Raw genomic sequence first — 57198 nt, forward strand, 5'->3', positions numbered from 1 at the left:
CGGACAAGCGCTTCTGAAACAGAAATGCCTGATAACTGGGTTGCCGCATTGGTTAAATGCCCTCCGCCGTCCAGCGCCTCCATAATAATCTGCACATTGACCTCGCCAAGCGATCTCGCACTGATGCACACCGTATGCTCATCCCGTCTGGCTACGGCAAATGAAGCTTCCACTTCACTCATCGACAAGAGGGAATCAGCAGCCTGCGCAATCAGCACTTGGTCAAAGTACTCCTCTTCATTTTCAGGAAGAGAAGCAATCGCGATATTTTCTTTATAAAGTGTTGTATGCTGGATCAGCTTCGCCCGCTTGATATAAGAACCGACTGATTCTTTGAGGACTTTCTGCACCAGAACCGTGTCTGCGCCTTTCGCTCTCAAATAAGAAGCGGCATCGAACGTCCGCGAGCCCGTGCGAAGGGAAAAGCTCTTCGTATCCACTATTATACCAGCTAACAGGGCCGTCGCTTCAATCATATTGATTTTAAGCCGCTTCGGCTGGTACTCAAGCAGCTCCGTCACGAGTTCTGCGGTGGATGAAGCGTATGGCTCCATATAAACGAGCAGCGGGTCTTTAATAAATTCCTCGCCTCTTCGGTGGTGGTCAATCACAACGATGTGCTCGATTTTGTTCACGAGACGCTCTTCCATCACAAAGGACGGTTTATGTGTATCCACGACGACAAGCAGCGTGTCATCATTTGAAATTTCCATCGCCTCTTCCGGCGTGATAAACCGCGACCACAGCTCTTCGTATTTTTTAATTTCTTCAATCAGGCGCTGAACACTTGATCCGATCTGATTCGGATCAATGACGATGTAGCCTTCCTTGCCGTTGGCCTGCGCCACCTTTAATATTCCGATTGCGGCTCCGACTGCGTCCATATCAGGAAATTTATGACCCATAATAATGACATTGCTGCTTTCTGAGACAATTTCCTTGAGCGCGTGGGAAATTACCCGGGCGCGCACCCTTGTGCGCTTCTCCATCGGATTCGTTTTGCCGCCGTAAAATTTCACCTTGCCGTTCGGCATTTTGATCGCCACTTGGTCGCCTCCGCGGCCGAGAGCCAAATCGAGGCTGGACTGCGCCAGATCTCCAAGCTCCTTCAAGGAAGAAACCGATGCGCCGATCCCGATGCTGAGGGTCAAAGATACCGTATGAACAGATGTTTTTTCACGGATTTCATCCAAAATCGAAAATTTCGCGTTTTCAAGCTCCGTTAATATGTGTTCATTTAACACCGCGATAAACCGTTCCGAGGACGTCCGCTTCAGGAAAATGCCGTACTCTTGCGCCCACGCATTTAATAATGAGGTGACCTGGCTGTTCATCGTGCTTCTCGTCTGGTCATCCAGCCCCTGTGTGACATCATCGTAGTTATCTAAAAAGACATATGCCAGCACGGTTCTCTCATTTTCGTACTGCTTTTCAATCTGAATCTGTTCCGTCACATCAAAGAAATAAAGCAGGCGCTCATCTCTTTTAATCACCACTTTAAACTTCCGCTCATTCAAGGTGATCGTTTCCGAATCGACCTCCTGCTTGATCAGCGGCACGACGGCCTCACATGTGTCATACAGCGAGCGCCCGACGAGCGTGCTTTCATTAAAGCAGGAAGACAAAAACGGATTCGCCCACTCAATGTAATATTGATCATTAAACAGCATAATCCCGATAGGCATTTCCATTAATGCCTCTTCGCCTACTTTTTTCAATCTATAGGATAGCGTGGAGATATAATTGTCAATTTCTCTTCTGATCAAAGAATCCGCACGCTTAATGAAAAACAAGATCACGGCGAGCAGCACAACGCCGACGGCTCCTATCAGCCAGTTAAAGTAAATGCTGATGAGGATTACGATGATTGACAATGCAATCAATGCATAGATGGGATACCGAAACAACGGCTTTTCATAAAAACTAGGCATTTCTATCAACTCCCCACCTGTAAGTCACACTCAATTTCGCGTCACCTTATTTCTTATGTTAAAGCCTATGTCAATGATGCCTAAGAGGAGATACACGGACATGATGAGCGGAAAAAGCACACCCAGCACAATCGCTAATACAGGAACCGCTTTTGGCATCTCCATCTCATGGCAATAGAAAAAAATAAACGCTAACCCTTGAATACAAATCAGCAAGTTGAGAATATATCCCCCATTCAATGAAACCGAATACATCATATGCCCTTTTTCTAAATGCAGAAACCCTAATATCGTCACAACAAAGTACAAAATAACAACGACTTGCGGGAGTCTGAGCTCTCTAAAAGGCTTCATCTTCGGAAGATCAGGGAAAAACCTCCTTAAAAACGGCCTTGCCATAGCATAACTGAGGAAAGCAGAAACAATGCTGGTCAGTATAAGCGCAGTCGGAAAAAGATATTGAAGCGTGCTCAGCTGTCTTTCCATCAGCTTGGTCTGCTTCCCGAACTGATCTCCGTAACCCAGCTGTTTTGACATGGTTTCTGCTAAAGACAGCGACTCTCGAAGCTGGGACATAGTGTTATCAACCACGTTCATATTAAGAAACACGATGCTGAACACAAAAATAACGACACCGCACAGCATACACGCCATAGCGCCGGCCGCAACCGCATAACCGGGCTGTTTCTTTTTAAAGTAATATCCCATAGCGATCCCCGTACAGGCCGCCGTAAACGCGCCTGTAAGCCCGGCAAACGAACTCACAATAAAACTGACAGGGAGGCTGGCAAGACCCATCCATATCCCCGGCTTCAAACCGTGCCGAATAGTATAAAGAATGATCGGCAACGGCAAAGCAAAGAGAAGAATCGCCCCCAGTAAAGGGAGGTACACGACCAAAAGGGAAATGATTGCAAAAATACTGATCAAAATGGCGCCTTCTATTAGAGCCCTTGTATTCTTCACTTACTCACCTCAAACCTTGTATCATTCAGAACATACGAATAGAAAAGAGCAGCTTAGACGACTGCTCTTTTGACGCCGCAATGTCTCTTCCAAGACCTGAATTTTCCATAAACTCTCCAAAATACACGTATTTATTCTAACATAAGTCAAAATCGTAAGTAAAATGAGCACAGACGGCTCCAATGTTCCATGTGAAACATGAAAACAGACAAACGGACATCCTAGTGAAAGAATGCCCGTTGTATCAATGATCCTGATCGTCCATGAAACCAGAAGTATCTCTGTTTTTCTTTTTGGTTTTCCGTACAAATAACAAGACGATAACGATAAGTAAGAGAGTGGTTGCCTGTAAAACACCGCTGCTGAAAAGGAAGAAGTTCTTTATCATGTCCCACATATAGTTTCACCTCTGCTTCGTATTTCCTTTACATTGAGTTTCCCTTTCTGGAAACTTCAAAACATCAGGAACAACATCGGGACCGGGGCATATGCTGATAGTGAAAATGAAGGATAAAGGAGATTCTCACACCATGACTGAGCGGAGAACATTAGCATGGCATGAAACGTTAGAACTGCACGAGTTAGTGGCTTTCCAGGCAAACGGGCTTGTGAAATTAAAAAGAACGGAACGTGAAGTAAGCGATGCCAGATTAAAACAGCTTTATAGATTTTCCATCCATTCGCTGGAACAAAATCTGCGTGAACTGCTTCCCTTCTTCCCTGAAGCCCCCGGCTTTCGTGAAGATGAGACAGAAGAGCGGGCTGATTCCTCCTTTTACAGCGGCGGCCTGCTGAGCATGGCCAAAACATCTGTCCGCAATTACGCCGGAGCCATTACAGAAACGGCCACACCTCAATTAAGAATCGTCTTCGTCAAGCACTTAAACGCGGCCATCAAGTGGCACCAAATGGTCTTTGAGTATATGGAAGAACGCGGTCAATATCCGGCTTATAACTTGAGCGAATTGCTGAAAAACGACGTCCGCAACGCCAGAAAAGCCATTGCCATGAAATAAAAAAAAGCAGCAAGGACTCTCATCCTTTGCTGCTTCTTATTTTTGAGCGGACTGATCTTGAGCCGACGTTTTTTCCCGGTATGTTTCGAGAAATTCCCGGTTGGCGTCTCCCCATTTCTTCATTTGCAGCACGATCGGTTCAAGCGACCTGCCGAATTCGGTGAGTGAATACTCAACCTTTGGAGGCACCTGCTGATACACCTCACGATGCACGATGCCGTCCGCCTCAAGCTCCCGAAGCTGAAGCGTCAGCATACGCTGCGTAATGCTGGGACAGATGCGCCGAAACTCATTAAACCGCTTTTTTCCGCCGATCATATGATAAAACAAAATACCCTTCCACTTTCCCCCGATAACGGAAAGTGTCAGCTCAACCGGGCAACCTTCTTTATTCGGATATATGTTCATAATTCATCCTCCATAGTACCTTTTTTGATACTACATGCTGATTAGCATCTGACTTACCCAGTATTTTACTCGCAATCTGCTCCCACTCTCAACAAAAATGCTTCTTTTTCACATCAATTTTTAAGGTTTTGAAGATTACACCCTCCGCAAGACGTGTTAAACTATAAAAAGATTGTTTACACTACAAAAAAGGACAAGGAGTTATTATGGAAAAAATTCTTATTTTCGGACATCAAAACCCAGACACAGATACCATTTGCTCTGCCATTGCCTACGCTGATCTTAAAAACAAACTCGGTTTCAATGCTGAGCCTGTCCGCCTAGGACAAGTCAACGGCGAAACTCAATACGCGCTTGATTATTTCAAGCAGGAAAGCCCGCGTCTCGTGGAAACAGCCGCAAACGAAGTAAACGGCGTCATCCTTGTTGACCACAATGAACGCCAGCAAAGCATCAAGGATATCGAAGACGTTCAGGTTCTTGAAGTCATTGACCATCATCGTATCGCCAACTTCGAAACGGCGGAGCCTCTTTACTATCGTGCAGAGCCGGTCGGCTGTACGGCTACGATCTTAAACAAAATGTACAAAGAAAATAACGTGAAAATCGAGAAAGAAATTGCCGGTCTTATGCTGTCAGCGATTATTTCCGACTCACTTTTATTTAAATCTCCGACTTGCACAGAGCAAGATATCGCGGCGGCAAAAGAGCTTGCTGAAATTGCCGGCGTAGATGCGGAAGAGTACGGCTTAAACATGCTTAAAGCAGGTGCCGACTTAAGCAAAAAAACGGTGGAAGAGCTGATTTCCCTTGATGCGAAAGAGTTCACGCTCGGCAGCAAAAAAGTCGAAATCGCCCAAGTCAACACAGTTGATATTGAAGATGTCAAAAAGCGTCAGCCGGAATTAGAAGCGGCCCTTTCAAAAGTCATTGCTGAGAAAAACCTTGATCTGTTCCTTCTCGTGATTACGGACATTTTGGAAAACGATTCTCTTGCGCTTGCCATCGGCGATCAGGCGTCAAAAGTGGAAAAAGCATTCAACGTCACTTTAGAAAACAACACGGCTCTTTTAAAAGGTGTTGTATCCAGAAAGAAACAAGTCGTTCCTGTTTTAACAGACGCGATTGCAGAATAACCAAAACACCCCGGGAACCCGCCGGGGTGTTTTTTTTACGGCTTTTTTTGTAAGCGCTCACCAAAAAATCGCTTTGACGCGTTTTGATATGTGATATATAATATATCACATGAAAGGCGTTTTTTCTATTCATTGTAAATCAATACAGCGAGAGGGGGGTTCTGCGCTGGAAAAACATGCTGCTCTTTCCTATTCACGAACAACAGGAATTTGGCTTGTGCTTACAGGAGCTATCTTATGGGGTGTCTCAGGAACAGTTGCCCAGTATCTGTTTCAGGACCGCCATTTTAATACAGAATGGCTGACCTCTGTACGGCTGCTGCTTTCAGGGGCGCTTCTGCTCGGAATCGCGTACCGCAAAGAAAAAGGACGCATATGGGCTGTTTGGAAAGACAGACGGGACAGGGTTCCCCTTCTTTTATTCGGGATTTTCGGAATGTTAGGCGTTCAATACACCTATTTCGCGGCAATTGAGTACGGCAATGCGGCCACCGCTACCGTTCTCCAATATTTAGGGCCAGCCATTATTACATGCTTTTTAGCGATCCGCGCAAAGAGAATGCCTTCAGCGAAAGAACTGCTCGCCGTCTTATTAGCGGCTGCAGGCACATTTATTTTGGTCACGCACGGGAATGCCGGCAGCCTGTCCATATCCGGCCTGGCCGTCTTTTGGGGTATCAGCTCAGCCTTTGCGCTGGCGTTTTACACTCTTCAGCCGCATCGGCTTTTGAAGAAATGGGGATCGGCCATTATCGTCGGATGGGGCATGCTGATCGGCGGGGCCGCTCTCAGCTTAGTCCGGCCGCCTTGGAAGTTTGAAGGCCAATGGTCATTATCCGCTTATGCCGCGATTGTATTTATCATCATTTTCGGAACGCTCATCGCTTTTTATTGCTACTTGGAAAGCCTGAAATATCTGAGTGCCTCTGAAACCAGCCTGCTCGCCTGTGCGGAGCCGCTGTCGGCAGCTTTTTTAGCAGTGATCTGGCTGCATGTTCCCTTCGGAATATCAGAATGGCTGGGTACTTTATTGATTTTAGCCACCATTGCTTTATTATCTATCAAGAAAAAATAACCTCTCTTTTTTTAGAGAGGTTTTTTCCTAGGCCTGGAGCACCCCTTAGTCTCAATTACCCATATATTAAAGGGCCTTTTTTCATTTTACTATCTTCCAAAAGAGGAAATTAGACCAGTTGTCAATAGATTCAGAGTCGAATAGAATGATGTCGACAAGTAAATCACGCAGGATTGTTACTGATAAAGCAGGCAAGACCTAAAATGTGTTAAGGGCAAAGTGTATTCTTTGGCGTCACCCCTTGCATATTTTAGGTCTTTTTTTCTGTAACAAACCTGCCATCCATGAATGCGGGAGGATCGAATCGGCAGATCGCAACAAAAGTACATACAAAAGGAGACATGGACATGAACATCAAAAAATTTGCAAAACGAGCCACAGTTCTAACTTTTACAACTGCACTTCTGGCAGGGGGAGCGACTCAAGCCTTCGCGAAAGAAAATACTCAAAAACCATACAAAGAAACGTACGGCGTCTCTCATATCACACGCCATGATATGCTGCAGATCCCTAAACAGCAGCAAAGTGAAAAATACCAAGTGCCTCAATTCGATCAATCAACGATTAAAAATATTGAATCTGCAAAAGGACTCGATGTGTGGGACAGCTGGCCGCTCCAAAACGCTGACGGAACAGTAGCTGAATACAACGGCTATCACGTCGTGTTTGCACTTGCAGGAAGCCCGAAAGACGCTGATGACACATCAATCTACATGTTTTATCAAAAGGTCGGCGACAACTCGATTGACAGCTGGAAAAACGCGGGCCGTGTCTTTAAAGACAGCGATAAGTTCAACGCCAACGATGAAATCCTGAAAGATCAGACACAAGAATGGTCCGGTTCTGCCACCCTTACTTCTGACGGAAAAATCCGTTTATTCTACACTGACTTTTCCGGTAAACATTACGGTAAACAAAGTCTTACAACGGCGCAGGTAAATGTGTCAAAATCCGACAGCACGCTCAATATCAACGGAGTGGAAGATCACAAAACGATTTTTGACGGCGACGGAAAAACATATCAGAACGTTCAGCAGTTTATCGATGAAGGCAACTATACATCCGGCGACAACCATACGCTGAGAGACCCTCACTACGTTGAAGACAAAGGCCATAAATACCTTGTATTCGAAGCCAATACAGGAACAGAAAACGGATACCAAGGCGAAGAATCTTTATTTAACAAAGCGTACTACGGCGGCAGCACGAACTTCTTCCGTAAAGAAAGCCAGAAGCTTCAGCAGAGTGCTAAAAAACGCGATGCTGAATTAGCGAACGGCGCCCTCGGTATGATAGAGTTAAATAATGATTACACATTGAAAAAAGTCATGAAGCCGCTGATCACTTCAAACACGGTAACTGATGAAATCGAACGCGCGAACGTTTTCAAAATGAACGGCAAATGGTACTTGTTCACTGATTCACGCGGTTCAAAAATGACGATCGACGGTATTAATTCAAACGATATTTACATGCTTGGTTATGTATCAAACTCTTTAACAGGTCCTTACAAGCCGCTGAACAAAACAGGTCTTGTACTGCAAATGGGTCTTGATCCTAACGATGTGACGTTCACATACTCTCACTTCGCAGTGCCTCAAGCCAAAGGCAACAATGTCGTGATCACAAGCTACATGACAAACAGAGGCTTCTTTGAGGATAAAAAGGCAACTTTTGCGCCAAGCTTCTTAATGAACATCAAAGGCAAGAAAACATCCGTTGTCAAAAACAGCATCCTTGAACAAGGACAGCTTACGGTTAACAACTAATCATAATAAAAAGAAAATGCCATATTTCATTGGCATTTTCTTTTATTTCTAAACAAGATGGTGAATTCAATCATGGCACGAAAATGGCCCATTGCAATATTGCTCATTCTGGGTGCGTTCCTGTTTGTCGGCTTACTGCCGGACAAAAGCAACAATTCCTCAAAAACAAACACGAAGAATAAACCGGATTACCGGGCGGCATATCATTTCACAACCCCGGACAAATGGAAAAACGACCCTCAAAAGCCCATTTTTTTCGATGGGAAATATCATTACTATTATCTTTATAATCGGGATTATCCGAACGGCAACGGCACAGAATGGCGGCACGCTGTATCAGAGGACTTGGTGCACTGGACGGACGAAGGCACGGCTATTCCGAAATACACCAACCCAAACGGCGATATATGGACCGGTTCTGTCGTCATTGATAAACACAACACGGCAGGCTTCGGCAAAAACGCACTGGTCGCCATTACAACACAGCCGACGGCCAAAACCGAAGCACAAGAACAATATTTATGGTACAGCACGGATAAAGGAAAAACATTTACATCCTATAGTGATCAGCCCGTGATGAAAAACCCGGGCACTAAAGATTTCCGGGACCCGAAGGTGATTTGGGATGAACAGGATAATAAATGGGTGATGGCCATGGCCGAGGGCGAAAAAATCGGCTTTTATGAATCATCCGATTTAAAGAATTGGCATTACACGGGCGGTTTTATTACCCAGCAGATCGGCCTCATCGAATGCCCTGACCTTTATATGATGCGTGCAGATGACGGCACGGCCAAGTGGATTCTCGGCGCAAGCGCAAACGGCAAACCTCAGGGCAAACCGAATACGTACGCTTATTGGACCGGAAACTTTGACGGAAAAGAATTTACTGCCGATCAAGCGGAACCGCAATGGCTCGATTACGGGTTTGACTGGTACGGCGGCGTCACATTTGAGGACGGCAATAGCAAAGATCCGCTGACAAAACGCTATGCACTGGCATGGATGAACAATTGGGATTATCCCAATGAAACTCCGACACTAAAGAACGGCTTTAACGGCACGGATTCTATCGTTCGTGAAATCCGCCTTCAGCAGCAGGATGGCGGCACCTACAGCCTGATGTCAGAGCCGGTTGAAGCATTGAACCAATTAACCTCTTCAACGGACGGCACTGAAGACAAACAGGTGAACGGTTCTGAAACGTTGCCGATCAAGGGTGATACGTATCAGCTTGACATGGATATCTCTTGGTCTGATATCAAAAATGCAGGCGTCAGACTCAGAGAATCAGCAGACCAAAAGCGGCATATTGATGTCGGTATTTCAGCAGAAGACGGCTGTGCCTATGTGAACAGATCATTTACAGATCAGCCTGATAAAACCGGGACATATACTGAAAGCAAAGCGCCATTTGACGGAAATAAAGGGCGCGTTCATCTGAAAATTCTCGTGGATAAAACGAGTATTGAAGTATTTGCAGATGACGGAAAAACCGTTCTCACAAATGAAGTGTTTCCAAAACCCGAAGATCAGGGAATCACGCTCTATTCTGAAGGCGGTTCCGCTGACTTTCAGCATATTGAGATAAAGCATCTCGGTTCCATTCATCCTTAGATCACTCTTCATTTCTAACCGGCGTTCAGACTGTGTTAAAATGCTTGTATGTATACTACGATTCATGAGGTGTTCCATTGGATAATCAAAACAAAGAACCTGTGCTGAAAAGAACCATCATGCGGGACGAAGTGTATCACACGCTCAGAAACTGGATCATAACGGGCAGGCTCAAACCTGAAACAAAGTTAAAGGACAAGGAACTGTCGGAAACATTGGGAATCAGCCGCACTCCGATACGGGAAGCCTTATTGCGCTTAGAAGATGACGGCTTGGTCATGACAAAGGCAAACAGATGGACGCTTGTCGCTCCGATTGAGTTAAAAGAAGCGGAAAACTTGTATTCCATTGTCTGGACGCTTGAAAAACTCGCGCTGCAGCAAGCCCTCCCGCATATGGACGCTGCAGTGATTCAGGAATTGAAACAGCTTAATGAAGAGCTGCTTCAAACGGTGAAGGCCGGCGATAAAATGGCCATTCTGGAAGCGGATAATGCATTTCACCATCGCATCATTCTGCTTACAGACAATGCCGAACTCTGCAAATTGCTTGTGGGGCTTAAGGTAAAAATCCAGAGAATGGAGATCCGCTATTTCAGCGAAGATGATGCATTGACCAGATCTTACAATGAACACGCTGCTATCATTCACGCATTAGAACAGCAGGACGACGCCGTTGCCCTTGCAGCGCTTAAAGCGAATTGGAAAAACAGTTTAGAACGTCTGCAGAACATGTCTTAGCAAACGAAAAAGCCAAATCATATGATTTGGCTTTTTACGGATATAACAAGACAGCCGACTTGGCTGTCTTGTTTACTTTTTGTTTATATATAAATAAATACCGTAATCCGTCGGCACAGAAGCATACCCCATCTGTCTGAGCATGGCTGTTATATTCCCGCGATGATACGTTCCGTGGTTCACAACATGGAGAATCATATCGGCCGCCGTGGTTTTCATGATGTCACCTGACGGATGTTCTATTTCAAGGGAGAGATTGATATTTTCCTCCTTTTGCAAAAATAGTTGATATCGGTCTGATAATTCCAAAAATAGATCTTCCAGCTCTTCTATCTCTTTAGACAAGATGTCCTCTTTTTGCTGTTCAGCTGATTTCAGCGTATCCTCCAGACGCTCTCCGGAGAACACATCAAACCACCCCTTATCCGACAGATACACATGGGTCAATACACCGGCTATCGACGGAAAGACACTTTGAATCTCTTTACGGTACACATCCTCCGGAAGCTCTTTAAGCCGGGTGAATATTTGCTGATTTGCCCAAAGATGATAATCATACAATTGCAGTGCCAGATGTCCCACAAAACCCTCTCCTCTCTCGATACAGAACGTACGTTCCTGATTATACCACGCTACATGCGGCTCTGTACCGTTTTCTTCATTTGCAGCTGAGAAAACCCGATAAAGGCTGAAAATAATAAAAGAATCCCCGCGCTTATATAAATAAACCGCACGCCGAATACATCCGAGATTATCCCCGTTCCAATAATGGAAAACATAAAGATCAATTGAATGAATGCTGATCTCGCCGCTAATATATTGACCCGTGTCTGTTCGGTCGTGATGTTTTGAAGAAAGGTTTCCTGCGTCAGATCTCTTAATACGCAAGCCGGCCCCATACACAGCACCAGAAAAAGGGCCAGAACGGCACTGCTGGTCAATCCATAAATAAAAGTGAGCATTCCATACGCCAAGGCTCCCGTCAGCATAAGCGGAATGAGGCTGCGCTGAAACTTACCGGATAACCTATAGATGATCAATCCGCCGATCATCGTCCCTGCATAATAGGCTCCGTTCACATATCCCCACCACGCTTCTCCTTTTTGAAGGACGTCATGCACATAAGTTAAGGACACAGATCCGATCCATATCATGCCTGCCCACGATTCGATCACATCCATCACTATCAGGGCCCGCAGCTGTTTTTGCTTAAATAAATACACCCAGCCGCTTGCCGCATCTGCAAAAAGTGAACGTTCCCTGACTGCTGCCGTCGCACACATTCGTACTTGAAGAAACAGAATGATGCCCAAAACCGAAGAAACCAGTAACATTACAGTGATGATTATTGTATAGCTTTCTCCCAAAAACGCGATGATGACACCGCCCAGAGACCATCCGGCAAACTGAACGGTCTGATCCGCCGCAGATAATAAGCCGTTCGCCTTCGCCCTTTGATCAGGAGGAATGATTTCTCCAATCAGTGCGCTTTTTATCGGAGCGAACCAGCCGTTGCAAAAAGAAATCCCTCCGATCAGACAAAACAGCAGAAAAAAGAAAGCCGATGAACCGGCTTGGATTACATAAAACAAACAGACTAACAGTGTCACCTGCATCAATTGAGAACCGATCAACAAAGACCGAAGCGTAAACCGGCCGGTGACCAGCGGCAAAACGGCGCTTCCCAATACGCGACATACAATGCTGACGAACGTCATGAGAGAGGCCGCCGCCGTCGAACCGGTTTTTGTAAACAAAAACAAGATAACAGCCATTGTATAAAGTGAGAATCCTAAATTGATAGCGGTCTGGCTGTATAAAATAGAGTAATACGCCCTCTTCATATTATCTTCTCCAAAAGCTTCACTCCCTGATTATGTAAATCATACCATATTTGCCGATCAGCTCTCTTAAAAAACAGAGTTCACTCCATCTATTAGTCTTTATGAGCAGAAAGGAAACTTTCAGCAAAAAAATAATGAAACACCCTGGCTCATAGCACAACGAAGGCAGATTTTCGGTTGTGTATATATTTTCCATTGCCATACTGGCACCTGCCCCTTATGATGTATAATGCATAATACATATATCTATAATGCCTATAAGTAATAAAATGAAAGAGGTGACATTGATGGAATGGGAACAGCTTGAATATTTCCAAACGCTCGCACAAACTGAGCATGTCACAAAAGCCGCAAAGCTATTGTCCATCTCACAGCCCGCACTCTCCCGCTCAATTTCCCGATTGGAAAACCACTTAGGCGTCCCGCTGTTTGACAGACAGGGCCGTTCGATTACATTGAACAAATACGGAGCAATGTTTTTAAAACGGGTTCAGACCATGATGAAAGAGTATACTGACGGCCGAGAGGAAATTCAGGCTTTATTACAGCCGGATCAAGGAGAAGTATCACTTGGATTTTTACATACACTCGGGACAGCCATCGTTCCGGATGTCATCAAGACCTTTCAGCAAAAACACCCCGGAATCGGCATTACATTAAGACAAAACCATTCCTATTGGCTGCTCGATCAGCTGAAAGAAGGTGAGCTTGATCTCTGCCTTCTCGCATCCACTAAACCCGAAAAATTGATTCGATGGGTGCAATTATGGAGTGAGGAACTCTTTTTATATGTACCGAAAGGACATCGGCTGGCGCATCGTGAAACCGTCACCCTGGACGAACTCGCCGAAGAACCTTTTATATTGCTGAAAGAGGGGTATGCGCTTCGAATGACGGCTGATCAGCTGTTTGAACAGGCGGATATCCATCCGAAGATTATGTTCGAAAGTGAAGAGGCGGCAACTGCGGCCGGCTTCACGGCCTCCGGTCTCGGTGTTTCCATCCTGCCTGATTTAAAAGGCTTGGATCAAAGCAACCTCTCAAAAATACGCATCAGCTGGCCAAAATGCCAGCGCGTGATCGGCCTCGCCTGGATAGAAGGCAGATTTTTATCTCCTGTTGCTGAAACGTTCAAACAGCATGTGATTGAACATTTCGGCTGAACAATGCCGTCCTGACGAAAAAAAAGCCGATGCGCACAAGCATCGGCGGCCGAACCTGTTCTTCAAAACAGAATAAAAAAAGAGGGCTTCCGAGAAGGAAGCCCTCACTCCGTCTGCTACGCCAATAAAAGAAAAATAAGCGCTAAAACAGCCGGAAGTCCTTGTTTTACGATAATTGATTTGTTTGAAGTAAAGCCGCCGAAAAGAGCGGCGATGACCACGCAGATGACGAAAAACAATTGAATCATATGGCCAATCGGATCAGCTCCGAGGATCAGCCCCCAAATGAGGCCGGCAGCCAGAAATCCATTATACAGACCTTGATTTGCAAACATGACCGCCACATTCCGATCACCTTCTAAATGCTTCGGCAATTTGAAGGACCGCTTAGCTGCCTTCGAATTGATAAAAAACATTTCAAGTATCATGATAAATACATGTTCTAAAGCTACAATTCCGACGAAAACAGCTGCAATAATGTCCACTGTCTCTCTCCCCTCAGCTTCACTTCAACCTTATTTCCATTGTGCGATCGTTTCGATAGGAAGACGGTAGGAAGCATATCCTTCGTCCGCCGCTTTTCCGATTGATAACAGCATGACCGGTACATAACGCTCTTTATCCATTCCGAAAACCTCGGCGATCTTTTCTTTATCGTAGCCGCCGATCGGGTTTGTGTCATAGCCGTGCGCGCGTGCCGTAAGCATCAGCTGCATGGAAACAAGGCCTCCGTCGATCAGAATCGTTTCACGGTTCACTTGCTCCGGAAGTTTTTCAAAATGTGCCGTCAACGCAGCGATTTGTCTGTCTTTTACTTCCTGCGGCATGTAGCCCAGTTCGACAGCTTTTGAATAAATTTCTTCTAAATAGTCATCACTGTTCATATCTGCGAAAACCGCGATCACCGCAGATGATGTGCTGACTTGTGTTTGGTTAAAGCTGGCAAGCGGCGCGAGTTTTTCTTTTCCTTCAGGGCTGTCAATGACAAGGAAACGCCATGGCTGCGCGTTAACTGAAGACGGCGCTGTCGTTGCTTCTTCCAAGATTTGAGTCATTTCTTCTTTGCTGATTTTTACAGCCGGATCGTAATTCCGAATGGAACGGCGGCCTTTCATAATGTCCATAAAGTCGTTTGTTTTCAGTTCTGTTTTCATGTGTAATACACTCCTATGCTTTCATATTTTCTATATTATTCTGCATCTGCGACAATACGTTTTTTAACATACTGCGTTCTTCCGCGCTGACACCGGCAAGCATTTCCTTTATGAAACGCTCCTTCTCTTTTTTGGAAGTCTCAATTCTCTCCCGTCCCTGTTCAGTAAGCCGGACAAGTATAATGCGGTTGTCCTCAGGTTTGCGTCTTCTTGTGACCATTTCTTTGGTTTCAAGCTGTTTCAAGTGTCTTGTAACAGCCGCCCCATCAATATTCACCTTTTTCTGAAGATCGCTTTGACTGATCTCGTCGACGTGAAAGAGCACGGCGAGAAGCTCAAGACGGGATTGGCTGATTCCGGTGCACGCTTCAAACTTCGCTCCGATTACTTTATGCAGTGATTGAAGCTGATATAAAATCTCGCCTTCCTCTGAACAACATGCTGTCAAAACCCATCCCTACTTTCTTTTGCGCAATTAATTGACTAGTCAATGTTTGATATATCAATAATATACATCCGTTATTCTTTTTTTGCAAGTGTTTTCTCCTTTTTAAAAAAAGCTGCCGGTGAACGGCAGCTCGCTTCTTAATGATTATGAACTTTTCTGAAATTACTGCCTTTTACTTCAGCTACATCATATACCGTTACAAAGGCGTGCTTATCAATGTCATTAATAATTTCCTTCAGTTTGGTCTCTTCCAAACGGTTGATGACACATGTGATTTCTTTGAATTTTTCATGAGAAAAACCGCCGTATGCTTCTTTATACGTAGCGCTTCGGCCTAATTCCTCACGAATGGTTTCGACCATTAATGCAGGCTCGTTGGTGATAATCTGAAATGTTTTCGAACCGCTTAAGCCTTCCTCAACCACATGAATCACCTTAGACGCAATGTAGTAAGCAATCACGGAAAGCAAAGCGCCTTGCAGCCCGAATACAAAAGAAACAAAAATAAACACAAAGATATTTAAAAATAAAATGAGGTCGCTCGTGCCGAACGGCAATTTCCGTGACAGCAGCACGGCCAGCATATCAATTCCGTCTAATGCGCCGCCGTTACGCAGTGCCAAGCCCATTCCCAAGCCGAGAATAATCCCGCCGACAACGGTGATTAACAGGGTGTCTCCCTCGATGATAGCCGGCGTGTGATGGAAAAAGCTTGTACCCGCGGCAAGTGAGACAATGCCGATAATGGATAGGAACGCAAAGCCTTTCCCGATTTGCTTATATCCCAACCAGACAAACGGTATATTGATCACCGCAATTAAGATCCCAAGAGGCAAATGAAACAGCTGTGAACCGACAATGCTGAGTCCGGTCACCCCTCCGTCAGATACACTATTCGGAATCAATACGGTTTCCAGCCCATACGCGGCAATGATACCGCCGATGATGACCATGATGGCCCGTACGATTGATTTTGCTTTAAATTTCTTACGTTTTTGTTTTTCGATTGTATTCATATCATTCCCCGCTTCAATTATTTTGTCTTATTTAAATATACCATAATTGATACTTTTCGTTAAAAATAAGCCGATCAGCCGATTGTGAAGCAGGAACCGAGGAAGGTGATTTTACAGATAAAGTATCCATTTACGGCTTTAATCATTCAAAACACAACCACACAGTAAAAGTAATTATTATCCATTAATAATCCCTTTTGTTTCCCTTCTTCACATATTCCCAATCATGTTCTATATTTTTTCTCACCCGCTGAAGAAGGCTGAAAATGGTTTCTTTTTCTTCAGATGTAAAGCCGGCCAAGGCTACTTCCGCAGAGTGCTCTCCTTCTCTTTGCAATAACGGATAAACCTTTCTTCCTTTTTCGGTCGGGAACAGTTTTTTTATTTTTTTATTTTGATCATCAGGACGCTTTTCAATAAACCCTTGTATTTCCAGTTTTTTTATCGCTCTCGCCGCTGTTGTTCGGTCAACTTTAATCATTTCCGCCAATTTTTCCTGTATTATTCCCGGGTTTTCACATATACGAACAAGATAGAGATACTGCCCTTTTGTTAAGTCTAATTCTTTAAATTCTATATTGCTGATGGAATCCAATGCCCGTGCAATCATGCCGATTTCCCGCAAAATATCAGTCATATCTTTTCAAACCCTTCGTATTTTTGTTGCATTTACAATATAATTGTTTTATCGTTACTTCTATAAGACCACAAGCAAGCCGTGCAGTCCAGACTAATATGTGAAAAGGATTGGTTAATGATGAGGATAAAAAGAATAACGACGGAAATTGATTTACAAGCAGCGCTTGAGATTAGAAAAGCAGTATTCATTGAGGAACAGCAAGTACCCGAATCCGATGAGTTTGATCAGTTTGATACGCTTCAGGAACAATGCGGGCATGTCTTGGTTTATCATGAAAATCAGCCTGCCGGCACAGGACGCGTCCGCATCGTAAACCATACAGGCAAGCTCGAACGAATCTGCATCCTGAAGCCTTACCGCAAATACGGGTTGGGCAAAGCAATCATAAGCGAATTAGAAAACATGATAAAAGAAAAAGGCATCACTCAATGTAAACTGCATGGACAAACACAAGCGGAAGGCTTTTATCACAAACTGGGATATCAGACAGATTCACCGGAATTTATGGAAGACGGTATCCCGCATGTTTTAATGACAAAAGAGTTGGTTTAACCGAATAACAGCAAAACGGCTGTATGAATTATTTACCGAAAGCCTTCTATAAAGGCTTTTTTTCTTATCCTGAAACCCACAACTAAAAGGAATGTATTCGCAGCCGGTGCTTGTCACAAATGGCCGCCCCAACGGTTATCCCATACTTTGCACTTGCATACGTCACTTCAATCGTCGGCGCTTCAGAAGCATCCATTTCACTTTACGCAACACCCGCTTTATCCTTACTCATTTCCTGGTTTTGGATAGGCGAAGCGCCCGCCTTTATTTCTCTTTTAGGCGGAACAGTTACAGTCGTCGGGGTGTGTTTTATCTATTTGGAAGCAAATAAAATCAGGCTTAACTGAATTTTTCAGAATTGTGATATGTTAAGTATATCAATATTAAAAGAAAGAAAATCCATGATGCGATAGGTTGCAGCTTCTTTGCCATGCTTGGCGCATAAAAGGGGTGTAAGGAAAATGAAGATAACAGATAGTATTTATGGCGATTATGTTGTAGATGGAATTCTTGAAGAGCTTATTTTCAGTCATCCAGTACAAAGACTAAAAGGTATTTACCAAGGAGGAGCAAGTTATGTTGTGAATCAAAAGTGGAATGTCACGAGGTATGAACATTCCATAGGCGTAATGCTTCTCATAAAAAAATTGGGCGGCTCTTTAGAAGAACAAATCGCAGGTTTACTTCACGATGTATCTCATACTGCATTTTCACACGTTATTGATTTTGTGTTTAACAATAAAAATGAGGATTATCACGAAAACATTTATCATCATATCATAACTGATTCAGAAATCCCCCATATTCTCAGTACATATGGATTAAATTACAAAGACATTCTATTAGACAACTCTAATTGGAATTTGCTCGAACAGCCAGCTCCTGAGTTATGCGCTGACAGAATCGATTATACCTTAAGAGATATGTATCGGTACGAAAACATCACAATGGAGGAAGTTGATCATTTCTTAGATCATCTAATAATTAAAGAAGGAAAAATATACTTAAAAGATATAAAAACTGCTGAATGGTTTGTAAGAATTTATTATAAAGAGGTTATTGATTTCTTTATGAATCCTCTTAATATTTACGGTTATGATTATTTGGCTAAGACTTTAAAAACCGCCTTGGATAAAGAAATCATTAACATAAACACACTGCTCGGAACAGATGAAGAAGTAATGGACATCTTGCGTTCTTCCGGAGATATAGATGTGAAAAATCTTGTAAGCCGCTTACATCGACGAGTCATTGTTAAAGAAGATAAGGCTGATTATCATTTGCATCGTAAGAATAAAATGAGGATTATTGATCCGTCTGTATTCTATGATGACAAACTTATCGCTTCCTCTGCATTATCAAAAGAAATTAAAACGATGAACGAAAATGCTAAGAAAAAAGCTGAGGAAGGGATGTATGTAAAAATAATTTCAAACTGATTTACCTCTTGAGCCTGCTTCAATCATTAGGCAGACGCAGGGAACAGTGAAAAAGTAAAACACGAAACAAGCCCATCCTTGTCAGCATCGGCTATTCGACTGTCATTGGTGTCACTATAACTAGAAAGTTACAATAAGTGTATAAAGCTCTTTCTTAACGCATATGCGTTTCCGTTCCAAAATCGGAACCATTGCCAATTTACATTTATCTTTAAATTATTTATTAGTAAGAAACAATTCTCTTTTTTATTAGAGGGGAACCAGCATGCCTGTTTTTAGGAATTCCTTTCTGCACTGGCCCCCCTCAAAGATTAACTCTCTGTCATACCTAATGATAAATAATTCTTAAATTCCTTCTATTAGAGAGTATTGGAGTTACTGGTATGATCTCGCCATTAAATGGATCTCTCAGTTTAAAAACATAAATTCGGTGCTCATTTCCAGGAGCCCCTCGCCCTCTTGATTTTTTTTGATCAATAATATCCGCAGGATTATTTGGATTAAGTATCCAATGAGAATACCAGATCTGTCTTACATATCTTCTGTTCGTACTCTGAGGGCGTTCATTGAATCTACAGTGGTTCGTTGCCCCTTGCCAATATAGGTATCTGCCATTACTGATTTCATAACGATTATTTACAAAAAACCTAATTCCGACACATTCACCTGGATAAATGATGTCAGGTATATTATAATGGCTTTCCCGGTGACAATTGGCATCTCTATATTTCGTATAAGGAGTTACTCTAACACTTTGTAATCGGTTTCTGTTAATGAATAAATACTGCTGGGTGACTTGACCAGTTATAGGATTAACCGCTAAGTGACTGAGAAGAATGCCCTGATAAGCCGACAAGTTTGTGTTTTGAACACTTGTGGTTACATTGATGGTGTTGTTCGTTATACTTGTGACGCCACCTACCAATCTTCCGTTATGAACACAATAGCCATTCCTGCATGAAGCTCCGCTGCTCGCTCGGTATGACACTCCTACGCATGTTCCACGTACGATAACAACCAAACATACCACTTCCTCTCATTTGATCTGCTTACTAACTATGAATATCAGGATCTGTTTGAATAAATAATTATTTTCTCACACGCCCAATTTTTTTACTTTTTCCATTCGTTACTGTTAAAAACCATCAAGTGGTTTCCCGAGGTTCCACACCGAAAGAACTGGATCAATTCCTAAACCAAATTCCCCAACCATTCACTCCTCTTCCTCAATGAGCAAAAAAAGGAAAACAGCATTGGAATGCCCAGTGTGCCCAATCTGTAAGAACGGCGAACCTAGCCATTCTCTCATTACCGTAACTAGAGTTGGCAACACGCATAACATTGTTAATACAGTTTCAGGATATAGTTCAGTTTTTTGCAATATTCTCAGAAACAGCAACTCATTTCTTGACTCAAGCGGCTGCTTTGAATTCTTGCACTGAATTAAGTGTATGGACGGGCTATTTCATCTATTTTATATCTCGCTTCTTATGCAACTCTTAGATTAATCCCTCGTACCAACTTGACAAAAAATACACCTCCAGTTTTTTTATAGAATATGAAAAAACGATCTTAACGAATTGGACTTATGTTTCTTTTACTAAAAATGTGCTATTCAATATTATTGTTTTTTGACAGATTTTAAGCACAAAAAAATGAGCAGACATAAAGTCTACTCTTCCAACTTTGTTTCTTTTCCTTTAACCAAGTCGGCCGCCGTCACCAAAGGTTTATTAAATCAATTCAATACATATAATCTCCTTCAGTTAAATCATATATCACAAAAGCTCAAAGCTAACAAAAGAACAGAATTAGTAATTTGTTTATTTGCAACGTAACTTAACATAACCACTCTTTCCGGAACACACCACAAAAAAACTGTCGCAGACCAGTGGGGACTAACCCATAATATGGGATAAATGAAAAACACCTTCACGTTTGAAAGGGGAAATATTTAAAGTATTTAATTTTATACTTGTGGTACAGTAAGAATGAAAAACAAATTGAAAGCGGATGATCCCATGCCAAATAAAAGCAAACCCAACAGTTTAATCACAGAGAAGTCTCCATATCTCCTCCAACACGCCCACAACCCAGTAAACTGGCACCCTTGGGGAGAAGAAGCCTTTGAAAAAGCGAAACACGAAAACAAGCCGGTCCTTGTCAGCATCGGCTATTCGACTTGTCATTGATGCCACGTTCGTATAACTACCCTTAAAAAAACAGACAAGACAATCTTCAAATTTGATTATCTTGTCCCGGCATTAATTGCAGTTGTTTTTTATGATTGTCTAACATTACTAACAATAATTCCACTTAATATAAGGATAACTCCCATCCATCGCGACCAACCTACACTTTCACCCAAGACCAATGCAGACATGGAAACAGCTACTGGAAGTTCAGATGCTGTTAAAATTGTCCCAAGTCCAGGACCAATATGAGGCATTCCTATGGAATATAAAAGAGGAGGGAGGAAAACTCCAAACAAACCTAGTATAAATCCATACGGTGCAACTCCCGCTAGCGTGGGTAAGTCCAATAAATAAATTGGTGGGAATATCAAGAATACAACCACTAAAGCACCTGTAGAAAGAAATGCACTTTTTAGTAATGGGGGAGTATCTTTCCCTACTGAACCACTGAGAAAAAGTGACGTTGCAAATGTTAAAGCAGATAAAAGTCCCCAAATTGTACCTTGCCATGATAATTCAATTCCGCCTTCAGAAATAATACCTCCTGCTAGTATGGAACCCACTAAAAGAATAAATATTGATATAAGTTTTTCTTTGTTTGGTTTTCTCTTATAGATTATAAGCTCGAAAAGTGTACCAATCCAAATGAATTGAAATAGTAAGATAATAGCCAGTGACGCATTAAGAGTTTGTAATGAATGATAATAAAATGCACCTGTCAGACCGAAAGGAATTCCCGATAACAGTAATTTGAGTGTTTGACTTCGGGTGACATTTTTCTTTTTTGTAAATAAAACAAGAATCCAAGTAATTAAGGTTCCAAATAAATATTGTCCGCCTGTTACCTCTGTCACCGAATACCCTGCTAAATAAGCTAGTTTAACAAACATAGATAATATTCCATAACAACATCCACCTAAAAAAACAATTAACGCATAATGCCATTTCTTCAAAGTTTCCCCCTCCTTTTTTTTGCACAAAAAAAACCACACAATTGTCTACTGACAGTTGTGTGGCGAAAATAGAGTTCTCTCTAGAAAAATCCACGTCCTAAATAAAGGTTTTATTATTCAAATTTGAATTTATTATAAAATCAACAACATTAGTTGTCAATGGGGTGATTTTTCACTTATAGAAGAGCTTTCGCGCTATTAGAGCAAAAATTCAAGTAAAGATTACCCTCACGAAAGTAATCGTTGAAATTATGTTATAAAATTAGGGAGATCGCTCATAATAAATTAAATAATAATCTTTACTACGAAAGAAGGTGATCCCATGCCAAACAATAGCAAACCCAACAGTTTAATCACGGAGAAGTCACCGTACTTACTTCAACACGCCCACAACCCAGTAAACTGGCACCCTTGGGGAGAAGAAGCCTTCGAAAAAGCGAAACGCGAAAACAAGCCGGTTCTTGTCAGCATCGGTTATTCGACTTGTCATTGGTGTCACGTAATGGCTCACGAGTCCTTTGAGGACGAAGAGGTCGCCGGTATTCTAAATGATAAATTTATAGCCATCAAGGTTGATCGTGAGGAGCGGCCTGATGTCGATTCCGTGTATATGAGAATCTGCCAGCTGATGACGGGGCAGGGCGGGTGGCCGCTGAATGTGTTCATCACACCTGATCAGAAGCCGTTTTATGCGGGGACATATTTTCCGAAGACGAGCAAATTTAACCGTCCGGGCTTTATCGATGTGCTTGAACATCTGTCCGAAACGTTTGCAAACGACCGGCAGCATGTCGAGGATATTGCCGAAAACGCTGCCGCTCATCTTGAAGTCAAGGTTCACCCGGCTGAGGGCATGCTTGGCGAACAGGCGGTCCATGACACGTATCGCCAGCTGGCCGGCGGGTTTGACACGGTGTACGGCGGGTTCGGCCAGGCTCCGAAGTTTCCGATGCCGCATATGCTCATGTTTCTGCTTCGCTACTACAGCTATACGGGTAAGGAACAGGCATTGGCAGGCGTAACCAAGACACTCGACGGCATGGCGAACGGCGGTATTTTTGACCACATCGGGTTCGGCTTTGCCCGCTACTCGACTGATAATGAATGGCTCGTGCCGCACTTTGAGAAAATGCTGTATGACAACGCCCTTCTCCTGACCGCATATACCGAAGCCTATCAAGTCACGGGCAATGAGCGCTACAAACAGGTTGCGAGGCAGATCGTGACGTTTATTCAGCGGGAAATGATGCATGAAGACGGCAGCTTTTTCTCAGCCTTAGACGCTGATACCGAAGGCCGTGAGGGGAAATATTACATATGGTCAAAAAAAGAAATCATGGATCTTCTCGGTGATGAACTCGGCTCGCTTTATTGCAAAGTATATAACATCACAGATCAAGGCAATTTCGAAGGAGAAAACATCCCGAACCTTATTTTCACGCGGCGTGAGGCCATCCTCGAAGAGACCGGCCTCACCGGACATGAGCTGACCGAACGTCTTGAAGGCGCAAGAAAAAAATTGCTGGAGGCGCGGGAAAACAGAAGCTATCCGCACACAGATGACAAAGTGCTGACCTCATGGAACGCGCTCATGATTGCCGGGCTGGCAAAAGCCGCAAAGGTATTTCACGAGCCGGTCTTCCTCAGCATGGCGGAAACAGCGATCCGCTTTCTCGAACGTCACCTCATGCCGGACTGGCGCGTCATGGTCCGCTACCGTGAGGGCGAAGTGAAAAACAAAGGATTTATCGATGATTACGCTTTTCTCCTCTGGGCTTACCTTGACCTGTATGAAGCGGATTTTGATGCGTCTTATCTGCAAAAAGCGAAAACGTTATGTACAAGCATGCTGGATCTGTTCTGGGATGAAGGACACGGAGGTTTCTTCTTTACGGGGAATGACGCCGAGACTCTTCTTGTCAGGGAAAAAGAAGTTTATGACGGAGCCGTGCCTTCCGGAAACAGCGCGGCTGCCGTCCAGCTGCTTCGCCTCGGCCGCCTGACGGGTGATGGATCACTGATCGAAAAAGCAGAAGCCATGTTTTCTGTTTTCAAACGGGAAATAGAGGCCTACCCGAGCAGCAACGCTTTCTTCATGCAAAGCGTACTGGCGTATACAATGCCGCAAAAAGAAATCGTTGTGTTCGGAAGCAAAGATGATCCGGACAGAAAGCGTTTCATTGAGGCGCTTCAGGAACATTTCACTCCCGCCTATACGATTCTCGCCGCGGAACATCCGTCAGAGCTTGCAGGCATTTCTGATTTTGCCGCGGGTTATCAAATGATTGACGGTAAAACGACGGTTTACATTTGTGAAAATTTTACCTGCCGCAGGCCGACGACGGATATTGATGAAGCGATGAACACATTACAAATCAGCAGCAGAGCCTAGGCGGCCTGCTGCTTTTCTTTTTTCACAAAACGGAACGCGAGCCATGCGAAGATGATATTAATCACCAGAGTCGATATGCAATCAAATATTTCATAGCCGCCGGCAGCTGTTGCAAATAGCGACGGAATACCGCTGTACACCGAATGATCCTCTGTGAGAAAGATAAATAAAAACATATTATTGGCAGCGTGACCGCCCAAGGACATCTCCAGACTGCCTGTTTTAATCGTGATAAAGGTCCAGATCATGCCGATGGTGACATATCCGATTCCCGCCCAGAGCGCCCCGTTTTCCATCTCCGGATTTCCGAAATGAAGTGCGCCGAATAATCCGCCGACGATGACAGTCAAAACCACCGCATTTGCCGTCAGTTTTCCGGCGAACTGAAGCAGAAAACCCCGAAAGAGAAATTCCTCCGCGGAGGTTTGAATCGGCACCAAAAAGATGGCTGCCGCTAACAGCAGCAGAAAGCGTGAAGCATGGAATTCCTGAAGCGAGAAGCGATCCGGATGGATTGAAAAATCAATCAGCCCCGCCATAAACATCAACAAAAAGTAAGTGCCGAATCCAAAGAAAATCCGCTTCCAGTTCAGCGACTGATTCGGTGTGATGATGGATAAAAACCGCCGTTTCATAATGAAACGAACTGCTATCCAAATGCCCGGGATGGCTATGAAATAGACGATATGCTGTAAATAAATATCCGCCAGCGGGTCACTTAATGCCGCTTCATCCCAATCTATTGTCAATGAAGGATTGAACTCGGACGTGAGAAACATATAAAACACGGTCAATATGCTTCCAAAAAAGAACAAACCCACAATGACCAACAGAGAAAGGAGATATCTCCACACACTATTTCTTCCTTCTGCGGGCCTTATAAACATATTCATATTTATGCATCAACTTCCTTTCCTTCAACATTTTACAATATAAACAGAATCAGATATAGAAAATGTTATATATTTTTAAGAAGAAAGCGCTATGCCGTTTCCTTCGGCTCTGGTTATTTGCACTCTGTTTTTGCCATAAAAAGACCTTTATAATGTATTTGTCAGATTAATTTACAGTATTTTCTGATTACATTTTGCCAAGTCAGGGGGTTTTTTATGAAACATCAGACATTCTCAAATGTAGCGAACCGATTAGACCGTCTCCCCATTTCGCGTGTGCACTATCAAGTATTAACCGCTCTCGGAATCATCTATTTTTTCGATCTGGCTGATCTGTTTACGCTCAGCAACGTGGCTCCTGCGCTGATTGAGCATTGGGGCGTGAAGCTGTCCACCATTGCCGACATCACGGCTGCGTCCTTCCTGGGCATGTTTTTGGGCGCCTCGCTCGGCGGCAGGCTGTCCGATCGGATCGGCAGGAAAAAAGCGCTGAATTGTTTTGTTCTTATCTTTTCGATCTCATCTTTTCTGAATGCGCTGGCATGGGACATTCCTTCCCTAATGATTTTCAGGTTTTTGACAGGTCTCGGCGTCGCGGCCGCCATGATTGTCACTAACAGCTACTTGGCGGAATTCTTCCCATCCTCCGTTCGGGGAAAATACATCTCCTTTTGCGCCATGATCGGCTTAATCGGCGTTCCCGTGACAAACGTCGTATCCGCTTTTGTCATTCCGTTAGGCTCATGGGGATGGCGGCTCGTTTTTGTATGGGGCGCGGCCGGTCTCATTTATTTCTTTTTTATCCGCCGGCTTGAGGAATCGCCGCGCTGGCACGAAAATCGGGGGGCATATGATCAGGCAGACGCCATTATGAATCGGCTTGAAGCACGCGTAGAGAAAGAAAAAGGTCCGCTCCCCGCGCCAAAAGAAGCAGCAGAAGTACATACAGTGAAGCACGCCGGCTACTTAGGGCTGTTTCAGGGCAGGAATTTAAAGATCACCATCATCCTGTCTGCAGTATGGATTCTTGAAACCTTTGGCTTTTACGGCTTTGCCTCATGGGTGCCCAGCCTGCTGAAAAGCAATGGCATCACCATGGAAAAAACGCTGTGGTACAATGTGCTTCACTCTGTCGGCGCCCCGCTTGGCGCGTTGCTCGGTTCCATGATATCCGAGACGTTCCAAAGGAAATGGATTCTGGCCGCAAGCGCTTTTCTGACTGCCATTGCCGGACTGTTGTACGGCATGACGTTTATTCCCGTGATGATTATTGTGTTTGGATTTGTCGTCAACGTCACGGAACGGGTTTTCACCTCAAATTTATACGCATACACATCAGAGCCGTATCCGACGGAATATCGTTCGGCGGGCAGCGGGCTGGCTTACGGGCTCGGCCGTTTTTCCAACATATTCGGTTCCCTGCTCGTCGGATTTATTGCCGTAAAACTCGGATACATCAGTGTCTTTTTGTTCATCGGCGGCTGCTGGCTTCTATGTTCCGTTCTGTTAATCCTCTTCGGCCCGAAAACAAATGCACAGCAAATATAATCAATAAAACAGTGCGGGTTCACCCCGCACTGTTACACTGTGATTTCTATCAAATTGCCTTCCCCATCCTCTATCACGCTCTCATAATATCCGTCACCCGTTACGCGCGGGCCGCTTACAACCTGAAATCCGTCATTTTTAAACGTCTCCGTCAGTTCATTCACCCGCTCCTTGCTGCCTGTAGAAAATGCGAGATGCGCCCATCCGGTCATATTCTGTGACGGAGTTTCATCAATGCCGCCTTTTTTCATAAGTTCCAGCCTGCATCCGGAGTCAAATGAAAGAAAGTACGATTTGAAATCCTTTTTCTCATTATGGTAAAGGTCATTGGCCTTTGCCCCGAAGTATTTCTCATAAAATTCTTTCATCCGTTCTAAATCTTTCACCCATATCGCTGCATGTTCAATTCGCATATGTCCGCCTCCCTTTTTTCCTCAATCTAGTTATAAGGCATGAAATCCATTTCAGCTCAAGTCTTTTTCCTCTGAAATTGATGCATAATTTGTTTTTTAGCCGTTTCTCCGTGCAAAAACAGCAAAAATGCTTCTTTTCCGACCCGTTCTAAATGAAGTTCCAGAGATGGAATATTCAAAACCCGGCTGACGCTCAAATTTCCTTCACCGATGATCTCCGCATCCCACCTCTGTTCTTTCGCAAATTGGTACAAGCCGGCAGCCACATCATCACTGTGCGCATAGACGGCCGTCGGCGGCTTGCTGAAACCCCAGAAATGCTCACCCGCACGCTTTCCATCGTCCATATCATGGCAACCGACCATAATGCGGGTTTCATCAAGAGAACCGAAAACCGCTTTATATGCATTTACCTTGTCGGCCGTACTCGGACTTTTTTCCGCTTCCCGCACACATGTAAAAGCAACATCTTGGTGCCCACGGTTTTTCAAATACATAAAGCTCTCTCTGTAAGCCGCCTGTCTGTCGTTATAAGCGCAGGGAATCTCTTCGTGCTGTGTATATTCACAAGCGACAATGGGTCCGTATTCAAGGTAAGGCACGGCTGTTTCCCATTCATTCGCGCGGGAGGTGACAATCAGCCCGTCAATCTTTTTCATTTTCAGCAGTTCGAAATACGTCATCTCTATAGCGGGGTCATAGTTGGTGGGGAGAAGGGTTGTCACGTAATCATGAGCAAAGGCTTCCTTCGTGATACCGTTTACAATTTTGTCAAAGCAGGGATGGTCACTGTACGGCAATATCACGCCGATCGTATTGGTCTTTCCGCGAATCAGATCAATGGCAGTTCGATTAGGAGTATAATCCAGCTCCTTCATTACTTGATTCACAAGACGCCTTTTCTCCTCAGATACATACGGGTGTTGGTTTAACACGCGTGATACGGTGGCCACCGACACATTCGCCAGTTTCGCAATCTCTTTTATATTTGCCATGTGCTCCTCCATTTTCGATAATAAAAAAGCAGCAAGAGTGGATTTCTCTTACTGCTATCTCATCATAAATCCACTGTCATTTCAACAGGGCAATGGTCAGAACCCATGATATCGGCACAAATGGCCGCTTGGCTGATCCGCTGCTTCAGCCTGTCTGAAACAATAACATAATCGAGCCGCCAACCGATATTTTTCTCGCGTGCATTCGTCCTGTAAGACCACCAGGAATACGCGCCTTCCTGATCGGGATATAAATAGCGGAACGAGTCGGTAAATCCCGCGTTCAGCAGAGCGCTGAACGCTTCCCGCTCCTGATCCGAGAAACCGGCGTTCTTTCGGTTGGCTTTTGGATTTTTCAAGTCTATCTCCCTGTGTGCGACATTCAAATCGCCGCATAAGATCACGGGCTTCTTCCGGTCAAGCCTCTGCAGATAATCCTTAAAATCCGCTTCCCATTGAAGACGGTAATCAATTCGCTCTAATCCGCGTTTGGCATTTGGCGTGTAGCAGTTGACGACGAACACGTGCTCAAATTCAAGCGTGATCACCCGTCCTTCTTGATCATGGCCGTCAATCCCCATTCCATAGGACACGTGCAGCGGCTCTTCTTTCGAGAAAACAGCCGTGCCCGAGTAGCCTTTTTTCACCGCATAGTTCCAATAGGCGTGATATCCTTCAGGCTGTAATGATACTTGTCCGTCCTGTACTTTTGTTTCTTGCAGACAGAGAATATCGGCTTTCGTTTCCTGAACGTAAGTATTGATATCTCTTTTTTTCATCACGGCACGCAAGCCGTTTACATTCCAAGAAACCAGTTTCATATCTTCCCTCCCGCCGGCTCAGCCGGTATTAACATTCAGCATGTGTCTATTTCCATGTTTTATTGTGCCTGCCCTCTAATGCCAGCAGCTGTTTTTTCATTTCTAAACCGCCTCTGAATCCGGTCAGTTTTCCGTTTTTCCCGATGACACGATGGCACGGAACCGTAATCAATACCGGATTTTTCCCGATTGCGGCGCCCACGGCTCTTACGGCTGACGGTTTCCGGATCATTTCTGCTATATCCGAATAGGAGTATATCTCGCCGTACGGTATGTCCATAAGCGCTTTCCATACAGCAAGCTGAAATTCCGTCCCATAAAGATCGAGCGGGACGGAAAATACCGATCTGCCATTTTTGATGTACTCGGACAGCTCTGCTGTGTAAGGCGCCAGTTTTTCATCATCACGCACCAACCGGTATTCCGGCATTGCTTTTCCTGCCCACTGCACAAGTTCTTCAAAGTTACCATGATTTGAACCTATGAAGCAAAGCCCCTTGGAAGTAGCGGCTGTATACAGTCGCCAATCATTCCATGTGAAGCGTGTCCAATAGATCATCGTCTCTTTACTCATAATGAACCTCCCTGTCTTGTTCCGGCAGTTTTTCTGTATTCTGTGGGCGAACTTCCGGTTCTCTTTTTGAAAAGGGTCGCAAAATGCGCTGTGTTTAGAAATCCGACAGTCAGAGCGATCTCCATTACTGTCTTTTCAGTATGCATTAAAAGATCCCCCGCCTTCGCGAGTCTTTTTTTCTGTATATACTCAATCGGAGATATCCCATTGATTTTTTTAAATGTCCGCTGTAAATGATAGGGGCTGCCGTGACACATATCTGCCAATATGCTCAGAGTCAGGGGTTCGTGATAATGGCCGTCAATGTACTCAGTGATTTGCGCAACCCATTCTTCATCTGGGAGACGAAGGCCGTTTGGCCGGCACCTTTTACAAGGACGAAAATGTCTCTTTATCGCTGCTTCAGCCGTATCAAACACCAGTACGTTTTCCTTATTCGGAACTCTCGATTTACAAGAAGGGCGGCAGAAAATCCCCGTCGTTTTTACCGCATAATAAAATACCCCGTCATAGGAAACATCATTGTGTATGATTGCGTTCCACTTCTCATCTGTCAGGATATTTCTTTCCGTTTCCATCTCAGTCACCCCCTGTTCTTCAGTATAAACAAATTCATTTTATAAGTACGCATATTTGAATAGGCGAGCAAGATAACAAAGACGGATGTAAGAAGCCCTTCCATGTTTCATGTGAAACATTTCGGCAGGATGGGGACGGAATAATAAAAAAAGAGCAGGAGCCCGCAGGCTCTTGCTCTTTTCTTTCGGCTTACTCGCCAGTTACGTATGGAAGTAAAGCCATTTGACGTGCGCGTTTGATCGCGATAGTCAATTTACGTTGGTATTTCGCATTTGTTCCAGTTACACGGCGAGGTAAGATTTTACCACGCTCAGAAACAAACTTTCTAAGAAGATCTACATCTTTGTAATCGATGTGCGTAATGCCGTTAGAAGTGAAGTAACAAACCTTACGGCGTTTCGCACGACCGCCTCTGCGTCCTCCTGCCATTGTCATTTCCCACCTTTCTTGTTATGAATATAGCGATAATCTATTAGAACGGAAGATCATCATCCGAGATGTCAATCGGCTTGCCGTCGTTGGCAAATGGATCATCATTAAAGCTGTTCCCTTGATTTCGTCTCTGGCTGTTCTGATTTCCGCCGAACGGATTATCATTTTGGCCTCCGCCAAAGTATTGGCCTCCGCCGCTGTTTCCTTCGTTGTATCCACCTGAACCAGAACCGCCGCTTTTAGGCTCAAGAAATTGAACACTTTCAGCTTGGACTTCTGTCACGAAGACACGCTGTCCCTGCTGGTTTTCGTAATTTCTTGTCTGGAGTCGGCCGTCTACGCCGGCAAGGCTTCCTTTTTTAAGAAAGTTTGCAACGTTTTCGGCTTGTCTTCTCCAAGTGACACAATTAATGAAATCGGCTTCACGTTCTCCGGACTGGTTCGTGAAAGTACGATTCACAGCAAGAGTAAACGTGGCGACAGCCGCACCGCTTGGCGTATAACGAAGCTCTGGGTCTTTTGTCAGTCTTCCGACTAATACAACTCGGTTAAGCATATGAAAGACCACCTTTTAACATTATATATTTCAAATTGCTTATTCTTCTTCTTTAACAACGATGTGGCGAATGATATCGTCACTGATCTTAGCTAAACGGTCGAATTCAGCAACCGCTGCAGCTTCAGACTGAACGTTTAAGATTTGGTAGAAACCGTCACGGAAATCATTGATTTCGTAAGCAAGACGACGTTTACCCCAATCTTTTGTTCCAGTGATCTCCGCTCCGTTAGAAGTCAAAACGTTGTTGAAACGCTCGATAACTGCCTTCTTTGACTCTTCGTCAATGTTTGGACGGATAATGTACATAACTTCGTACTTTTTCATCTGTTTGCACCTCCTTTTGGTCTAAGCGGCCCTTAAATGGGCAAGGAGCAATAATTCTATTACTCACAAGTTTATATTATACCAAAGCTCTTGTCCCTTTACAACTGTGTCCTATACATTAAATCGGAAATGAATGACATCTCCGTCTTGGACGATATATTCCTTACCTTCCAGACGCACTTTTCCGGCTTCTTTGGCTCCGGACATTCCGCCGCCTGCCAAGAGGTCTTCATAAGCAACCGTTTCAGCGCGGATAAAGCCGCGTTCAAAGTCAGTGTGGATGATACCCGCACACTCAGGTGCTTTCATGCCTTTTCTGAATGTCCAAGCGCGCACTTCCTGTTCGCCCGCCGTAAAGTATGTCGCGAGGCCGAGAAGAGAGTATGACGCTTTAATCAGCTGATCGAGGCCTGACTCTTCAATGCCGAGCTCTTCAAGGAACATTTGCTTTTCTTCGCCTTCCAATTCAGCAATTTCAGATTCAATTTTCGCGCAGACGACGATGACCTCGGCATTTTCACCCGCGGCGTACTCACGGATTTTCGCAACGTATTCATTGTCTGAAGGATCAGCCACTTCATCCTCGCTTACATTCGCCACATAAAGCACGGGTTTTGACGTAAGCAAATGAAGCTGCTTCACAAGCTTTTGCTGTTCTTCCGTAAATTCAACGGAACGTGCAGGCTTTTCTTGTTCGAAAGCTTCTTTTAATTTAGACAGAATATCAAATTCAAAAACCGCTTCTTTGTCTTTTTGCTTCGCAAGCTTGCTTACCCGTGTGATGCGTTTTTCGACTGTCTCCATGTCGGCAAGAATCAATTCAAGATTGATCGTTTCAATATCATCAATCGGATCGACTTTCCCTGACACGTGCGTAATATTGTCATCCGCGAATGCCCGTACAACGTGACAGATCGCGTCTACCTGACGGATATGAGAAAGAAACTTATTTCCCAGCCCTTCACCTTTAGATGCGCCTTTTACGATCCCCGCGATATCAGTGAATTCAAACGCAGTCGGCACCGTTTTTTTCGGGTTCACCAATTCAGTCAGCTTTTGCAGACGTTCATCAGGCACTTCCACGATTCCCACGTTCGGATCAATTGTACAGAACGGGTAGTTGGCTGATTCGGCACCAGCCTGGGTAATTGCATTAAATAACGTCGATTTTCCCACATTCGGCAAACCGACAATTCCAGCAGTTAAAGCCATTCTTTCATCTCCTCTATATCAAACCATCATCGTATTAAACGTATTGTAAACCTAGAGCAATTATAAGGAGGTTCATAGGAAAAGACAAGCTGAGAAAAAAGCATTTCCCGCCCTCTCTCTCCTTAGATTATCCTTTTTTAACCGCTACCAGACAGTCAAAAAGCGTACTTCCCATTCCATTATCGGAATTTGAATCTTTTGTAAGCATGTTGACCGAGCCTCCGAATGCCGACCACATGCCTTCATCTATATTCACCGTCTTCGGGTGAGCCTGCTTCATGATTTTCACCCTGCCGCGCAGACGTCCGCGGTCATTGTATACCTCTGCCGTATCTCCGTCCTGAAGTGAAAGCTCCTCGGCGATATCCGGCGACAGATCCACCTGAATCTGCTGAAGCTTTTCAATAAACGGCACGTGCTGTGAATGATTGGAGCGCTGCGGGTGAATGGACAGCAGCGTATACGGATATTTCCCGGCCAGCCCGGCGTCGTGATAAACGGATTCTTCCGGCACTTCCAATTGAGGGAGGCCGCTGTATCCTTTCTCTTCTGCCAGTGACGAAACGAATTCAAACTTTCCGCTCGGGGTTAAAAATTGGAAATCATTCCATGGAACCTGTTTGACTGGAAGCGGCATATGGCCTTTTTCCTTTAATCGCTCAAGTGTGATTCCTTCTTTCTCCAAAGAAGAGAGCCCCATTTTCAAGAAATCTTCCGTACTGTAATCAAACAGCTCTCCGAATCCGAGACGCTTGGCGAGCTCCGTCCAGATCCAGCGGTCTGATTTCGCCTCTCCCTGCGGTTCCGCAAGCTTTCTGCCATACTGAACATAGTGATGGTACATGCTGGAGTAATAAATATCTTCTTCTTCAAAAACAACGGCCGTCGGCAGTACATAGTCACAGAGCTTCGCCGTATCGGTCATGACCGAATCAATGGCCACTGTGACCGGTGTTTTTTCAAACGCTTCCTTCACTTTTTTTGTATTCGGCACCTGTGTCAGCGGATTGCCGCACGTCACGATAATCATCTCAATCGGCGGGTCGGCTGCGTTCAGCGCCTCTTCGGCCTGTGTCATCATCGAAAACGTTCTCGTGTTTTTCTTCAGATCAGGACGGGTAAGTTCGGTCTTTGCAAAGCTTTCACCGACTTGGACATTTCCGAAGTTGGCGCCGCCGCCTTTAATACCGACATTTCCGCTCGCTGCCGCTAAAGCGTCAATCCAGCGTATCGTCCCGCCGCCGTTTTTATATCTCTGCATCCCAAGACCCATAAAAGTAGAAGCGGGACCGTCAGCATATAGATCAGCAAGATATTCAAGCACTTCTAAAGACGTTTCGGTTTTCTCAATGATCTCATCCAAAGAAATCGTGTGCAGCAGCTTTTCTATTTCTTCAAAACCGATCGAATGCTTTTGAATGAAATCGGCATCCGTTCTGCCGGTTTGGCATAATATTTTCAAAACACCCGCCGCAAGCCAGCCATCCATTCCGGGTTTAACGGATATATACCGGTCGGCAAGCTTTGCAGTGGGATTAAAAATAGGGTCAATGACCGTCAGTGTCGCTCCTTTTTTCTTCACCTGCTGCAAATGATGATAGAGGTGCATATTCGTCCGTGACACGTTTCTGCCCCATACGATCACATGCTTGCTGTGATAAATATCAAGCGGTCCATGCCCGTAAGAACGGCCGAAATCCCAGCGCTGCGCCTCAATTCCGGACCCCCAGCAAATGCTGCCCGCAATCTCCGTCACACCGCCGTATCCATTGAAAAAACGCTGGTCGAGCGCTTTCAAAAGACCGTTATTGGCGTAGTCATGACTGTGCAGCACAGCGGCAGTGCCCAGTGTTTCCTTAATCTCCGCCATTTTTTCCGCAATTTCATCTAACGCCTGCTCCCAGGAAATGCGGACAAATTCGCCGTCTTTCTTTTTTAAAGGAAAACGAAGCCGCTCCGGTGCATTCGTTTTCGTCTCCAGCATTCTGCCCCGGCCGCAAATTTTTCCTTCTGTGATGGGGTGATTCGGGTCTCCGTCTACTTTCGTCACCTTTCCATCCTCAACTGTCACCAAAAAGCCGCAACTGTCCCAGCAATTCAGCGGACACGCTGACTGATGCACTTTGCTCATCTGGCCTCTTCCTCTCCTCTATATGAAAAAGCATGAGCGTCAGCCTTATGATGTAGGCTCCTCATGCTTGACGAGTACTTTTTTCAGCTTTCTCTCAAAATCTCTTCTCGGAATCATGACACTGTGGGAACAACCCGTGCATTTGATCCGAATATCCATTCCCATCCGAATGATTTTCCACCTGTTTTCACCGCAAGGGTGCGGCTTCTTCATTTCAACAATATCATTCAGGCCAAAGTCTTTATCCGCCAAGACCCTTCACCTCTCTCCATAGACTGCTTTATTCATTGTACAAAAAAAGTCAGGATAAGAGCAACGGCCGCACTCAAAATGAGCATTATACTTTTTTCCATCTCCCTAATACAGGGTAAAGAAGAAGACATACCAGCAAATAAAGACTTAAGAGCCCGTAAATGGGATACAAAATGGCGATTAAATCTGAAAAGCCGATTGTCGTAAAAGGCACCATCACAGCTAAAAGAAGAAGAACGAGCGTCCATCTCGGCAATTTCACAAAAACAAGCATGCGGCTGGACAGCCCGAACAGACCGGTCACGGTTGTCGTATAAATGGCTAAAAAAAGCACGGCTGTCATACAAAGAAACAACGGATAAGGAGCACCTTCAAGTACAGCAAAGAGAGGAATCTCATAATGTGTAAGACTGCCTGAGAGCTGTACAAGCGTTTCATTGTAGACAAATGAAATCACACCGAAAATCAGCCCGCTGACAACACTGGCGATTTTCGCTTCCCCAAGTCCTTTCATATCCTTCCCGACAGAAGAAAGAACTGCCACAACAGAAAGGATATTTAATGACGTAAAGGTAATGCTTGCCGGCCAATTATATTGACGGGTCAAATCTATCGTCCACGTATAGTGATGGGTTGTCTGAAAAAAGATCAATGCATATAACAGCCCCGCTACAAGAATCGGTATCAAAATGCTATTCAGAGATAATATTCCTTTTATATCCCAAAAGAATAAACAGATGGTCACAATGCAAAGAAGAAAAATACCGATCCAAAACGGCAGCTTGTACATTTGCAGCGTCACACCGCCGCCGGCAATCATGACCGTCGTCGTTGAAAATAAATAAAACATGATAAGAATATCATAGATTTTGGCAAGAGCCGGCCCCATCAAATGCTCAAGCACAGGTAAAAAGTGCGTTGATTGGACCTGATAGCTGATCTTCAGCACAATATAAGCCGAAATGGTGAACATGACTGTAAACAATACAATGGCCAGTCCGCTTTCAACACCGAAAAACTGCCATATTTCCTGCCCGCTTGCATACCCGGCTCCAATCTGGCTGCTTAATATGAGCAGCATCCACCTCATTCCGGCTCTCCACAACCTTATCACCTCATAAAATTTCTGATAATCTCCGCATATTGCTACTATATTGAGCGACAGCGGCAATCATTCATACAAACGGGACAAATATGGTACGATAAAGATGATTGACTACTCAGAAAATTCATTCGTGTAAGGAGCTCAAATCATGTACATCAGGCGTTTAACCGCAAGTGACACCCAGCTTTACTCCAGCATCAGGCTCAAAGCATTAAAAGATCACCCGGACGCATTTGCGGTCAGCTATGATGAGGAGAAAGAATGGCCGCCCGAAAAATTCAAAGCCAGGCTTGAAGCCGACAATGCTATAGTGCTTGGCGCCATTGAGAAAGGCAGTCTTATAGGCATCATTAAAATATCCAATCATCCGCTTTATAAACTAAGACACATTGCGGTTATCGGTTCTATGTATGTTTCTCCTAAACATCGAGGATCAGGCGCAGGAAAAGCCTTAATGACTGAAGCCATCAGCCAAGCAAAAAAGATGAAAGATACGGAACAGCTCCACCTCTCGGTTACTTCAACCAATGAACCTGCAAAAAAACTCTACGCTCAGTTAGGTTTTATCCTCTTCTCTACAGAAAAAAGAGCGCTGAAATTAGATCACCAACAATATGTCGATGTAGATCATATGGTCTTATACCTTTCATGAACTTGAAGAACAACAGCTTCAGGTTCATTTTTTTACCCGGCAGATTGATTATGACATAAGCATAAAAAAAGACAGTGCTGGATATACTGTAAACAACCATACATCACCACAAACATCAGTGTAATACTCGTATGACATGACAAGGAAGTGAACCCTATGAATCGAAAAGGCGGGCTTTTTTCTCAGGAACGGGCAAAACAATATGTGTCCCATACGGATTCCTCTGCCGCGAATCAAATACAAGCAATCCTTGCTTCATCTTTACGTAAAGCAGGCGGCAGGCCGTTAGTCACCGTGTGTATCGGTACAGATCGATCAACCGGAGATTCATTAGGTCCGCTTGTGGGAACAAAGTTAGAAAACATGAAGCTAGACAGATTACACGTTTACGGAACACTGTCAGACCCCGTTCACGCCGTAAATATGAAAGACAAACTGAAACATATTCAACATATACATAAAAATCCGTTTATTATAGCGGTTGACGCTTGTTTAGGCCGCGTTAAAAGTGTAGGGTCATTTCAAATCGGCGATGGACCGCTGAAGCCCGGAGCCGGTGTTCAAAAAGACCTTCCTGAGATCGGTGACGTTCATATTAATGGAATCGTCAATGTCAGCGGGTTTATGGAGTATTTTGTCCTGCAGAATACGAGGCTTCATCTTGTGATGAGCATGGCGAATGTTTTGGCAGAGGGATTACAGCTGACGGATAAATCAGAAGGACGGCAGGAACGGCTCAGTCCGTTTCATAAGCTGACAAGACGTATATAAAAAAACCATCTTTTATAAAAAGATGGTTTTTATGCTTCTCTTTCTGACAACAGTTCGAGGATACGTTCAAGGTCTTCATTTGAGAAAAACTCAATCTCAATTTTCCCTTTTTTCTTTTGTCTCTTAATATTGACTGTTGTTCCGAAGTAATTTTGCAAATATGATTCCCGCTCTTTTAACACCACGTCTTGTACAGGTTCTTTTTTCTTTGTTTCACGTGGAACATTATTGTTTAACTGCTGAATGAGCTGTTCAAGCTGACGGACGTTCAGCTGTTCTTCAACCACTTTCTTCACCAGCGGTTCAAGCTTGTTTTTATTTTTCAAACCGAGCAAGGTTCTGCCGTGCCCCATGGATAACGTACCTTCTGCAATAAGGTTTTGGATGCTTTCAGGCAGTGTCAGCAGTCTCAAATGGTTGGCAATATGAGGTCTGCTTTTCCCGAGCCGTTTAGCGAGCTGTTCCTGGGTAATATCCAAATGTTTCAGCAGTGAATCATATGCCAGAGCTTCTTCAAGCGGTGATAAATCTTCACGCTGAAGGTTCTCCAAAAGAGCGATTTCCCGCATCAGCGATTCAGATAACTCCCGCACGATAGCCGGCACTGTTTCTTTCCCGGCAAGCTTTGCAGCGCGATAACGGCGTTCCCCGGCTACAATATCGTAGCCTTTCAGTGATTTTCTCACAATAATGGGCTGAAGAATGCCATGCTGAATGATGGATTCCTTCAGTTCAGCTAATGACTCATCATCAAATTGTTTTCTTGGCTGATAAGGATTGGGGCGCAAATCACTGATTTTAATCTCTTCCACTGTCTCTTCAGACAAATCAACTTGATTAAACAACGCATTAATCCCTTTTCCGAGCCCGCCTTTAGCCATTCGCTGCCACTTCCTTTGCTAAATCTAAATATACTTCCGCACCTCTCGAACGCGGATCGTATAATATGATCGGCTTGCCGTGACTCGGCGCCTCACTTAAACGGACATTACGAGGAATAATGGTTTGATACACCTTATCTCTAAAGTATTTCTTCACCTCTTCTATCACTTGAATGCCGAGATTCGTTCTGGCATCAAGCATCGTCAGAAGCACTCCTTCTATCATTAAGTCTGTATTTAAATGTTTTTGCACAAGCCGAACTGTATTTAATAATTGACTCAATCCTTCAAGAGCGTAGTATTCGCACTGAACCGGGATAACAACTGAATCTGATGCGGTAAGCGCATTAATCGTTAATAACCCGAGAGACGGAGGACAATCAATAATCATGTAGTCGTAATTTTGTTTCACTGATTCTAATGCTCTTTTCAGCCTTACCTCCCGTGAGATCGTCGGAACCAATTCGATTTCCGCTCCCGCAAGCTGGATCGTGGCTGGAATGACATCTAAGTTCTCTACTGAAGTCGGTTTAATAATATCTGTTACATCTGCGTCATCTACTAAAATGTCGTACACACAATGATCCACATCGGCTTTTTCAATCCCTAATCCGCTCGTTGCGTTGCCCTGCGGATCAATATCAACAAGAAGAACCCTTTTACCTATGTAAGCTAAGCAAGCCCCCAGATTAACAGAAGTCGTTGTTTTCCCGACTCCGCCTTTTTGGTTCGTAATTGCTATGATTTTTCCCACGATGTCACCTACCTTCACATGAACATGTACTGTCTTGTTTCTATCTTATCAAAAAAAGAGTAAAGCGTTTTATTTTTTTCATAATTTGTTTATCAGCAAGTGAAAAAAATGCAAACAAAAAAGACACTTTCTCTTATAAATTCTCCGATAAAGTGACTTTTTTGACTGTAAAAAGACAATTCGCGACACAAAAAGATAAATTTTTACATTTATAATACATAGTGCAGAATACATCTATTATTATCTCAAAATAGTTTTTTGACTAAAATAAAAACTCCCCTGCTGATCAGGAGAGTTTTATTTAGGTATCCGAATGGTAAGCTGAATGTACTCTTCGAATTCTTCTTCCTCAGTATTCAGTCTGACGCCGCTGTCTTCCACCATGGACAGGGACTGGCGAATCGTATTCATCGCAATTCTTGTATCCCTGCTGAACGCTTTGCGTCTCGGCTTCGGTTTCTGCTTATTCTGTTCAAGCATTTTCACCACTCGGTCTTCCGTCTGCTTGACGTTTAAGCTTTTCTCGATGATTTCCGCAAGCAATGTGACCTGAAGCTCCGGCTGTTTGAGCGGGATCAGGGCTCTTGCATGGCGTTCCGTGATTTTTTTCTCCATAATCGCATCCTGGACGGGTTCAGGGAGCTTTAACAATCGGAGCTTGTTCGCAATCGTTGACTGGCCTTTTCCTAAGCGCTGCGCCAAGGCTTCCTGTGTTAAATCATGAAGTTCTAACAGCCTTGCGTACGCATGAGCTTCCTCAATGGAGGACAATTCTTCTCTCTGCAGGTTTTCAATCAAAGCGACAGAAGCTGTTTCCGTATCAGAGAAGTTCTTTATAATTGCGGGAATATTTTCCCATTCAAGCGTCTGTACCGCTCTCCAGCGCCTTTCACCCGCAATGAGCTCATATTGTCCTTCATCTTCTGTATGTCTGACAACAATCGGCTGAATGATGCCGTGTGTATGGATAGTCATTGCTAACTCTTTGATCTTTTCATCTGAGAAAATGGTGCGTGGCTGAAAACGGTTGGGAACGATAGCATGTACCGGTATTTCGAGTATCTCTTCTTTATTTGTATCATGCTCTGCTATCTCCGGTTCCTCTTCCTTCTCACCAAACCCGAAGAAACGAGAGAATGAATGCTTCATGTACCTACACCACCTTTAAAAACTGCCATTTTTATAATTCTATTTTCTCATGGTTTTTCCTGCTGTATCTTCATCAATTTTGCAGAAAATATGATGGAATTGTCACATCAGGCTGTCTAAATTACCCTTCAATTGGCGATTTATTCGGAGTACCCGGTTTTCTCGGATATTTTTTCGGAGTGCTTTTCGTCTTGCGAATGATCATAATGTTCCGTTCACTTTCTTCGACGGGAAGTGTAAATGAATGAACTTGTTCAAGCTCTCCTCCCAATACTTTAATCGCCTTTTGCCCCGCTTTCAGCTCTTCATCAGCGGCTGCTGCTTTTAGTGCCGCAAATACGCCGTTTTTCTTGACAAGCGGCAGACAAAGCTCACTCAGGACTGACAGACGCGCCACCGCACGAGCGGTCACGAGATCAAAGCTTTCCCGGACGTCCTTCCGCTGTCCGAATGTCTCTGCCCTGTCATGGACAAATGTCGTATGCTCTAATTGTAAAGCATCAGAGAGAGTTTCCAAAAACGTAATCCGCTTATTCAGTGAATCGACGATGGTGACATGCAGATGCGGGAAGCAGATTTTGACGGGCAGGCTTGGAAAACCGGCACCGGCGCCAACGTCACAAAGGGTGGTGATCTTTTCAAAATCAATATAAAATGCCGCCGTAATCGAATCATAAAAATGCTTTAGATATACTTCCTTTTTCTCAGTGATGGACGTCAGATTCATTTTTTCGTTCCATTCCACGAGCATCTGGTAATACAACTCGAATTGCTCCAGCTGGCGGTCAGAAAGGGAAATCCCTTTCTCCGCTAAACTGGATGTAAATTCCTCTATATTCATGCCGTCATCCTTTCTATTCAGCTACCTTGGCAATACGGCCCTGCTCCAGGTAAACCAGCAGGATTGAAATGTCTGCCGGATTGACCCCGGAAATGCGGGAGGCTTGAGCAACTGATAAAGGACGTACTTCTTTCAGCTTTTGACGGGCTTCAGTAGCAATTCCTTTAATGGCGTCATAATCAATCCGATCAGGGATTTTTTTATTTTCCATTTTCTTCAGCTTCTCCACTTGCTGCAAGGATTTTTCGATATATCCTTCATATTTCACTTGGATTTCCACTTGTTCCGCCACATCTTGCGGAACCGGAGAATCAGCAGGCGCAAGTTTTGTCACTGTTTCATAGTTCATTTCCGGACGTTTCATTAAATCTGTGCCGCGCACTCCGTCTTTCAGCTCGCTTCCGCCGAGTGAACGGATATATTCCTGATTCTCAGGAGACGGCTTGATAATAACAGACCAGAGACGTTTTTTCTCAGCCTCGATCGCCGCTTTTTTCTTTTCAAACGCTTCATAGCGCTCATCCGAAATTAAGCCGATCTCATGGCCGATTTCCGTCAGACGAAGATCCGCGTTGTCATGGCGGAGCAGCAGTCTGTATTCCGCCCGTGAAGTCAGCAGACGATACGGTTCATTGGTTCCTTTCGTTACCAAATCATCAATCAATACGCCGATGTACGCATCGGAACGGCTGAGGATAACCTCTTCTTTTCCAAGCGCTTTGCGGCCTGCGTTAATTCCTGCCATAATTCCTTGCCCGGCTGCTTCCTCATAGCCTGATGTACCGTTAATTTGACCGGCCGTGTACAGGTTAGGGATTTTTTTCGTCTCCAGTGTAGGCCAAAGCTGCGTCGGTACGATCGCGTCATACTCAATCGCGTATCCGGCTCTCATCATCTGCACCTTTTCCAGTCCCGGAATGGTCGCCAGCATCCGCTGCTGAACGTCCTCAGGAAGGCTCGTGGATAAACCTTGAACGTATACTTCCTGCGTATTTCTGCCTTCCGGCTCAAGGAAAATCTGGTGACGCGGTTTATCATTAAAGCGAACGACTTTATCTTCAATGGAAGGGCAATATCTCGGTCCTGTTCCCTTAATCATACCGGAATACATTGGTGAACGATGCAGGTTGCTGTCAATGATCTCATGAGTCTCAGGACTCGTGTAAGTCAGCCAGCAAGGCAGCTGATCGGTAATGTATTCAACCGTTTCATATGAGAAAGCGCGCGGAACCGGATCTCCCGGCTGGATTTCTGTTTTGCTGTAATCAATGGAATCGCTTGAGACGCGAGGAGGCGTTCCCGTTTTAAAACGGACGAGATCAAAACCAAGCTCCTCTAAGTGCTCAGAAAGTTTAATAGACGGCTGCTGGTTATTCGGGCCGCTTGAGTAAGACAGATCTCCGAGAATGATCCGCCCTCTTAAATACGTTCCGGTTGTCAGCACGACCGATTTTGCCTTATATTCAGCACCGGTTTGCGTAATGACACCGCAGCACTCACCGTCTTCAATGATTAAACGCTCGGCAATCCCTTGAAGAAGTGTCAGATTCGGTGTTTTTTCCAGTGTATGCTTCATTTCATGCTGATATTGGAATTTATCCGCCTGCGCACGCAGCGCCCGTACGGCCGGACCTTTCCCTGTATTCAGCATTCTCATTTGAATATGAGTTTTATCTATATTTCTAGCCATTTCTCCGCCGAGCGCGTCAATTTCGCGGACGACAATCCCTTTTGCGGGGCCGCCGACAGACGGATTACATGGCATAAACGCAACCATATCAAGATTAATCGTCAAAACAAGCGTTTTAGCTCCCTGACGCGCGGATGCGAGGGCAGCCTCAACACCGGCATGCCCGGCGCCGATGACGATCACGTCGTATTGGCCTGCTTCATACCCCATGGTTTTTTCCTCCCTTTTATTTACCTAAACAAAATTGTGAAAAGAGCTGATCAATTAAACTTTCGTGGACGGCATCACCGATGATTTCGCCCAGCAGCTCCCAGCACCTTGTCAGATCAATTTGCACCATATCAATCGGAACATCCTGTTCAATTCCGTTCAGCGCATCATCAATCGCTTGCTTTGCCTGATGCAGAATCGAGATATGACGGGTATTGCTGACATATGTGAGATCTCCGCTTTCGATCGCTCCTGTATAAAATAGCGATTGAATCGCTTCCTCTAAATCTTGTATGCCTTCTTCTTTCAGCAATGAGGTCGTGACGACAGGCCGGCCTTTCGCAAGCTCCTTGACGCGCTCAGCGTCAATCTTAGCCTCAAGATCCGTCTTATTCATAATGACTATGACGTCCATTCCCTCAACCGCTTCAAATAATTTCACATCTTCCTCAGAAAGCTCTTCGCTGTGGTTAAGCACAAGCAAAATGAGATCCGCTTCCTTCAGAACCTGGCGTGAGCGTTCTACGCCGATTCTTTCGACGATGTCTTCGGTCTCACGGATTCCGGCGGTATCGACAAGCCGGAGCGGCACGCCTCGGACATTGACATATTCCTCAATCACATCACGCGTCGTTCCCGGAATATCCGTTACGATCGCCTTCGTTTCATGGACAAGACTGTTAAGCAAAGAAGATTTCCCGACGTTCGGACGGCCGATGATCACGGTAGACAATCCCTCGCGTAAAATTTTCCCCTGCTCAGACGTACGAAGCAGCGCTTCAATTTCTTTCTTCACGCCGCCCGCTTTCTCCACTAGAAGCTGATGTGTCATTTCTTCGACGTCATCATATTCCGGATAATCTATATTAACCTCAACATGGGCAAGTGTTTCTAACAATTCATCCCGAAGACGGCGGACTAGTGCGGAAAGCCGTCCTTCCATCTGGTTCATGGCGACATTCATGGCACGGTCCGTTTTGGCCCTGATCAGATCCATCACCGCTTCCGCCTGTGAAAGGTCAATCCGTCCGTTTAAAAATGCGCGCTTCGTAAACTCACCGGGTTCCGCCAGTCTCGCACCTTCTTTTAAAGCAAGCTGGAGCACCTGATTAACCGTCACAATTCCTCCGTGACAGTTGATTTCAATGACATCTTCCCTTGTGAATGTTCTGGGCGCTCTTAAAACAGACACCATCACTTCCTCAATAATCCGTCCCGTCGTGCTGTCTGCGATATGCCCGTAATGAATGGTATGCGATTCTGCCGAACTGAGCGTTTTGCCTTTCGGACCCTTGTACATTTTGTCGGCAATTTTCACGGCTTCCGGCCCGCTCAGCCGAACGATCGCGATGGCGCCTTCACCCATCGGAGTTGAAATCGCTGCAATTGTATCCATGCTGTTCACCTCTCTTTATCTCTGTTTCCATCTATATAAAAAATTGATTTACGCCAAAATTAAAAGATAACATAGTTTGGTTTGAAGTGGAAGATACGTTATCCACAAAGACAGAAATTCATCCCTTATTACTTTAACTTATCCACATGTGAATAACAATTAATTTTATTTCCTAAAACCTTTTTTATCAACAGCATACACCGAAAAAGAAAAAACTTAAACGCAAAAAATGCGATTCTGCTTAGGAATAGAGCCATTTTCGCCAATAAAAAAACCGAAGTTCCGATTTTACCCGGACTTCGGTTTTCTGCTATCTTTATGGGAAATAACGAGATGGCGGTACCGGCCTTCACCGGTAGAAAAAGTTTTGATATTTGGGTGTCTCGACAGAGCGTCATGGATGATTTTTCTTTCGCCTGACGGCATCGGTTCCAAATGCACATCTTTTTTTGTTTTCGACACCTGCTTGGCCAGCCTGTTTGCCAGCTGGTCCAGAATTTCTCTTCTTTTCAGACGATAATTTTCAGCGTCGACAACGGCGTGGCGATACTGGCCGGAGCCGCGGTTCAAAACAAGCTGCGTCAATGTTTCCAGAGCATTGAGTGTTTGTCCTCTTTTGCCAATAAGCAACGCTGCTTTTTCACCTTTAATATGAAAACAAACTGTTTTTTTGTTTTCTTCCGTGACAATCTCAGAAGGCCCCGCAATGGAATTGATGATTTCTTCCAGATACGCTTTCGCTTCCTGAACAGGATTTTTTTTCTCTTCCAGTTCTACGATCGCATTCTTTTTTCCGAAAATACCCAAAAATCCTTTAGATTCTTCCTGCACCACCGTTATTTCTACTTGATCTTCCGTCAGTTGAAGTTCCTGAAGGCCTGATTGAACTGCTTCTTTGACATTCCGTCCCGCAGCAGTCACCTTCTTCACTTTTTCTTTCCTCCCGCTTTCTGCGTTTCCGGATCGTGTTTAATGTCAGGCCCTTTAATAAGGAATGTCTGAGCAATCATAAACAGGTTTCCGACTACCCAATAAAGAGAAAGCGCACTCGGGAAGTTGATCGCAAATACGATGATCATGATCGGCATAATCCATACCATCATTGCCATTTGAGGATTCTGAGATGGATTTCCGGCCATCATCAGCTTCTGTTGGACAAAAGTGGCCACACCGGCAACGATAGGAAGAATATAGTAAGGATCTTTCTCTCCTAAATCAAACCATAAAAAGCTGTGCTGTGAAATGGCTTGCGTACGCATAATCGCGTGGTAGAATCCGATCAAAATCGGCATTTGAATCAGGATCGGAAAACATCCCGCCAATGGGTTTACCCCATGCTTTGAAAACAGGGCCATTGTTTCCTGCTGAAGCTTCTGCTGCGTTTTTTGATCTTTTGAGCTGTATTTTTCTCTAAGCTTCTGCATTTCCGGCTGAAGCGCCTGCATCGCTTTTGAGCTTCGAAGCTGCTTGATCATCAGCGGCAGAATCAGCAGACGGATTAAAATCGTAACGATGATGATCGATAAACCATAGTTATCGCCCGTCAGTTTCGCTACGTACGTAATGACTTCTGACAATGGGTACACAACATATTTGTCCCAGAAATGCGGACTATTCGCCGTAATCGGCTCTTTTACACTCGAGCATCCGGCCAGCAGGACGAGCATACCGACCATACTCAGTAGTAACCATATTCTCCTTTTCAAGAACGTTTCCTCCTATACCATTCTTTATAAACCTTGTATGTATTTTAGCATCTTTCAGTTTTAAATGGCGGTCATTTTTCGCCAAACAAAAGGAAGCGCTTTTAAAAACGTGAAGAAAACAAAATATGAGCTATTTTGACGAAGATTTCTTATATAAAGAGGTTTTTCTGAATAAGTGCTGCAGACTTTTTTTTGTTTCTTCAAAACTGAGGTCGGCGGCGGGTTTTCTGGCGATAATAATAAAATCTTTCGGCTTGAGAAGCTCTTTTTCCTCCTGGACCGCCTGTCTGATTAACCGCTTCACCCGGTTGCGCACGACGGCGTTGCCGATTTTTTTGCTGACAGAAAGCCCTACCCGGAGCTCTTCCTGCTGCGGCTGATCAAGCGTATACAGCACGAACTGGCGGTTTGCCATAGACGTTCCGCGTTTAAACACTTTTTGAAAATCTTCATTTTTCTTTAACCGATTTCGCTTCTTCACTTTGATTCACTCCGATATTCACTCGCAGAAACTTTTATTACTATCTAAAAAAAACGGGCCGCCGGAATACTGAAGAAATTTCTCCAGTACCGGGCGACGCATGATCTCTTTTCTCTTAATGTGAAAAAAGACCACTGACATTATTCAGTGGCCTAAGCTGATAATACTTTTCTGCCTTTGCGGCGACGGCGTGCTAATACTAGACGACCGTTTTTTGAACTCATACGGCTTCTGAAGCCATGAACTTTACTGCGTTTACGGTTATTCGGTTGGAATGTTCTTTTCATTTATGACACCTCCCTCGAGGAATAGCTGTTAAAGACAGTCTTACTTATTATATTTGTGCTGCCTATTCATTGTCAACTTCAGCAGTGCTTTTATTTCTTACAACCATAATAGGATAACATACCTTAACCAGATTAGAAACCTTAATTTTCATATTCCTTTTTTTAACGCAAAAACGCCGCGCGCCCTCCGGAAAAAATGGTATGTGGATAATTTTTTGGCTTTTTTTTAATATCCACAACCGTTATCGACAACATTTTCACATTGCTAACCCCTGTGGACAAAGATTTTTCAACAAGTTGTCAGGTTTGTGGATAAGATTACGAGAACCATTGCAAGTCCTCGCTTAATTTGATATTATATTTGTGTTTTAACTCTTAATTATTTATTCACTCCGTTCTCTTTATCCACAAAGTGTGGATAAGTTGTGGATTGTTTTCACACAGCTTGTGTAGATTGTTGTCCACAACTTGTGGAATTTGTCGAAAAGCTATTTTTCTACTATACTATATGTTTTCAACATTTCGTGTGTACGAATGGTCAGAGCCATATGCTCTTTTTTTGTGTTCTATAACAGGGAAAGAGCGCTGATTTTAAAGAAAAGGAGGGCTGTGCCGGATAATGGAGAATATATTAGATCTTTGGAATCAAGCTTTAGCTCAGATAGAGAAAAAGTTAAGCAAACCGAGCTTCGAAACTTGGATGAAGTCGACGAAAGCACATTCGCTGCAAGGAGATACCTTAACCATCACCGCTCCCAATGAATTTGCCAGAGACTGGCTGGAGTCCAGGTACTTACATCTCATTGCAGATACCATATATGAATTGACCGGGGAAGAATTGAGCGTCAAATTTGTCATTCCTCAAAATCAGGATGCAGAAGACTTTTTGCCGAAACCGCAAGTGAAAAAAGCGGCAAAAGAGGAACCGTCTGATTTTCCCCAAAGCATGCTCAACCCGAAATATACATTCGACACATTTGTCATCGGATCGGGAAACCGATTCGCCCATGCAGCATCACTGGCTGTAGCTGAAGCACCCGCTAAAGCGTACAACCCTTTATTTATTTACGGGGGAGTCGGTTTAGGAAAAACCCACTTAATGCACGCAATCGGCCATTATGTCATTGATCATAATCCTTCAGCCAAAGTGGTGTACCTGTCTTCTGAAAAATTCACAAATGAATTCATCAACTCAATCCGCGACAATAAAGCCGTTGATTTTCGCAACCGCTACCGGAATGTTGATGTACTTTTGATAGATGATATTCAATTTTTAGCCGGAAAAGAACAAACACAGGAAGAGTTTTTCCATACATTCAATACGCTTCATGAAGAAAGCAAACAAATCGTGATTTCCAGCGACAGACCGCCGAAAGAGATTCCGACCCTGGAAGACCGTCTGCGTTCGCGATTCGAATGGGGATTGATTACGGATATCACGCCGCCTGATCTGGAAACGCGGATTGCCATCCTGAGAAAGAAAGCGAAGGCGGAAGGCCTTGATATTCCGAACGAGGTCATGCTTTACATCGCGAATCAGATTGACAGCAACATCCGTGAACTGGAAGGGGCATTAATCCGGGTTGTTGCCTATTCATCTTTAATCAATAAAGACATTAATGCGGACCTGGCTGCAGAGGCATTGAAAGATATTATTCCTTCCGCAAAGCCTAAGGTCATCACGATAAAAGAGATTCAGCGGATTGTCGGACAGCAGTTCAACATTAAGCTTGAAGATTTCAAAGCGAAAAAGCGTACGAAATCGGTTGCGTTCCCAAGGCAGATTGCCATGTATCTTTCCAGAGAAATGACGGACTCTTCGTTGCCTAAAATCGGGGAAGAATTTGGCGGGAGAGACCATACAACCGTCATTCATGCTCATGAAAAGATTTCAAAACTGCTGATTGATGACGAGCAGCTTCAGCAGCAGGTAAAAGAAATAAAAGAACAGCTTAAATAAAAGAGCCCTCGGATGAATCGGGGAAAGTGTGAATAACTTTTCGCTAGCCATGCACAGTCTGTCCACATGTGGATAGGCTGTGTTTCCTGTCTTTTTCACAACTTATCCACAAATCCACAGGCCCTACTATTACTACTGCTATTTTTAAAATATATTAATTATATTATCCGTTAGGAGGATAAACATGAAATTTACGATTCAAAAAGATCGTTTAGTTGAAAGTGTACAAGACGTTCTAAAAGCCGTTTCATCCAGAACCACAATTCCTATTCTCACCGGTATTAAGATCGTAGCCTCAGATGAAGGAGTATCTTTTACGGGAAGCGATTCTGATATTTCAATCGAGTCATTCATTCCGAAAGAAGAAGATGACAAAGAAATCGTGACGATTGATCAGCCGGGAAGTATCGTGCTGCAAGCGCGTTTCTTCAGCGAAATCGTTAAAAAACTGCCGATGGCGACGGTTGAAATCGAAGTTCAAAATCAATATTTAACAATTATCCGTTCCGGAAAAGCGGAATTTAATTTGAACGGTCTTGATGCAGATGAATATCCGCATCTTCCGCAAATCGAAGAGCACCATGCCATTCAGATTCCGACGGATCTTTTGAAAAACTTAATCCGTCAAACCGTGTTTGCTGTGTCCGCCTCAGAAACACGCCCTATCTTGACAGGTGTAAACTGGAAAGTGGAAAACGGTGAATTATTATGCACTGCCACGGATAGCCACCGGCTCGCTTTAAGAAAGGCAAAGCTTGATATTCCGGAAGACAGCTCTTACAACGTCGTCATCCCCGGAAAAAGCTTAACCGAGCTGAGCAAAATTCTTGATGACAATCAAGAGCTGGTGGATATCGTCATTACAGAAACCCAAGTTCTGTTTAAAGCGAAAAACGTCTTGTTCTTCTCGAGGCTGCTTGACGGAAACTATCCGGATACGACAAGCCTAATTCCGCAGGAAAGCAAAACAGAAATCGTCGTGAACACAAAGGAATTTTTACAGGCGATAGACCGTGCTTCCTTATTGGCGAGAGAAGGCCGCAACAACGTGGTAAAGCTTTCTGCCAAACCGGCGGACTCGCTTGAAATTTCATCAAATTCTCCTGAAATCGGGAAAGTGGTCGAAGCTGTGCTCGCTGACCGGATTGACGGTGAGGAATTAAATATTTCATTCAGTCCAAAATATATGATGGACGCACTGAAAGTACTTGAAGGAGCGGACATCCGTATCAGCTTTACGGGAGCGATGAGACCGTTTCTTATCCGTACGCCGAATGATGAAACCATCGTTCAGCTCATCCTTCCGGTCCGAACGTATTAATCAAACAGAATGTGCTGCCGGCTTAGTTCGGCAGCTTTTCTGTTCATCAGCCTGCTCCCTCAAGTTTTCCCTTTCCTTATTTCAGGATTTTTTAGTACAATTAGATATTAGTGATATTTGAAAGAGGTCGATATTATGGCAAATCCGATTTCGATTGACACAGAAATGATTACGCTTGGCCAGTTTTTAAAATTAGCCGATGTGATTCAGTCCGGCGGTATGGCGAAATGGTTTCTGAGCGAGCATGAGGTGACAGTCAACAATGAACCTGACAATCGCCGCGGCAGAAAGCTTTATGTTGGAGACGTGGTCGCGATTGAAGGATTTGGTTCATTTCAAGTCGTCAATTAAAGCGGGTGACAGCGGTTGTATATCCAAAATTTAGAATTAACATCCTACCGTAATTATGAGCGCGCTGAGCTTCAATTCGAAAACAAGGTGAATGTGATCATCGGAGAGAACGCCCAAGGCAAAACCAATCTGATGGAAGCCATCTATGTCCTTTCGATGGCAAAATCACACCGCACCTCAAATGATAAAGAACTTATACGGTGGGACGAAGACTATGCTAAAATAGAAGGAAGAGTGATGAAGCGCAACGGGGACATCCCGATGCAGTTAGTCATCTCCAAAAAAGGTAAAAAGGGCAAGGTCAATCACATAGAACAGCAAAAACTCAGTCAGTATGTCGGAGCGCTGAACACCATTATGTTTGCCCCGGAGGACTTAAATCTCGTCAAAGGCAGCCCGCAGGTCAGGAGGAGATTTCTTGATATGGAGATCGGGCAGGTTTCTGCTGTTTATCTGTATGATTTATCTCTTTATCAAAAAATCCTTTCCCAGCGGAATCATTTTCTGAAACAGCTGCAAAGCCGGAAACAGACTGACCGGACTATGCTTGACGTTCTCACTGATCAGCTGATTGAGGCAGCCGCAAAAGTTGTCGCCAAACGTCTGCAGTTTACGGCGCAGCTTGAAAAATGGGCGCAGCCGATCCATTCGGGCATTTCCCGGGGGCTTGAGGAACTGACGCTTAAGTATCACACGGCGCTTGATGTATCAGATCCTAAAGATTTGTCGAAAATAGGTAACAGCTACCAGGAGTCTTTTTCGAAATTAAAAGAAAAAGAAATAGAACGGGGCGTCACCTTATTCGGACCGCATCGGGATGATGTCCTTTTTTATGTGAACGGACGCGATGTGCAGACTTACGGTTCGCAGGGACAGCAGCGTACGACGGCTTTGTCTTTGAAACTGGCCGAAATAGATTTGATTCATGAAGAAATCGGAGAATATCCCATTTTACTTTTGGATGATGTACTAAGCGAGCTGGATGATTACCGCCAGTCCCATTTGCTTCATACAATCCAAGGCCGTGTGCAGACATTTGTCACCACGACGAGCGTGGATGGCATTGACCACGATACCTTACATCAAGCAGGAATGTTCCGTGTGGAAAACGGTACGTTAGTGAAGTGAAGAAATGAGGTGAGCGATTGTATATTCATTTAGGTGACGACTTTGTCGTTTCAACACGCGATATCGTCGGCATTTTTGACTGCAAGGTCAATGTATCGCCGATTGTTGAAGAATTTCTGGACAGACAGAAAGAAAAAGTAGTGCCGTCCGTAAACGGCACGCCAAAGTCTATCGTAGTCACGACTGAGAATATATATTACTCTCCCTTATCTTCCGGCACACTGAAGAAACGTGCGCAATTTATGTTAGAAATAGATTCTTAGCGGATCTTTACAATGAATATATCGTTTAAGAAAAGTGTAGGTGAATGTGCATGGCTATGGAACAGCAGCAAAATAGTTATGATGAGAATCAGATACAGGTATTAGAAGGTTTGGAAGCTGTTCGAAAGAGACCGGGGATGTACATCGGATCAACTAACAGCAAAGGCCTTCACCATTTGGTATGGGAAATCGTCGACAACAGTATTGACGAAGCCCTGGCCGGTTATTGTACAGATATTAACATTGTGATTGAGAAAGATAACAGCATTACTGTTACAGACAACGGGCGCGGAATTCCGGTCGGTATCCAAGAGAAGATGGGCCGCCCTGCGGTTGAAGTCATCATGACCGTTCTTCACGCCGGCGGTAAATTTGACGGAAGCGGATATAAAGTATCCGGCGGTCTTCACGGTGTAGGGGCGTCTGTCGTAAACGCCTTGTCGACCACTCTTGATGTTACGGTTCATCGTGACGGGAAAATCCATTATCAGGCGTATGAACGCGGTGTTCCGGCGGCTGATCTTGAAGTGATCGGTGACACTGACAAGACCGGGACGATTACGCACTTCGTTCCCGATCCGGAAATTTTCAAAGAAACAACTGTATATGACTATGATCTGCTTTCAAACCGTGTCCGCGAATTGGCCTTCCTGACAAAAGGCGTAAACATCACGATTGAAGACAAACGTGAAGGACAAGAACGGAAAAACGAGTACCACTACGAAGGCGGAATCAAGAGCTACGTTGAGTACTTAAACCGTTCCAAAGAAGTCGTGCACGAAGAGCCGATTTATATCGAAGGCGAGAAAGACGGCATCACGGTTGAAGTTGCATTGCAATACAACGACAGCTATACAAGCAATATTTATTCTTTCGCGAATAATATCAACACATACGAAGGCGGCACGCACGAGGCCGGATTTAAAACCGGTCTGACCCGTGTCATAAACGACTATGCAAGAAGAAAAGGGATTTTCAAAGAAAATGATCCGAATTTAAGCGGGGATGATGTGAGAGAAGGGCTGACTGCCATTATTTCAATTAAGCACCCTGATCCGCAATTTGAAGGGCAGACGAAAACGAAGCTCGGCAACTCTGAAGCAAGAACGATCACTGATACGCTGTTTTCTGCTGCGCTGGAAACATTCCTTCTTGAAAATCCGGATTCAGCCCGCAAAATCGTTGAAAAAGGCTTAATGGCCGCAAGAGCGCGGATGGCGGCGAAAAAAGCGCGGGAATTGACCCGCCGCAAAAGCGCGCTTGAGATTTCCAATCTGCCGGGCAAACTGGCGGACTGTTCTTCTAAAGATCCGAGCATTTCCGAGCTCTATATCGTAGAGGGTGACTCTGCGGGCGGATCAGCGAAACAGGGACGGGACCGCCATTTCCAAGCCATTCTGCCGCTGCGCGGTAAGATTCTGAACGTTGAGAAAGCCAGACTTGATAAGATTCTCTCAAATAACGAGGTCAGATCAATGATTACGGCTCTCGGCACGGGTATCGGAGAAGATTTTAATCTTGAAAAAGCGCGTTATCATAAAGTAGTCATCATGACGGATGCCGATGTCGACGGCGCCCACATCAGAACGCTTTTATTAACGTTCTTCTACAGATACATGCGGGAAATCATCGAAAACGGCTATGTCTACATTGCCCAGCCGCCGCTTTATAAAGTGCAGCAGGGAAAACGGGTGGAATACGCTTATAACGATAAGCAGCTTGATGAGCTTTTAAAAGAGCTTCCGCAATCGCCTAAGCCCGGCCTCCAGCGTTATAAAGGTCTCGGAGAAATGAACGCGACTCAGCTTTGGGAAACGACAATGGATCCGGCGACCAGAACGCTTCTGCAAGTCAATCTTGAAGATGCGATGGATGCTGATGAGACGTTCGAAATGCTGATGGGCGACAAAGTAGAACCGCGCAGAAACTTCATAGAAGCAAACGCCAGATATGTGAAAAACCTTGATATTTAACCATGAAAGCCTTATTTTCGTTAAGAAATAAGGCTTTTTTCTCAAAGCGGCTTCAAGCAGCCTCTGCAAACCCGCAAAACCCGTATATTCTGCTAAATTAATGTGTATAAACACAAGTTTATTGATATAATGGAGAATAGTGAAATCGTATTGAAGATCATAATGGACAATCTACTCCCACATTATTTCATGTGATACTTCAGGGAGGTTTTTTTAATGAGTGAACAAAACACACCACAAGTACGTGAAGTCAATATCAGCCAGGAAATGCGGACATCCTTCCTGGACTATGCAATGAGCGTTATCGTATCCCGGGCGCTTCCGGATGTGCGTGACGGTCTGAAGCCGGTTCACAGACGGATTTTGTACGCAATGAATGATTTAGGCATGACCAGTGACAAACCATATAAAAAATCTGCCCGTATCGTCGGCGAAGTTATCGGTAAGTACCACCCGCACGGTGATTCAGCGGTTTACGAATCAATGGTCAGAATGGCGCAGGATTTTAACTACCGCTACATGCTTGTTGACGGACACGGCAACTTCGGTTCGGTAGACGGCGACTCTGCGGCTGCGATGCGTTACACAGAAGCGAGAATGTCAAAAATCGCAATGGAAATTCTGCGTGACATTACGAAAGACACGATTGACTATCAAGACAACTATGACGGTTCAGAAAGAGAACCTGCCGTCATGCCTTCAAGATTTCCGAATCTGCTCGTAAACGGAGCTGCCGGTATTGCGGTCGGAATGGCGACAAACATTCCCCCGCATCAGCTTGGAGAAGTCATTGAAGGCGTGCTTGCCGTAAGTGAGAATCCTGAGATCACAATCCAAGAGCTGATGGAATATATTCCGGGCCCGGATTTTCCGACGGCCGGTCAGATTTTAGGCCGGAGCGGCATCCGCAAGGCATATGAATCCGGACGGGGATCAATCACGATCCGGGCTAAGGCTGAAATCGAAGAGACATCCTCGGGAAAAGAAAGAATTATTGTCACGGAACTTCCTTATCAGGTCAACAAAGCGAGATTAATTGAAAAAATCGCAGATCTCGTCCGGGACAAAAAAATCGAAGGAATCACCGATCTGCGTGACGAATCCGACCGTAACGGAATGAGAGTCGTCATCGAGATCCGCCGTGACGCCAATGCTCACGTCATTCTGAATAACCTGTACAAACAAACGGCCCTGCAGACGTCTTTTGGAATCAACCTGCTGGCGCTCGTTGACGGACAGCCGAAGGTATTAAACCTGAAAGAATGTCTGGAGCATTATCTTGATCACCAAAAGGTCGTGATCCGCCGCAGAACGGCTTACGAACTTCGCAAAGCGGAGGCGAGAGCTCACATTCTGGAAGGGTTAAGAATCGCTCTCGATCATTTAGACGCGGTGATTTCTCTTATCCGTAGTTCCCAGACGGCTGAAATTGCGAGAACGGGTTTAATCGAACAATTTTCACTGACTGAAAAACAGGCGCAAGCCATTCTGGACATGCGTCTTCAGCGATTAACCGGTCTGGAGCGCGAAAAGATCGAAGAGGAATATCAATCACTTGTTGCGCTTATCGCCGAGCTGAAAGATATTTTAGCCAATGAAGAAAGAGTGCTCGAGATCATCCGTGAAGAACTCAATGAAATCAAAGAGCGGTTCAATGATGAGAGACGCACTGAAATCGTTACGTCCGGTCTTGAAACAATTGAAGATGAAGATCTCATCGAGAGAGAAAACATCGTCATCACGCTGACTCATAACGGCTATGTTAAACGCCTCCCAGCGTCCACATACCGCAGTCAAAAACGGGGCGGAAAAGGCGTGCAGGGAATGGGAACGAATGAAGATGACTTTGTGGAACACTTAATTTCTACATCGACGCACGATACGATTCTGTTCTTCTCTAATAAAGGGAAGGTATATCGTTCAAAAGGATATGAAATCCCTGAATACGGCCGTACCGCAAAAGGCATTCCGATTATTAACCTCCTGGAGGTTGAAAAAGGCGAATGGATTAATGCCATTATTCCGGTCAGCACATTTGATGAGGAGCTTTACCTCTTCTTCACGACCAAACAAGGAGTGTCGAAACGTACGGCACTGTCCCAGTTTGCGAATATACGGAATAACGGGCTGATCGCTTTAGGTCTCCGGGAAGACGATGAACTGATGGCCGTCCGTCTGACTGACGGCAAGAAACAAATCATCATCGGAACGAAGAACGGCTTGCTGATCCGTTTCCCTGAAGAAGATGTAAGACAAATGGGACGCACCGCTGCAGGTGTCAAAGGCATCACCCTGACAGATGATGATGTCGTGGTAGGCATGGAGATTCTTGAAGAAGACTCCCATGTTCTCATAGTGACAGAAAACGGCTACGGCAAACGCACGCCGGCCTCAGAATACAGAGTCCAAAGCAGGGGCGGAAAAGGCCTTAAAACATGTAAAATCACTGACAGCAACGGTCCGCTAGTAACAGTAAAAGCCACAAGAGGCGAAGAAGACTTAATGATTATTACGGCAAGCGGCGTGTTAATCAGAATGGATATTAACGATATCTCCACTACGGGACGTGTAACACAAGGCGTCCGTCTGATCCGCATGTCCGATGAAGAGCACGTGGCCACTGTGGCACTAGTGGAAAAGAATGAAGAAGAGCCGGAAGAAATGGAAGAAGAATAGATGAAAAAGTGCAGCTGTAACAGGCTGCGCTTTTTCTATATAAAGAAACGAAAAAAGCTTTGACACACAGCGATGATGCTGATATAATTCTTTATGTTGTCTTTTCAAAACAAAGACAGTCTGCTGAAAATGTTTTTTAAAAAAGTATTGACCTATCAAACTGAAAATGTTATGATTAAGAGGTCGCTTCAAGAGAAGCGAAAAAGTTCTTTGAAAACTAAACAAGACAAAACGTACCTGTTAATTCAAAGTTTTAAATAAATCGCRCAGCGATGTGCGTAGTCAGTCAAACTACTTTATCGGAGAGTTTGATCCTGGCTCAGGACGAACGCTGGCGGCGTGCCTAATACATGCAAGTCGAGCGGACAGATGGGAGCTTGCTCCCTGATGTTAGCGGCGGACGGGTGAGTAACACG

Annotated in this window: 55 protein-coding genes, 1 rRNA gene and 2 pseudogenes (1 of these 58 only partly in view); 23 read left to right on the forward strand and 35 right to left on the reverse strand. The window is 44.5% G+C overall.

Annotation, left to right across the window (positions count from 1 at the left end; translation table 11 throughout):
* The 3 genes from AC1DN5_RS03840 to AC1DN5_RS03850 form a co-directional block, all read right to left on the reverse strand.
* A protein-coding gene (locus AC1DN5_RS03840; RefSeq protein WP_016937358.1) for a DHH family phosphoesterase crosses the window boundary here: on the reverse strand, positions 1-1931 show its 5' portion. The gene continues 49 nt to the left of window position 1, outside the view; the window shows 1931 of its 1980 coding nt (coding positions 1-1931); it begins with the start codon at positions 1929-1931; the stop codon falls past the left edge of the window.
* 30 nt (positions 1932-1961) lie between these two features.
* Positions 1962-2897: a YybS family protein gene (locus AC1DN5_RS03845; RefSeq protein WP_029575278.1), complete on the reverse strand. Its 936-nt coding sequence runs from the start codon at positions 2895-2897 to the stop codon at positions 1962-1964.
* A 244-nt stretch (positions 2898-3141) separates the two neighbouring features.
* On the reverse strand, positions 3142-3294 hold the full coding sequence (locus AC1DN5_RS03850) for a hypothetical protein (RefSeq protein ID WP_016937356.1): 153 nt from the start codon (positions 3292-3294) through the stop codon (positions 3142-3144).
* A gap of 133 nt (positions 3295-3427) precedes the next feature.
* Between AC1DN5_RS03850 and AC1DN5_RS03855 the strand changes: the two genes are divergently transcribed.
* Positions 3428-3913 carry a spore coat protein gene (locus AC1DN5_RS03855; protein WP_016937355.1) on the forward strand — a complete coding sequence of 162 codons (486 nt, stop codon included), beginning with the start codon at positions 3428-3430 and terminating at the stop codon, positions 3911-3913.
* 36 nt (positions 3914-3949) lie between these two features.
* Here the strand turns inward: AC1DN5_RS03855 and AC1DN5_RS03860 are convergent, their stop codons facing one another.
* On the reverse strand, positions 3950-4321 hold the full coding sequence (locus AC1DN5_RS03860) for a winged helix-turn-helix transcriptional regulator (RefSeq protein ID WP_016937354.1): 372 nt from the start codon (positions 4319-4321) through the stop codon (positions 3950-3952).
* 206 nt (positions 4322-4527) lie between these two features.
* Here AC1DN5_RS03860 and AC1DN5_RS03865 point away from each other — a divergent pair, with 206 nt between their 5' ends.
* From AC1DN5_RS03865 to AC1DN5_RS03885, 5 genes are all read left to right on the forward strand, one after another.
* Positions 4528-5457, forward strand: a complete 930-nt coding sequence (locus AC1DN5_RS03865) for a manganese-dependent inorganic pyrophosphatase (protein ID WP_004393053.1) — start codon at positions 4528-4530, stop codon at positions 5455-5457.
* 109 nt (positions 5458-5566) lie between these two features.
* A complete protein-coding gene (locus AC1DN5_RS03870) occupies positions 5567-6532 on the forward strand; it encodes a DMT family transporter (RefSeq protein WP_366969936.1) in 966 nt (321 codons plus the stop codon).
* A 347-nt stretch (positions 6533-6879) separates the two neighbouring features.
* Entirely contained in the window at positions 6880-8301 is a 1422-nt protein-coding gene (locus AC1DN5_RS03875) for a glycoside hydrolase family 68 protein (RefSeq protein WP_045925625.1), read from the forward strand.
* Positions 8302-8361: 60 nt separating this feature from the next.
* Positions 8362-9918, forward strand: coding sequence for a glycoside hydrolase family 32 protein (locus AC1DN5_RS03880; RefSeq protein WP_436627808.1), 1557 nt, complete (start codon positions 8362-8364; stop codon positions 9916-9918).
* A gap of 77 nt (positions 9919-9995) precedes the next feature.
* Complete coding sequence (locus tag AC1DN5_RS03885) at positions 9996-10658, forward strand: GntR family transcriptional regulator (protein WP_366969937.1); 663 nt, start codon at positions 9996-9998, stop codon at positions 10656-10658.
* Between the two features lie 72 nt (positions 10659-10730).
* Here AC1DN5_RS03885 and AC1DN5_RS03890 read toward each other — a convergent pair whose 3' ends face one another.
* Both AC1DN5_RS03890 and AC1DN5_RS03895 read right to left on the reverse strand, forming a co-directional pair.
* Complete coding sequence (locus AC1DN5_RS03890; protein WP_060963822.1) at positions 10731-11240, reverse strand: DinB family protein; 510 nt, start codon at positions 11238-11240, stop codon at positions 10731-10733.
* Between the two features lie 50 nt (positions 11241-11290).
* On the reverse strand, positions 11291-12502 hold the full coding sequence (locus AC1DN5_RS03895) for an MFS transporter (RefSeq protein WP_366969938.1): 1212 nt from the start codon (positions 12500-12502) through the stop codon (positions 11291-11293).
* 287 nt (positions 12503-12789) lie between these two features.
* Here AC1DN5_RS03895 and AC1DN5_RS03900 point away from each other — a divergent pair, with 287 nt between their 5' ends.
* Positions 12790-13665 (forward strand): LysR family transcriptional regulator, encoded by an 876-nt coding sequence (locus AC1DN5_RS03900; RefSeq protein WP_366969939.1) that lies wholly within the window; start codon positions 12790-12792, stop codon positions 13663-13665.
* A 116-nt stretch (positions 13666-13781) separates the two neighbouring features.
* Here AC1DN5_RS03900 and AC1DN5_RS03905 read toward each other — a convergent pair whose 3' ends face one another.
* From AC1DN5_RS03905 to AC1DN5_RS03925, 5 genes are all read right to left on the reverse strand, one after another.
* The gene (locus AC1DN5_RS03905) at positions 13782-14150 is read right to left on the reverse strand and encodes a DUF1304 domain-containing protein (RefSeq protein WP_064778469.1); all 369 of its coding nucleotides are present in this window, start codon (positions 14148-14150) and stop codon (positions 13782-13784) included.
* A gap of 30 nt (positions 14151-14180) precedes the next feature.
* Entirely contained in the window at positions 14181-14819 is a 639-nt protein-coding gene (locus AC1DN5_RS03910) for a nitroreductase family protein (RefSeq protein WP_004393039.1), read from the reverse strand.
* Between the two features lie 13 nt (positions 14820-14832).
* Positions 14833-15267 carry a MarR family winged helix-turn-helix transcriptional regulator gene (locus AC1DN5_RS03915; protein WP_016937339.1) on the reverse strand — a complete coding sequence of 145 codons (435 nt, stop codon included), beginning with the start codon at positions 15265-15267 and terminating at the stop codon, positions 14833-14835.
* Between the two features lie 137 nt (positions 15268-15404).
* Positions 15405-16283, reverse strand: a complete 879-nt coding sequence (locus AC1DN5_RS03920; RefSeq protein ID WP_016937338.1) for a YitT family protein — start codon at positions 16281-16283, stop codon at positions 15405-15407.
* A gap of 184 nt (positions 16284-16467) precedes the next feature.
* Entirely contained in the window at positions 16468-16920 is a 453-nt protein-coding gene (locus AC1DN5_RS03925) for a MarR family winged helix-turn-helix transcriptional regulator (protein WP_016937337.1), read from the reverse strand.
* 120 nt (positions 16921-17040) lie between these two features.
* Between AC1DN5_RS03925 and AC1DN5_RS03930 the strand changes: the two genes are divergently transcribed.
* From AC1DN5_RS03930 to AC1DN5_RS03945, 4 genes and pseudogenes are all read left to right on the forward strand, one after another.
* Positions 17041-17475, forward strand: coding sequence for a GNAT family N-acetyltransferase (locus tag AC1DN5_RS03930; protein ID WP_016937336.1), 435 nt, complete (start codon positions 17041-17043; stop codon positions 17473-17475).
* Positions 17476-17603: 128 nt separating this feature from the next.
* Positions 17604-17822 (forward strand): annotated as a pseudogene (locus tag AC1DN5_RS03935) (EamA family transporter); the annotation flags it as partial.
* Between the two features lie 114 nt (positions 17823-17936).
* A complete protein-coding gene (locus AC1DN5_RS03940) occupies positions 17937-18914 on the forward strand; it encodes an HD domain-containing protein (protein ID WP_327814956.1) in 978 nt (325 codons plus the stop codon).
* Between the two features lie 2021 nt (positions 18915-20935).
* Positions 20936-21103: pseudogene (locus AC1DN5_RS03945) on the forward strand (DUF255 domain-containing protein); the annotation flags it as partial.
* Positions 21104-21195: 92 nt separating this feature from the next.
* Here AC1DN5_RS03945 and AC1DN5_RS03950 read toward each other — a convergent pair.
* Positions 21196-22062 (reverse strand): EamA family transporter, encoded by an 867-nt coding sequence (locus AC1DN5_RS03950; RefSeq protein WP_016937333.1) that lies wholly within the window; start codon positions 22060-22062, stop codon positions 21196-21198.
* Between the two features lie 322 nt (positions 22063-22384).
* On the opposite strand from AC1DN5_RS03950, the gene AC1DN5_RS03955 reads away from it, so the two are divergent.
* Positions 22385-24454, forward strand: coding sequence for a thioredoxin domain-containing protein (locus AC1DN5_RS03955; protein WP_366969940.1), 2070 nt, complete (start codon positions 22385-22387; stop codon positions 24452-24454).
* Here AC1DN5_RS03955 and AC1DN5_RS03960 read toward each other — a convergent pair.
* Positions 24451-25347, reverse strand: a complete 897-nt coding sequence (locus AC1DN5_RS03960) for a CPBP family intramembrane glutamic endopeptidase (protein WP_366969941.1) — start codon at positions 25345-25347, stop codon at positions 24451-24453. The genes AC1DN5_RS03955 and AC1DN5_RS03960 overlap by 4 nt on opposite strands.
* A 216-nt stretch (positions 25348-25563) precedes the next feature.
* Here AC1DN5_RS03960 and AC1DN5_RS03965 point away from each other — a divergent pair, with 216 nt between their 5' ends.
* Positions 25564-26895 (forward strand): MFS transporter, encoded by a 1332-nt coding sequence (locus tag AC1DN5_RS03965; protein ID WP_045925741.1) that lies wholly within the window; start codon positions 25564-25566, stop codon positions 26893-26895.
* Positions 26896-26927: 32 nt separating this feature from the next.
* On the opposite strand, the gene AC1DN5_RS03970 is transcribed toward AC1DN5_RS03965, so the two are convergent.
* The 12 genes from AC1DN5_RS03970 to AC1DN5_RS04025 form a co-directional block, all read right to left on the reverse strand.
* Positions 26928-27308, reverse strand: a complete 381-nt coding sequence (locus AC1DN5_RS03970) for a VOC family protein (RefSeq protein ID WP_016937329.1) — start codon at positions 27306-27308, stop codon at positions 26928-26930.
* Positions 27309-27364: 56 nt separating this feature from the next.
* Complete coding sequence (locus AC1DN5_RS03975) at positions 27365-28303, reverse strand: LacI family DNA-binding transcriptional regulator (RefSeq protein WP_099743891.1); 939 nt, start codon at positions 28301-28303, stop codon at positions 27365-27367.
* Between the two features lie 62 nt (positions 28304-28365).
* Positions 28366-29124, reverse strand: a complete 759-nt coding sequence (gene xth, locus AC1DN5_RS03980) for an exodeoxyribonuclease III (protein ID WP_366969943.1) — start codon at positions 29122-29124, stop codon at positions 28366-28368.
* Positions 29125-29170: 46 nt separating this feature from the next.
* Positions 29171-29698 (reverse strand): methylated-DNA--[protein]-cysteine S-methyltransferase, encoded by a 528-nt coding sequence (locus AC1DN5_RS03985; RefSeq protein WP_188154213.1) that lies wholly within the window; start codon positions 29696-29698, stop codon positions 29171-29173.
* On the reverse strand, positions 29695-30276 hold the full coding sequence (locus AC1DN5_RS03990) for a bifunctional transcriptional activator/DNA repair enzyme AdaA (RefSeq protein ID WP_366969944.1): 582 nt from the start codon (positions 30274-30276) through the stop codon (positions 29695-29697). Before AC1DN5_RS03990 ends, AC1DN5_RS03985 begins: the two co-directional genes overlap by 4 nt.
* Positions 30277-30466: 190 nt before the next feature.
* Entirely contained in the window at positions 30467-30706 is a 240-nt protein-coding gene (gene rpsR, locus AC1DN5_RS03995; protein WP_004392983.1) for a 30S ribosomal protein S18, read from the reverse strand.
* A gap of 43 nt (positions 30707-30749) precedes the next feature.
* Complete coding sequence (ssbA, locus tag AC1DN5_RS04000) at positions 30750-31265, reverse strand: single-stranded DNA-binding protein SsbA (RefSeq protein WP_016937325.1); 516 nt, start codon at positions 31263-31265, stop codon at positions 30750-30752.
* Between the two features lie 39 nt (positions 31266-31304).
* The gene (gene rpsF, locus AC1DN5_RS04005) at positions 31305-31592 is read right to left on the reverse strand and encodes a 30S ribosomal protein S6 (protein WP_004392977.1); all 288 of its coding nucleotides are present in this window, start codon (positions 31590-31592) and stop codon (positions 31305-31307) included.
* Between the two features lie 111 nt (positions 31593-31703).
* The gene (gene ychF / locus AC1DN5_RS04010; RefSeq protein WP_045925735.1) at positions 31704-32804 is read right to left on the reverse strand and encodes a redox-regulated ATPase YchF; all 1101 of its coding nucleotides are present in this window, start codon (positions 32802-32804) and stop codon (positions 31704-31706) included.
* A 127-nt stretch (positions 32805-32931) separates the two neighbouring features.
* A complete protein-coding gene (locus tag AC1DN5_RS04015; RefSeq protein WP_366969945.1) occupies positions 32932-34935 on the reverse strand; it encodes a molybdopterin-dependent oxidoreductase in 2004 nt (667 codons plus the stop codon).
* 45 nt (positions 34936-34980) lie between these two features.
* A complete protein-coding gene (locus tag AC1DN5_RS04020; RefSeq protein WP_004392973.1) occupies positions 34981-35187 on the reverse strand; it encodes a DUF951 domain-containing protein in 207 nt (68 codons plus the stop codon).
* Positions 35188-35272: 85 nt separating this feature from the next.
* A complete protein-coding gene (locus tag AC1DN5_RS04025; protein ID WP_016937322.1) occupies positions 35273-36277 on the reverse strand; it encodes a YkvI family membrane protein in 1005 nt (334 codons plus the stop codon).
* Positions 36278-36440: 163 nt separating this feature from the next.
* Between AC1DN5_RS04025 and AC1DN5_RS04030 the strand changes: the two genes are divergently transcribed.
* Both AC1DN5_RS04030 and yyaC read left to right on the forward strand, forming a co-directional pair.
* Positions 36441-36944, forward strand: coding sequence for a GNAT family N-acetyltransferase (locus AC1DN5_RS04030; protein ID WP_045925733.1), 504 nt, complete (start codon positions 36441-36443; stop codon positions 36942-36944).
* A gap of 156 nt (positions 36945-37100) precedes the next feature.
* Entirely contained in the window at positions 37101-37715 is a 615-nt protein-coding gene (gene yyaC / locus AC1DN5_RS04035; RefSeq protein WP_045925732.1) for a spore protease YyaC, read from the forward strand.
* Positions 37716-37744: 29 nt separating this feature from the next.
* Here the strand turns inward: yyaC and AC1DN5_RS04040 are convergent, their stop codons facing one another.
* From AC1DN5_RS04040 to rpmH, 10 genes are all read right to left on the reverse strand, one after another.
* On the reverse strand, positions 37745-38596 hold the full coding sequence (locus AC1DN5_RS04040; RefSeq protein ID WP_016937319.1) for a ParB/RepB/Spo0J family partition protein: 852 nt from the start codon (positions 38594-38596) through the stop codon (positions 37745-37747).
* Positions 38589-39350, reverse strand: coding sequence for a sporulation initiation inhibitor protein Soj (gene soj, locus AC1DN5_RS04045; RefSeq protein ID WP_007409899.1), 762 nt, complete (start codon positions 39348-39350; stop codon positions 38589-38591). The genes AC1DN5_RS04040 and soj overlap by 8 nt, the downstream gene beginning before the upstream one ends.
* A 297-nt stretch (positions 39351-39647) precedes the next feature.
* Positions 39648-40499 carry a nucleoid occlusion protein gene (gene noc / locus AC1DN5_RS04050; RefSeq protein WP_016937318.1) on the reverse strand — a complete coding sequence of 284 codons (852 nt, stop codon included), beginning with the start codon at positions 40497-40499 and terminating at the stop codon, positions 39648-39650.
* Positions 40500-40620: 121 nt separating this feature from the next.
* Positions 40621-41340: a 16S rRNA (guanine(527)-N(7))-methyltransferase RsmG gene (gene rsmG / locus AC1DN5_RS04055; protein ID WP_016937317.1), complete on the reverse strand. Its 720-nt coding sequence runs from the start codon at positions 41338-41340 to the stop codon at positions 40621-40623.
* A 13-nt stretch (positions 41341-41353) separates the two neighbouring features.
* Positions 41354-43240: a tRNA uridine-5-carboxymethylaminomethyl(34) synthesis enzyme MnmG gene (mnmG, locus tag AC1DN5_RS04060; RefSeq protein WP_366969946.1), complete on the reverse strand. Its 1887-nt coding sequence runs from the start codon at positions 43238-43240 to the stop codon at positions 41354-41356.
* Between the two features lie 16 nt (positions 43241-43256).
* The gene (gene mnmE / locus AC1DN5_RS04065) at positions 43257-44636 is read right to left on the reverse strand and encodes a tRNA uridine-5-carboxymethylaminomethyl(34) synthesis GTPase MnmE (RefSeq protein ID WP_366969947.1); all 1380 of its coding nucleotides are present in this window, start codon (positions 44634-44636) and stop codon (positions 43257-43259) included.
* Between the two features lie 288 nt (positions 44637-44924).
* Positions 44925-45566 carry an RNA-binding cell elongation regulator Jag/EloR gene (jag, locus tag AC1DN5_RS04070; protein ID WP_045925729.1) on the reverse strand — a complete coding sequence of 214 codons (642 nt, stop codon included), beginning with the start codon at positions 45564-45566 and terminating at the stop codon, positions 44925-44927.
* On the reverse strand, positions 45563-46312 hold the full coding sequence (spoIIIJ, locus tag AC1DN5_RS04075; protein WP_014471334.1) for a YidC family membrane integrase SpoIIIJ: 750 nt from the start codon (positions 46310-46312) through the stop codon (positions 45563-45565). Before spoIIIJ ends, jag begins: the two co-directional genes overlap by 4 nt.
* 160 nt (positions 46313-46472) lie before the next feature.
* Positions 46473-46823 carry a ribonuclease P protein component gene (gene rnpA, locus AC1DN5_RS04080; protein WP_016937314.1) on the reverse strand — a complete coding sequence of 117 codons (351 nt, stop codon included), beginning with the start codon at positions 46821-46823 and terminating at the stop codon, positions 46473-46475.
* Between the two features lie 152 nt (positions 46824-46975).
* Positions 46976-47110 (reverse strand): 50S ribosomal protein L34, encoded by a 135-nt coding sequence (rpmH, locus tag AC1DN5_RS04085; protein ID WP_003178075.1) that lies wholly within the window; start codon positions 47108-47110, stop codon positions 46976-46978.
* A gap of 619 nt (positions 47111-47729) precedes the next feature.
* Here rpmH and dnaA point away from each other — a divergent pair.
* From dnaA to AC1DN5_RS04125, 8 genes are all read left to right on the forward strand, one after another.
* The gene (dnaA, locus tag AC1DN5_RS04090) at positions 47730-49070 is read left to right on the forward strand and encodes a chromosomal replication initiator protein DnaA (protein ID WP_016937312.1); all 1341 of its coding nucleotides are present in this window, start codon (positions 47730-47732) and stop codon (positions 49068-49070) included.
* A gap of 184 nt (positions 49071-49254) precedes the next feature.
* Positions 49255-50391 (forward strand): DNA polymerase III subunit beta, encoded by a 1137-nt coding sequence (gene dnaN / locus AC1DN5_RS04095; RefSeq protein ID WP_021494589.1) that lies wholly within the window; start codon positions 49255-49257, stop codon positions 50389-50391.
* A gap of 135 nt (positions 50392-50526) precedes the next feature.
* The gene (rlbA, locus tag AC1DN5_RS04100; RefSeq protein WP_004392910.1) at positions 50527-50742 is read left to right on the forward strand and encodes a ribosome maturation protein RlbA; all 216 of its coding nucleotides are present in this window, start codon (positions 50527-50529) and stop codon (positions 50740-50742) included.
* A 15-nt stretch (positions 50743-50757) separates the two neighbouring features.
* Positions 50758-51870 carry a DNA replication/repair protein RecF gene (gene recF / locus AC1DN5_RS04105; protein WP_007409910.1) on the forward strand — a complete coding sequence of 371 codons (1113 nt, stop codon included), beginning with the start codon at positions 50758-50760 and terminating at the stop codon, positions 51868-51870.
* Positions 51871-51887: 17 nt separating this feature from the next.
* Positions 51888-52133 carry an extracellular matrix regulator RemB gene (gene remB / locus AC1DN5_RS04110; RefSeq protein ID WP_004392908.1) on the forward strand — a complete coding sequence of 82 codons (246 nt, stop codon included), beginning with the start codon at positions 51888-51890 and terminating at the stop codon, positions 52131-52133.
* 56 nt (positions 52134-52189) lie between these two features.
* Entirely contained in the window at positions 52190-54106 is a 1917-nt protein-coding gene (gene gyrB, locus AC1DN5_RS04115; RefSeq protein ID WP_029575274.1) for a DNA topoisomerase (ATP-hydrolyzing) subunit B, read from the forward strand.
* A gap of 216 nt (positions 54107-54322) precedes the next feature.
* Positions 54323-56782 carry a DNA gyrase subunit A gene (gene gyrA, locus AC1DN5_RS04120; protein WP_016937309.1) on the forward strand — a complete coding sequence of 820 codons (2460 nt, stop codon included), beginning with the start codon at positions 54323-54325 and terminating at the stop codon, positions 56780-56782.
* 296 nt (positions 56783-57078) lie between these two features.
* Positions 57079-57198 (forward strand): 16S ribosomal RNA (locus AC1DN5_RS04125); the annotation flags it as partial.

This window comes from Bacillus sp. 01N42_2 (assembly GCF_056399565.1).

Excerpts from the sequence above, each read along its gene's own strand:
- AC1DN5_RS03850 (WP_016937356.1), bottom strand. The coding sequence starts at position 3,294 with ATGTGGGACATGATAAAGAACTTCTTCCTTTTCAGCAGCGGTGTTTTA.
- AC1DN5_RS03855 (WP_016937355.1), top strand. The coding sequence starts at position 3,428 with ATGACTGAGCGGAGAACATTAGCATGGCATGAAACGTTAGAACTGCAC.
- AC1DN5_RS03860 (WP_016937354.1), bottom strand. The coding sequence starts at position 4,321 with ATGAACATATATCCGAATAAAGAAGGTTGCCCGGTTGAGCTGACACTT.
- AC1DN5_RS03865 (WP_004393053.1), top strand. The coding sequence starts at position 4,528 with ATGGAAAAAATTCTTATTTTCGGACATCAAAACCCAGACACAGATACC.
- AC1DN5_RS03870 (WP_366969936.1), top strand. The coding sequence starts at position 5,567 with ATGAAAGGCGTTTTTTCTATTCATTGTAAATCAATACAGCGAGAGGGG.
- AC1DN5_RS03875 (WP_045925625.1), top strand. The coding sequence starts at position 6,880 with ATGAACATCAAAAAATTTGCAAAACGAGCCACAGTTCTAACTTTTACA.
- AC1DN5_RS03895 (WP_366969938.1), bottom strand. The coding sequence starts at position 12,502 with ATGAAGAGGGCGTATTACTCTATTTTATACAGCCAGACCGCTATCAAT.
- AC1DN5_RS03900 (WP_366969939.1), top strand. The coding sequence starts at position 12,790 with ATGGAATGGGAACAGCTTGAATATTTCCAAACGCTCGCACAAACTGAG.
- AC1DN5_RS03910 (WP_004393039.1), bottom strand. The coding sequence starts at position 14,819 with ATGAAAACAGAACTGAAAACAAACGACTTTATGGACATTATGAAAGGC.
- AC1DN5_RS03920 (WP_016937338.1), bottom strand. The coding sequence starts at position 16,283 with ATGAATACAATCGAAAAACAAAAACGTAAGAAATTTAAAGCAAAATCA.
- AC1DN5_RS03925 (WP_016937337.1), bottom strand. The coding sequence starts at position 16,920 with ATGACTGATATTTTGCGGGAAATCGGCATGATTGCACGGGCATTGGAT.
- AC1DN5_RS03930 (WP_016937336.1), top strand. The coding sequence starts at position 17,041 with ATGAGGATAAAAAGAATAACGACGGAAATTGATTTACAAGCAGCGCTT.
- AC1DN5_RS03940 (WP_327814956.1), top strand. The coding sequence starts at position 17,937 with ATGAAGATAACAGATAGTATTTATGGCGATTATGTTGTAGATGGAATT.
- AC1DN5_RS03955 (WP_366969940.1), top strand. The coding sequence starts at position 22,385 with ATGCCAAACAATAGCAAACCCAACAGTTTAATCACGGAGAAGTCACCG.
- AC1DN5_RS03960 (WP_366969941.1), bottom strand. The coding sequence starts at position 25,347 with ATGAATATGTTTATAAGGCCCGCAGAAGGAAGAAATAGTGTGTGGAGA.
- AC1DN5_RS03965 (WP_045925741.1), top strand. The coding sequence starts at position 25,564 with ATGAAACATCAGACATTCTCAAATGTAGCGAACCGATTAGACCGTCTC.
- AC1DN5_RS03970 (WP_016937329.1), bottom strand. The coding sequence starts at position 27,308 with ATGCGAATTGAACATGCAGCGATATGGGTGAAAGATTTAGAACGGATG.
- AC1DN5_RS03975 (WP_099743891.1), bottom strand. The coding sequence starts at position 28,303 with ATGGCAAATATAAAAGAGATTGCGAAACTGGCGAATGTGTCGGTGGCC.
- xth (WP_366969943.1), bottom strand. The coding sequence starts at position 29,124 with ATGAAACTGGTTTCTTGGAATGTAAACGGCTTGCGTGCCGTGATGAAA.
- AC1DN5_RS03985 (WP_188154213.1), bottom strand. The coding sequence starts at position 29,698 with ATGAGTAAAGAGACGATGATCTATTGGACACGCTTCACATGGAATGAT.
- AC1DN5_RS03990 (WP_366969944.1), bottom strand. The coding sequence starts at position 30,276 with ATGGAAACGGAAAGAAATATCCTGACAGATGAGAAGTGGAACGCAATC.
- rpsR (WP_004392983.1), bottom strand. The coding sequence starts at position 30,706 with ATGGCAGGAGGACGCAGAGGCGGTCGTGCGAAACGCCGTAAGGTTTGT.
- ssbA (WP_016937325.1), bottom strand. The coding sequence starts at position 31,265 with ATGCTTAACCGAGTTGTATTAGTCGGAAGACTGACAAAAGACCCAGAG.
- rpsF (WP_004392977.1), bottom strand. The coding sequence starts at position 31,592 with ATGAAAAAGTACGAAGTTATGTACATTATCCGTCCAAACATTGACGAA.
- ychF (WP_045925735.1), bottom strand. The coding sequence starts at position 32,804 with ATGGCTTTAACTGCTGGAATTGTCGGTTTGCCGAATGTGGGAAAATCG.
- AC1DN5_RS04015 (WP_366969945.1), bottom strand. The coding sequence starts at position 34,935 with ATGAGCAAAGTGCATCAGTCAGCGTGTCCGCTGAATTGCTGGGACAGT.
- AC1DN5_RS04025 (WP_016937322.1), bottom strand. The coding sequence starts at position 36,277 with ATGAGGTGGATGCTGCTCATATTAAGCAGCCAGATTGGAGCCGGGTAT.
- AC1DN5_RS04030 (WP_045925733.1), top strand. The coding sequence starts at position 36,441 with ATGTACATCAGGCGTTTAACCGCAAGTGACACCCAGCTTTACTCCAGC.
- yyaC (WP_045925732.1), top strand. The coding sequence starts at position 37,101 with ATGAATCGAAAAGGCGGGCTTTTTTCTCAGGAACGGGCAAAACAATAT.
- AC1DN5_RS04040 (WP_016937319.1), bottom strand. The coding sequence starts at position 38,596 with ATGGCTAAAGGCGGGCTCGGAAAAGGGATTAATGCGTTGTTTAATCAA.
- noc (WP_016937318.1), bottom strand. The coding sequence starts at position 40,499 with ATGAAGCATTCATTCTCTCGTTTCTTCGGGTTTGGTGAGAAGGAAGAG.
- rsmG (WP_016937317.1), bottom strand. The coding sequence starts at position 41,340 with ATGAATATAGAGGAATTTACATCCAGTTTAGCGGAGAAAGGGATTTCC.
- mnmG (WP_366969946.1), bottom strand. The coding sequence starts at position 43,240 with ATGGGGTATGAAGCAGGCCAATACGACGTGATCGTCATCGGCGCCGGG.
- mnmE (WP_366969947.1), bottom strand. The coding sequence starts at position 44,636 with ATGGATACAATTGCAGCGATTTCAACTCCGATGGGTGAAGGCGCCATC.
- spoIIIJ (WP_014471334.1), bottom strand. The coding sequence starts at position 46,312 with ATGGTCGGTATGCTCGTCCTGCTGGCCGGATGCTCGAGTGTAAAAGAG.
- rpmH (WP_003178075.1), bottom strand. The coding sequence starts at position 47,110 with ATGAAAAGAACATTCCAACCGAATAACCGTAAACGCAGTAAAGTTCAT.
- dnaA (WP_016937312.1), top strand. The coding sequence starts at position 47,730 with ATGGAGAATATATTAGATCTTTGGAATCAAGCTTTAGCTCAGATAGAG.
- dnaN (WP_021494589.1), top strand. The coding sequence starts at position 49,255 with ATGAAATTTACGATTCAAAAAGATCGTTTAGTTGAAAGTGTACAAGAC.
- rlbA (WP_004392910.1), top strand. The coding sequence starts at position 50,527 with ATGGCAAATCCGATTTCGATTGACACAGAAATGATTACGCTTGGCCAG.
- gyrB (WP_029575274.1), top strand. The coding sequence starts at position 52,190 with ATGGAACAGCAGCAAAATAGTTATGATGAGAATCAGATACAGGTATTA.
- gyrA (WP_016937309.1), top strand. The coding sequence starts at position 54,323 with ATGAGTGAACAAAACACACCACAAGTACGTGAAGTCAATATCAGCCAG.